This is a genomic window from Algibacter sp. 2305UL17-15 (assembly GCF_040720935.1).
Taxonomy (GTDB): domain Bacteria; phylum Bacteroidota; class Bacteroidia; order Flavobacteriales; family Flavobacteriaceae; genus Jejuia.
Genome location: NZ_JBFDAE010000001.1, coordinates 288358 through 346028 on the forward strand (window position 1 = coordinate 288358; position 57671 = coordinate 346028).

Below are 57671 nucleotides of genomic sequence, written 5' to 3' on the forward strand. Positions count from 1 at the left end.
AGCTTAAATTTTAATGATAAAAAGAAGTTAGCATCATTTTTTAAACGGCAGAAGCAGCAGGACGAAATGATGAAAAATTTCAATAAAAAATTGAAGGAGAATCTTGAAAACTTTCAGAAGGAAAATCAAAAAGAAGATCCGTTTAAAGAAGATTTAAAGAAACGTTTAGCGGAAAATGAAGAACAGCTTAAAAAGGACGAAAAGTTGTTGGACGAGATTAAAAAACTTCAGGAAAAGATAAATAATGAAGAATTAATTAAAAAGCTTGAAGAAGTTGCAAAACAGAACAAGAATAAAAAACGAAGTTTAGAACAGTTATTGGAATTGACCAAACGTTTTTACGTTGAAAAGAAACTGGAAAAGCTTGCGGACGATTTAAATAAGTTGGCAGAAGAGCAAGAAGAATTATCAAACGAAGCTGAGGAAGAAAATACCAAGGAAAAGCAAGATGCTTTAAATGAAGACTTCAAGAAATTTCAAGAAGCACTAGAAGAACTCAAAAAAGATAGTGATGCTTTAAAAAAACCAATCGATATTCCCCAAGACAAGTTGGATGAAAAGGAAGTTAATGAAGAACAGCAAAAAGCTTCAGAAGAATTAGAGAAAAAGGAAAAATCAGAGGAGCATTCAGAAGAAAAAAAACAAAGCCAAAAAAACGCAAAAAAAAGTCAGAAAAAGGCAGCTCAAAAGATGAAGCAGATGAGCAGTAACATGCAAAGTGCCATGCAATCCATGAGCGGCGACCAAATGCAGGAAGACACGGAAATGTTGCGCCAAATTTTGGATAATTTAGTATTGTTTTCATTTGATGAAGAAGCGTTGATGGAGCAATTCAAATCTATAGATATCAACCATAATAAATATGCTAGCTATCTCAGAAAGCAAAATAATCTCAAGGAACATTTTGAGCATATAGACGATAGTTTATTTGCCTTGTCTTTACGTCAGCCAAAAATGTCAGAACAGATTAATAAGGAAATATCAGAAGTTTATTTTAACATTGAAAAAGCGCTGGATTTATTAGCAGAAAATCAATTATACAAAGGTGTCTCCAATCAGCAATTCGCTATTACATCCACTAATAATTTAGCTGATATGTTAAGCGACATTTTAGACAATATGCAGGAAAGTATGAGCATGTCTGCTGGAAAGGGAGGAGAGGGCGAAATGCAATTACCAGATATTATTATGAGTCAGGAAGAGCTCAATAAAATGATGGAAAAGGGCATGGAAAAAGGAGAAAAGGGAAAGCCTAAAGAAGGTGAAGGTGAAAAAGAAGGTGACAAAGGTAAGAAGGGAGAAAAAGGCAATAAAGGAAAAGATGGTAAGGATGGAAAAGATGGAAAAGACGCAGAAGGTAAAGATGGCGAACAAAATGGAGGCGAAGGAGAAGGCAATAATCAATATGATGACGGTTTACTTTACGAGATTTACCAAAGACAGCAACAATTACGTGAAGCTTTAGACAAACGATTAGAAAAAGAAGGTTTAGGCGGTATTGGAGATAAGTTATCCAGACAAATGGAGGAGATAGAATTGGACTTATTGAACAAAGGTTTTACGAACCAAACGCTCCAAAAGATGATGGACTTAAAGCATCAATTATTGAAATTGGAGAATGCAACATTTCAACAAGGCGAAGAAAATAAGAGAGAATCTGAAACCAATAAAAACAGGTTTGATAATAACACCAACACGCAAATTCCGACAGCAAAACAATATTTTCAAACTACAGAAATATTAAACAGACAAGCTTTACCTTTGCAGCAAGTTTATAAAAAGAAAGTGCAGCACTATTTCAAAAAAGCTAATGATTAATTTCAATTACGAAACAGATTTTAAATTAGAATCCGAAGTCAATATTTCTACATGGATTTTAAATACCATTGCTTCTGAAGGGTATAAAATAGAAGAAATAAATTACGTGTTTTGTGACGACGACTATCTTCATAAATTGAATGTGGAATTTTTGAAACACGATACTTTGACCGACATAATCAGCTTTGATTATTCTATCGGAAAAATTATACAGGGAGATATTTTCATTTCCATTGAAAGAGTAGCAGATAATGCGAAAGATTTTAATGTTTCGTTTGAAGAAGAATTACATCGTGTGCTCATTCATGGTGTTTTACATTATTGTGGTTATAAGGATAAAACTGATGATGATGCTAAGGTGATGCGTAAAAGGGAAAACCACTACTTGTCTCAATTAAATTAAATAAAAGATTTCATCGTATATTTGCAAATTAATTTCCATGAAGATGGAAACCTATTATTGATGTGTTCCACGTGGAACATATCTTTAGAAAAAGAAGAATTATGTTTAACGAAGTTTATGATGTCATAGTTGTCGGCGCAGGTCACGCAGGAAGTGAAGCTGCTGCTGCTGCTGCAAACATGGGGAGCAAAACCTTGCTTATTACCATGAACTTACAGAACATTGCACAAATGTCCTGTAATCCCGCTATGGGCGGAATTGCTAAGGGGCAAATCGTGCGAGAGATTGATGCGCTTGGTGGTTATAGCGGGATTGTTTCAGATACCTCCGCTATTCAATTTAAAATGTTAAATAAGTCCAAAGGTCCTGCCATGTGGAGTCCAAGAGTCCAAAGCGACAGAATGCGTTTTGCTGAAGATTGGAGAATGCTTTTGGAAGGTACTCCTAATCTTGATTTTTATCAAGAAATGGTTTCTGGTTTAATCGTAAAAAATCATAAAGTCGTTGGTGTAAAAACATCTTTGGGAATTGAGATAAAAGCGAAATCCGTAGTGCTAACAAATGGTACTTTTTTAAATGGCTTAATTCATATTGGTGATAAGAATTTTGGAGGCGGAAGAGCAGGGGAAAGAGCAGCAACTGGAATTACAGAACAACTTGTAAATTTAGGTTTTGAATCCGGTAGAATGAAAACGGGAACGCCGCCAAGAGTAGATGGACGATCTTTAGATTATTCTAAAATGATTGAACAGCCTGGAGATGAAAATCCTGAAAAATTCTCTTATTTGGATAGTACAAAACCATTAGAAAATCAGCGGTCTTGCCATATGACTTACACAAGTCTTGAAGTACATGATTTGTTGCGTGAAGGGTTTGACAGATCGCCAATGTTTAATGGTAGAATTAAAAGTTTAGGGCCAAGATATTGTCCTTCTATTGAAGACAAGATTAATCGTTTTGCAGATAAAGACAGGCATCAATTATTTATAGAACCAGAAGGTTGGAATACATGTGAAGTGTATGTAAATGGTTTTTCTACATCGCTACCGGAAGATGTTCAATTTAAAGCATTACGTTCTGTAGTTGGTTTTGAAAACGTAAAGTTTTTTAGACCAGGATATGCTATTGAATATGATTATTTTCCTCCAACACAATTAAAGCATACTTTGGAAACTAAGCTTGTTGAGGGTTTATATTTTGCAGGTCAGATTAACGGAACAACAGGGTACGAAGAAGCAGCTTCGCAAGGCTTAATGGCGGGTATAAATGCCAGTTTAAAAGTTCGAGAAAAAGAGCCGTTTACTTTAAAAAGAGATGAGGCTTACATTGGTGTTTTGGTTGATGATTTAATTACAAAAGGCACAGAAGAGCCATATCGCATGTTTACATCTCGTGCTGAATACAGAACATTGTTGCGTCAGGATAATGCAGATAAAAGATTAACACCAAAGGGATATGAGCTGGGATTGGCTTCAGAAAAGCGATTAAAACGCATGGAGGAGAAGCATGAAGCAGCAGAAAAATTCGTTAGCTTTTTTGAAACCCAAAGTGTAAAACCTGAAGTTATAAATCCGATTTTAGAGTCCAAAAAATCTGCTCCAGTAAAACAATCTGGTAAGCTTTTTAAAGTATTTGCAAGACCTAATATTGAAATGGATGATGTTAGAAAAGTAGAGAGTGTTGAAGCTTATATTCAAGAAAACAATTTGGATAGAGAGGTGATAGAGCAGGCGGAAATACAAGTTAAATATTCAGGTTATATCGCCAAGGAAAAAAATAATGCAGATAAGCTAACGCGATTGGAGTACGTTAAAATTCCAGAGAATTTTGACTATTCGCAAATCAAATCCATGAGTTTTGAGGCGCGTGAAAAGTTGAAAAAAATTCAACCAACAACGGTGTCCCAGGCATCAAGAATTAGCGGCGTATCACCAAATGATATTTCTGTTTTGTTGGTTTATATGGGACGCTAAATTCCTCCGAAGGCAGGAATCTTTCGCCTTAAAAGGCGTGTAGTTTTTAATTTTTGAAACGCTATTTTGTTTTAACGTTCCACGTGGAACATTTGATTTTTTTCGTCATTCCTGCAAAGACAGGAATCTATTTCCGGAAATTTGGCTTTGCAATTTTTACGTTCTATGAGGAACACCTTAAATAAGTTTTCATAAGACCTGATAGGTTTTCAAAACCTGTCAGGTCTGAAAAAACATTCGTGTATTTCCCGAAAAATCGGGACAAGCTATGGCAATAAAAAATTCAAATCACACACATTTAAAAGTAAAAGACCACTCCGTTTCTGGAGAGGAATTCGAATTGATTCTAAATTCAGAATATGGTTTTTTACAAACCACACCTCGACCATCTTCTGATAAATTACCCAGTTATTATCAAAGTGAGGATTATATTTCGCATACAGATTCTAAAAGAAACTTATTCGAAAAAGTATATCATTTAGTCAGAACTATTTCACTTAAAAAGAAATTAAACTTAATTGATTCTTTTCCTTCAGGCGACAAAAAACTTTTAGATATAGGATGCGGTACAGGCGATTTTTTACAAACCGCACAACAAAACGGATGGATTGTTTCGGGAATAGAACCAAACGGACAAGCTAGACAAATTGCCAATAAAAAAACAAACAATTCTGTTTTTGAAACAGAGCAACTTTTAAAGTTTTCAGAAGATAGTTTTGATGTGATTACGCTTTGGCATGTGTTAGAGCATTTGCCAAATTTAGAAGAGCATGTTTCCATTTTTAAAAAATTGCTAAAACCTAACGGAAGATTAATTATTGCTGTACCAAATTATAAAAGTTACGATGCAAACCATTATAAACAGTTTTGGGCTGCATATGATGTACCAAGACATCTTTGGCATTTTAATCAAGATTCAATTTCAAAATTAGTTTCGAAAGAATCTTTTAAAGTTGAAAAAGTTAAACCTATGTGGTTCGATTCATTTTATGTAAGCATGCTTTCTGAAAAATATAAATCAGGAAACATGAATCCTATTAAAGGGTTTTGGATTGGATTGGTTTCAAATTTAAAGGCTTTGGCATCAAAAGAAGCTTCTTCTTTGATTTATGTGATTGAAAATAGCTAGAATTCATTTTGACAATACAATCTCATTCTTAAATTTAAGCAATGCGCAAATACTAGTCGGGTTTTTAAAAATTGCTTAAATCGCTTTATTTGAGCCGAAAAACTATAAGTTATTCTTATTCAAAATTTAAAAAGCCATAATTATTCTTTATATGTTAAAAACCAACCAATTCCACTTTCAATTTTAATTGACTTTATTACATTTGTGCGGATTTGAAAAAAAGTCAAAATTCAATTATAAACTTAAAATCAAAATTATGAAACATATAATTTATGCTGCTCTTTTAGTGTTAGTTGTAACATCTTGCCAAAAACCAAACAAAATAGGTTTTGTAGATAATGGAACTGTCATTAACGATTTTCAAGAAAAAAAGGATCTTGAAGATAAATTTAAGATTCAAGAGCAAGCTTTTACTAAAAAATTTGATAGTATAGATGGTGCTTTTAAAATTGAAGTTCAAAAATTTCAATTGGCAGCGAATAAAATGTCACAAAAAAAGGCAGAAGCGCGTTACCAAGAGTTGGGTCAGTTAAAACAAATTAACGATCAACAAAAACAACAAGAAGCGCAACAATTACAATTGGCTTTTCAAACCGAGATAGATTCTTTAATTGTTAAAGTTAAAAACTTTGTAAAGGACTATGGCAAAACTAATGGTTATACTTATATATTAGGTACAAGTGATGCAGCCGCATCTGTACTTTATGGGACTGATGAAAATGATTTGACCCAAACTATTTTAGAAGCGCTTAATGCAAAGTACAAAAAATAGTAAAATTTAAAATATTTTAAATAATTGAAAGTCAAGTAAATAGCTTGACTTTTTTTATGCCTTAAAGTTAAATTTTAAAAAATAATTTCAACTTCATGCAACCCCTCACATTTTAATCTGTCAATAATAGTATCAATCAATCATCAATTTATGCTGCCCCGAAATTTCGGGAGTTTCAGCATCAAAAAACGAACAGATCAAAATGAAGCACATTCTACTAAGCATATGCCTATTATTTGTCACAGTATTAACTGCCCAAAACTATAGTATAAGAGGAACAGTTAAAGACTCCAAAAACGGCGAAACCCTTATGGGTGCTGCCGTATTTTTAAAAAGCACTACCAATGGTGCAGTTACAAACCCCTATGGTTTTTATTCCTTAACCGCGAAAGAAGGTACATACACCTTGGTCGTTTCCTATATGGGATATCAAGAGATTTCAAGAGAAATTACTCTGAAAGAAGATTATGTATTGGATTTTGAACTTATGGAATCCTCGGAACAACTCGATGAAATCATTATTACCGCAGAGGAATCAGAACGCATTAGCATTAAAAAACCTCAAATGAGTGTTTCTAAATTGAATGCATCTACCATCAAACAGATTCCTGCGGTTTTAGGAGAAGTAGATGTTATTAAATCCATCCAAATGCTTCCTGGGGTTACCAACGGTGGTGAGGGAACTGCTGGTTTTAATGTTAGAGGTGGTGCTGCAGACCAGAATTTGGTGCTGTTGGATGAAGCCATCATTTACAACACGTCTCATTTTTTCGGTTTCTTTTCGGTGTTTAATAATGATGCTATTAAGAACGTCAAATTATACAAAGGGGATATTCCTGCAAAGTTTGGCGGACGCGTATCTTCCGTGTTAGATGTGCATCAAAAAGACGGCAATAGTAAAGCATTTGCACTAAGTGGCGGTGTGGGATTAATTTCTAGTCGGTTAACCGCAGAAGCACCACTTTTTAAGGATAAAGGATCATTTTTAATTGCGGGCCGTTCGTCTTATGCACATTTATTAATGAAAGGCATTGAAGAAATCAAAGACGATAAAATTTCGTTTTATGATTTAAACTTAAAAACGAATTACGAAATCAATAAAAATAATCGTGTGTATTTGTCTGGTTATTTTGGAAGAGATGTGTTCGACTTATCGAATGTTATTAAAAACAACTATGGCAATGCATCAGCAAATTTAAGATGGAACCATGTGTTCAATGATAAGCTGTTTTCAAATCTGTCTTTAATTTATAGCAAGTACGATTATCAAATTATATTGGATTTTGTGAAGCTAGATTGGATAGCTGATATCAAAAATTACAACGTAAAATACGATTTTGGATACTATGTAAACGATAAACTGAAAATTGATTTTGGAGCAAGCGGCATTATGTACAACCTAAATCCGGGGGAAGTAAAACCAACTTCGGATACTTCTCCCATCAATCCTTTAAAATTAGAGCAAAAACGAGCTTTTGAAAGTGGCTTATATGTAAGTGCGGAAATGGAACTAACTGATAAATTAACGCTGAATTATGGTTTAAGATATAGCAGGTTTAATAGACTGGGCGGACAGAATATCATGAATTATGTAAATAATATGCCAGTAGTTTACAATGACGAATTAGACATTTATGAAGAAGGCGAAGAAACGGGAGACACCTTTTTCAAGAAGAGTGAAAGCATAGAAACATTTGATAATTTTGAACCAAGATTAGGGGTTTCATATCAGTTAAACGGATCTTCATCTGTAAAAGCAAGCTTCACAAAATCTTCCCAGTATTTACATTTATTATCGAACACATCGGCAGTAACGCCATTGGATGTGTGGACGCCTAGCGGAAAATATATCAAGCCTCAATTATCCAAACAATATGCATTAGGCTATTATAAAAACTTTAAAGACAGCAAGTATTCATTGGAATTGGAAACCTATTTTAAAACCGTTGACAATAGAATTGATTACGTAGATGGATCTGATTTAATAGGCACAAATACCATTGAAACCGAAATTTTAAGCGGAGAGGCCAGAGCCTACGGATTGGAAGTTTTATTAAGAAAAAACAAAGGACGATTTACAGGTTGGTTTGCCTACACACTCTCTAAATCTGAACAACGTACTCCTGGAGGTGTAGCTGGTGGACTGGGCATTAACGATGGCAAATGGTACAATACCGCTTATGATAGAACCCACGACATTTCGATTACTGGAGCTTATAAATTAAACGATAGATGGAATTTTAGTGCAAATGCAGTTTTCCAAACAGGAAGACCTGTAACCTATCCCGACGGACAATATAAATATGAAGGCTTATCCATCGCCAGTTTTTCCGATAGAAATGCGAGCAGATTGCCAGCGTATCATAGACTGGATGTTTCAGCAACGTATAGTCCTAAAAAGAACTTAAATAGAAAATGGCAAGGCGAATGGGTGTTTGGAATTTACAATGCTTACAATCGTAAAAATGCAGCTTCGGTGTCCTTCCGTCAGAATGATGAAACGGGTGTTAATGAAGCCACTAGAACAGCCATTTTTGGGATCATTCCTTCAATAACGTATAACTTCAAATTCTAGATATCATGAAATTTTATATAAAATCACTTTTATTACTATTATGTATCGGCATTACATCTTGTGAAGATGTTATAGATGTTGCTATTCCGACGGCAAAACCAAGATTGGTTATAGAAGCCTCTTTAGATTGGCAAAAAGGCACTTCGGGAAATAATCAAACTATAAAATTAAGTACTTCAACACCCTATTTTGAAAACACAACCAATAGTGCTGTTACGGGCGCTTCTGTAAAAGTTACCAATATCGATAGCACTACTGAATATGTTTTTACAGATGAAAATGATGGCACTTATACCATCGATAATTTTGTGCCAGTAATAAATAACAGCTACACTTTGGAAGTTATTTATAACAATGAAACCTACAGCGCAACGGAAACATTGAAATCTGTTTCGCCAATAAAACGCGTAGAACAATCTTTAGAGGCGGGTTTTGATGACGAATTACTAGCTGTATCTATTTTCTGGGATGATCCAGCAGATGAAGAAAATTTCTATCTCATAAAATTGATCGATAAATTTGAAATACTACCAACATTTGAAGATTTTCCAGATGAATTTGTAAACGGAAATGAGTTAGATACCTTTTTTGAAGATGAATATGTTACAGGTGATAAGATAGAATTTACCTTGTATGGCATTTCAGAACGCTATAATAATTATATGAGTTTATTAATAGAACAATATGATAGTGCCGGCGATCCTTTTAGTGCTGTTCCAGGAAAATTAAAAGGTAATTGTATCAATTTAGATGCGCCTAAAGATTATGCTTTTGGATATTTTAGGCTATCGGAGTTTGATATGGTAATCTATACGGTTGAGTAAATTAATAATCTAAAATTATCGGTTTTAATAGCCTCTTGATGATATCGAAAATGTAAATATTTTTCATTTCGGCTATCGAGTGCAGCTCTTAGGGTTGTCAACCCGATTTGAAAACTCAAAAAAAACACCCCTAAAGTCCCCTCAAGGGGAAAAAAAATAACAAAAAATCAATTAACATGTGCTGGACTTGTTTCAGTATCAAAAAGCACAATATCATGAAAACAAATCATCTATTTTACCTAATTCTTACATTAAGCTTAACTCTTGCATCATGTTCGCTAGATGTTGTCATAGCATCAGACGATATTATTTCAGAAGAACGCGTTTTATCAAACTTTGATGAAATTGATGTTTCAAGCGATATGGAGGTCATTATTAAACAAGGTCTTACGCAATCGGTTAAAGTTACAACTAGCAATAATTTGCAAAATAAAGTGACTACAAGAGTCAATAACAGAAAATTAACGGCAAGAATAAATGGATCTATTACCAGATTAAAAGTATTGCGATTAGAAATTACAATGCCTACAATTACACGGTTAGAACTTTCAGCAGATAGTTTCGGGACACTTTCAGGATTTGAAAATTTAGATACATTTCGATTAAAGGTATCAAGCGATGCGTCTATTGACTTGACATCAGGTTCTGCAAAAAGTATGACTATTGAGGCTAGTAGCGATGCGAAAATTGAAGGATTTGACTTTAAAGTTAATACGTGTAATGTAAATTGTTCATCGGATGCCAGTATTTCTATAACCTGTTTAGATGCGTTATCTGGTTCTGTAAGTAGCGATGGGGTTTTATTTTACAAAGGGAATCCAAGGATTAATGTGACAACAAGTAGTGATGGGGCGGTTATTAATTCGAATTAAAATTTAGGGTCAGACCTGAAGGTTTTTAAAACCTTCAGGTCTCTAAAGCGCTAATTTCAAATAAATCGTAACTTTCGTGCAACCTTTTGAAATTTCTATTGTCTATAAATAATAGATACCCTAATCCGATAATTAGATTACATCCAAAAAATAGTGAATAACCAAGTACTATTTACACATAAAGACCTTGTTGAGAGGAGTAAATTAGGCGACCGCAAAACGCAGTACAAGCTCTATTCACTATACGTTAACGCAATGTTTAACGTGAGTGTTAGAATGGTAAAATCAAAAGAGGATGCAGAGGATATTTTACAGGAAAGTTTTATAGATGCCTTTAAAAATCTGGATAGTTTTAGATACGAAAGCACTTTTGGATCTTGGTTAAAACGCATAGTCATCAATAAAAGCATCAACCATTTAAAGTTGAAACGCATACCCCTAATTGCTTTAGAGGAACACGAAAATTGGATACCTCAACAAGAAGAAGACATTAAAGAAGAAGATTTAGACATAAGTAGCATAAAAACCGCGATAAAACAGCTTCCAGAAGGCTACCAAACCATTATCAATTTATATTTAATTGAAGGATATGACCATGTTGAGATAGGAGAAATTTTAGGAATTAGCACTTCCACATCCAAATCTCAATACCACAGAGCAAAAAAGAAATTAGTAGGATTAATGAGTTGAAAACCATGGACGAATTAAAAAAATATACAGCAAAACACAGTAGGAAGTTTGATGATTTCGATTTGGATGAAGTGGACAAACTAAGACTTTGGAGCGCTATTGTTTCCGAATTGCCAGAAGTACCTAAAAAAGTCATTCCGCTTTGGAGAAAAACATCTTTTAGAGTAGCCGCAAGTATTGTGCTTTTATTGGGGTGCACACTATTCTTTTATATGAAAGGAAACCAATACATACAACATCAAATGGTTAATGAAGAGTTGTATGAAATCGATAACCATTACAAGCTTCTAGTGAATAACCAAATAGAATTAATAAAGAACAATGCACATTTATCTAAAGAAGACCAAGACGATTTTTTATCGCTGGTAGATGATTTGGATAAAGAATATGCAAAACTAAAAGAAGAACTGAAATTAGGTATTAACAACCAAAAAATTATTGAAGCCATAATTACAAATTATAGAAAAAAAATACAACTCATGGAAGATTTGCTAGAGCGATCTTATCCTACACAAAACAATTTTGAAGATGAAGCGATTATTTTATAAAATTATACTCTATGGCGCATTTATGTTGTTTTCATGTATGGTTATGGGACAGAATAAACTAAGCAAAGAAATCAAGAAAACATACCCTTTTACCAATCAAGGAGCGTTTTATTTAGACAATAAATACGGCGATGTTTTTATCAACGGATGGGATAAAGATTCTATTCAAATCCACGTTATAATAGATGTAAAAGGTAAAAGTTTAGATAAAGCTAAAGATCTTTTAAAGCGTATAAATCCGAATATTGTGAATACGAATAAGCAAGTTATCGTAAAATCGGAAATTACAGATAAGGAGACTTCTTTTTTCAATAAATACATTAATAAAATAGACCCTTTTAAAAGTGAAAAATCGAATACTGATATTAGATACACCATTAATTTACCAAAATCGGCAGAGATAGAAATATTCAACAAATATGGAGACATCATTATTTCGGGTTGGAACGGAAAATTATTAGCCGATGTTGAACATGGCGATTTACGGATTATTGATAACATAGCGCACTCAAAATTGTCTATTAAATACGGAAAGCTAAAAGCAAATACGTTGCACAGTTCTGATATTTATGCGAAAGATGCGACGGTATCCTTTGATAATTCTGAGGTGTTGAGGTTAGAATCTGATGGTTCTATAATAGCAATCGAAGCTGTAAATGAATTGGATATAGATTCAAATAAAGATGATATAGAAATCACAGATGCAAACAACATATTTGGTAAAGTAAAATATTCTAAACTGGTTCTAAATACCATCACTAGCAAAGTGAATTTAAACTTGAATTTAGCTGAACTGCGTATTTTAAATCTGGATACAGAATCGCCGGTAGTAAACGTACACCAAAGGTCTTCTGAAGTTTATATCAACATTTCAAACACCAATTTTAATTTTGGTGCAGAACTAGAGCAAGGGGTTTTAAGAATACCAAAAAGTGTCCAGAATATAACCAGTAAGGTACTGGACGAAAAAAATAAAATAAGACAAATAAGAGCTAATTATGGCAAGAAAAACAAAGGTATTTTCGATTTTACGGGCTATAAAGGCATCATTATTTTAAAAGAACTATAAAACCACAGACCAATGCAAAAAATAATCATAACAGCAATCGTTTTAGCAATGTGTAGCTCTGTTTTTTCACAAAAGAAAGAAACTGACGAATACATTCAATTTGATGATAGAAAAAACACGGTTCATGGTGTTTATATAGGTTTAACCCAACATTTAGGAGAACTTTCCGATGAATGGGCAAGTTTTACGACTCTTAAATTGGCGTATGTAGCCAACAGAAAGCTGGAAATTGGCGTAGCGGGAACGTTTTTTTTCAGCGAACAACCCAATACAACGGGTGTTTTTAGAGGCGATGAAACCTTACTCATTGGGGGCTATGCAGGCTTGCATCTAGAACCTATACTATTTGGCACCAAATTTATAAGTGTCTCGTTTCCAATATTAATTGGTGGTGGCGCCATAACGCTTTTAGAAGAAAAAGAATCTGGAGGCTATGATTTTACTACGGACGAAATTGATGCTGGTAAAATAGAATTCGACTCTTTCTTTATAGTAGAACCTGGTGTGAATTTACAATACAACATTTCAAGGTTTGTGCAATTAGAAACAGGAGTTAAATATCGGTTTTCAGACGCATTTAGAGTGGTGCATTCCGATAAAGATTATATGAATGGGTTTTCAGCAGGATTAGGACTTAAAATTGGCATTTTTAATATGGGTAGAAAGAAGAAGAAAATTAAGGATGATTTTTAGTGATAAATGTTTCCCAGACCTATCAGTCCCGACGCTTCGGGATTAAAACCCGAAAGGTCTAATTTTGGTTTACTCCGCTTTCTTATGAAGTAGTCTAGTCAACTTTATCGATAAATCCGTCAAAATAATTTTAGAATTCCCATTCCGTTCAATATGGTAAATAGCATCTTGTAGTTCATTACTAATATCCATAATATTATTGCCATGCACAAAAGGCGCAAAATTTTCCAATTTAAACTTTTCGGTTTTTGGCTCAAAAAACACCAAATCGGTTGCATTATAATTCAAAAGTAACGCCTGACGGAAAAAATCCAAACAAAAATTCAAAAACTGCTTTTGGGTTTCACGCCCTGTTTTGGCAATATCCTCACTCCAAGAAATTAAATCATGAATGGCAGCTTTGTTCCCTTTGGCTTTAAAAGCACTCCGAATCCAAAAGATAAACCATGTTTCAAATTGTGTGTCTTCAGAATCATGATATACTAAATCACAAGCTTTATTATAATTTCCGTTAGATTGATGTGCTATTTTAGTAGCTATAGAAGTCTCTAAATTGTACTGTTTAATGATAGCGTCTTTAATCACCTCTTCTGCCAAGGGCGGAAAATGTAATATTTGACAACGCGAGCGAATGGTATTGATGATTTGCTCTTCATCTTCAGCAATCAATAAAAAAATCGTTTTATTTGGAGGCTCTTCAATCAACTTTAAAAGTTTATTTGCGCAAGCAGTATTCATCTTTTCTGCCATCCAAATCAGCATCACTTTATAACCACCTTCATAAGATTTTAAGGTTAATGACTTTACAATATTGAGCGCTTCTTCAACCCCAATCTGTCCTTGTTTATTATCAACGCCCAGCAGTTTGTACCAATCAAATAAATTGCCGTAAGGTTGTTCCTTTAAAAGTTGCCGCCATTCTTCCAAATAAAAACTGGAAACCGGTTTGCTTTTCACTTTATCGCTTGTAGTAACAGGAAACGCAAAATGTAAATCGGGATGCGAAAAGTTTTTGAATTTTAAATTGCAAGCTTCATTTCCCGTATTATTTTCTCCTTCAGAATTTGAACATAAAATATATTGGGCATAGGCCAATGCCATAGGTAAAGTTCCAGAACCTTCGTTCCCTATAAATAATTGTGCATGCGGAATTCTACCATTATCAGCACTTTTGGTAAGGTGTGATTTTATGTGTTCTTGTCCTAAAACGTCTGAAAATAACATTTAACAAACCTACATATTTTTTTCTATTTTAGACCTTTGTCAGGTTAGATACTGAAACAAGTTCAGCACAGGAAACCTGAAAGGTCTCTAAACCAATCAATTCTTTTTTGAAAAACTTTTGAATTTCAAACGTTTTCGTGAAAAAACAGATTTTAAATGGGGTTTTAATTAGTTACATTTGTGAATCAAATAGTTAAAAATAAATTTAAATATATAATGAAGACTCTAAACGATTTTAATTTCGAAAATAAAAAAGCCTTAATCCGTGTAGATTTTAATGTGCCTTTAAATGATAATTTTGAAGTTACGGATGCTACGAGAATAGTATCTGCGAAACCAACAATTATCAAGATTTTAGAAGATGGCGGAAGCTGTATTTTAATGTCGCATTTAGGGCGTCCAAAAGGATTTCAAGATGAGTTTTCGTTAAAACATATTGCAAAAAAAGTTGAAGATATTTTAGGCGTAGAAGTAAAAACAATTGCCGATTGTATTGGTAATGATGTTGAAGCTGCTGCGGCAAATTTACAACCAGGAGAAATTCTATTATTAGAAAACTTGCGTTTCTATAAAGAGGAAACTGCCGGAGATAAAGATTTTGCCGAAAAATTATCGAAATTAGGAGATATCTATGTAAACGATGCCTTTGGAACGGCTCACAGAGCGCATGCATCTACAACTATTGTAGCTCAGTTTTTTGAAGGCAAAAAATGCTTCGGCAACTTATTGGCCCAAGAAATTGAAAGCATCAATAAAGTAATGGAAACAGGAGAAAAACCTGTTTTAGCAATCTTAGGAGGTGCAAAAGTATCTTCTAAAATCACAATTATTGAAAATATTTTGGATAAAGTAGATCACCTTATTATTGGTGGTGGTATGGCATTTACTTTTGTAAAAGCACAAGGAGGTAAAATAGGAAATTCTATTTGTGAAGACGATAAAATGCCTTTAGCTTTAGATATCTTAAAACAAGCCAAAGCCAAAAACGTTCAGATTCATATTCCTGTTGACACTATTGCTGCGGATGATTTTAGTAACGATGCAAATACTCAAATTTTAGATATCAACGAAATTCCCGATGGATGGGAAGGTGTTGATGCAGGGCCAAAATCTAGAAAACAATTTCATGATATAGTGATGCAATCTAAAACTATTCTTTGGAACGGACCACTTGGGGTTTTTGAAATGGAAAGCTTTGCTCAAGGTACTATTGAGCTTGGAAATTCTATTGCTGAAGCCACTAAAAACGGCGCATTTTCACTTGTAGGTGGAGGAGATTCTGTTGCTGCGGTAAAACAATTTGGTTTTGAAGATAAAGTAAGTTATGTAAGTACAGGCGGTGGCGCAATGCTTGAAAGCTTGGAAGGAAAAACATTGCCCGGAATTGCTGCTATTTTGGAATAGAATAAATGAGTTTTTTGATGGCTCTCACAGATCTTTAACACCTGTGAGAGCTTGATAATGGTGCAAATATAAATTAGGAACAATTTTTGTATATTTGATATATTATGAATACAACCAACTTTACGAGAGAAGAATTGGCACAGTATATATTACATACTGCTAAAGATTCTGTTGTTAATAAAATAAAAAATATTGTTTCAAAAGAACACGACGGCAAAATTGTTGCCTATACTACCAAAGGAAAACCTTTAAGTGAAAATCAGTTCAGAGCAGAGGTTCAAAAAGGAATGGACGATGTAAAATCTGGTCGTATTATTTCAGAAGAAGATTTAGCTAAAGAGATTGAAAATTGGTAAATGACAAAATCTTCATATAAAGTTTATTGGTCTTATTCTGCTAAAACCAATTTAAAAGACATTTACGGTTTTATAAAACAAAAATCCAAACAAGGTGCTAAAAACGTTTTAGCTGATATTAGAAAGGCATCAAAATCATTACATTTTCCTGAGCAAACTTAAGTAGATGAATATGTTCCATCTTGTAGGAGAATAATTGTTAGGAACTATAAAATATTATATACTTTTGACGAAGTTAAGAATATTTTAACTGTGGTAAGAGTTTTTGATACAAGACAAAATCCAGACTCTATTAAGAAATAAATAGCATTTAAGTTTTCAAATTCCCCGAAAAAATACGATTTTAGCAGTAATATCGTTCACTTATAAATTGAATAGATACTATGGCTTATCGTTTTTTTATAACATTCTTTCTCATAATTAGTGGTGTTTGTTTTGCGCAAACCCAAGATTCTACAACTGTAAAAGTTGAAGTCGTTAAAGACACTTTAGTTGATCTAAAACAAGAGAGCATGGTGTCTATCGAAGCCATTATTGAAGAAGATAGTCTTTCTATAAAAACATTTAAAGATGACGAGTTTTCGGCTGAAATTGATGCAAAATGGCGAGAGGAATTATACAACAATACCCTGTTTGATACCATCTACAAATCGGTAACAGAACTTACTTTTGAAGAAATAGATTATCCTGAATTACCAACCGATACGCTTAAAAAGCGCTTAGAAGAATTAAATGCAAGAACGCCGTTTAATGTAGAGTACAATCCATCTTTAGAAAGCGTCATAAAATCTTATTTAAAACACAGAAGAAAGCATTTACAAAAATTGATGACCATGAGTGCTTTCTATTTTCCGTTGTTTGAGCAGGAGTTGGACAATCAAAATATTCCGTTGGAAATAAAATATTTAGCCATAGTAGAATCTGCTTTAAAACCAAATGCAAAATCTAGAGTTGGCGCAACAGGTCTTTGGCAGTTTATGTTCAGTACTGGGAAAATGTATGGTCTGGATGTAAGTAGTTATGTTGATGAACGCAGCGACCCTATTAAATCTACTACCGCAGCAGCAAAATATTTGGCAAGATTGTATAAGATTTTTGGCGATTGGGATTTAGCTTTAGCAGCCTATAATTCGGGACCGGGAAATGTATCAAAAGCCATTCGCAGGTCTGGAGGTTATAGAAACTATTGGAATATTCGTCATAATTTACCACGGGAAACGGCAGGTTATTTACCAGCATTTTTAGCGAATATGTATATTTTTGAGTATGCCGAAGCACACGGTTTTAAACGCTATAAACCAGAGCAAGTGTATTTTGAGACAGATACGGTTGTGGTAAAACAGATGATAAGTTTAGATCAAGTTTCTGAAATTACAAAAACACCAATTGAAAAATTACAGTTTTTAAACCCTTCCTATAAACTAGACATTATTCCCGTAGTGAAAGGTGAAAACTACACATTGCGTTTGCCAACTGATGTTATTGGAACATTTGTGAATAACGAAAATGAAATTTATGCTTTAGCCAAGGCAGAGAGAGATAAACAAGAAAAACCATTGCCACAGCTGTTTAACGCTGATGATAAAGTGCGTTATCGCGTTAAATCTGGTGATTATCTCGGGAAAATTTCAAGAAAATATGGCGTAAGGGTAAGTGATATAAAAAAATGGAATGGCTTACGAAGTAACAATTTAAAGATTGGTCAGCGATTGACAATTTATCCCAGAAAACCTAACGTTACAGCATCTACCAACGTAACCGCTAAAGTAAAACCTAAGCCTATTTCTGGTGAAGTGTTTATCTACACAGTTAAGAATGGCGACTCACTTTGGAGTATTTCGCAAAAATTTTCTGGAGTTTCTATGCAGAATATTAAAGATTGGAACGGTATTAGTGGTAGTAGATTAAAACCTGGAATGAAACTCAAAATTTCCAAAGGCTAATTTCCAAAAAAATATAAAAAAATATAGAGATGAAAAAAATATTAGGTGTTTTACTAATAACATTGCTGGTAGTATCATGTAAAGATGGAAACTCCAAAAATGATAGAATACTGTTTGATTCACAAGGAAGAGTTAATCATATATCCGTGGTTGTTGATAATGAAGCATGGAACGGTATTTTGGGAGAAGCTATAAGAGATGTGCTGGCAACTCCTATTTATGGCTTGCCTCAAGATGAGCCAACCTTCAACATTAATCAAATTCCACCACAAGTATTTACAGATTTTATAACGAGGACTAGAACTGTTTTAAAGATAGAATTAGGTAAACCAGCAGGAATTCATTTCAAGGATGATGTTTATGCTACACCACAAAAAGTCATTGTAATCTCAGGGAAACATAAAAATGAAATTATAGCTCTTTTAAAAGAAAACGGGCCTAAAATTATTGAAACTTTCAAGAATATCGAATTAAGCTATAAACAAAGCCAAATGCGAAAATCTTTATACAATGCTCAGGTTATTAAGAAAAACTTAGGGTTAACTATTGAGTTTCCCTCAGTCTATAGAATAGGGAAAACGAATGCTAAGGATGAAGACAAATTTTACTGGATAAAACAAGATATTAGAACTGGTTACACGAATATTTTATTATATGAATTACCACATTCGGCGATAAATAGGGATAGTAGTTTAGTAGAACAGATTATAAAAATAAGAGATTCTATTGGGAAAAAATATATTGAAGGCCCATTAGAAGGCAGTTATATGATAACCGAAAACATGTACACACCTTTTCATACCGAAATAATTTTAGACAACAAGCCAACTTTAGAAACCAAAGGCATGTGGAAAGTACATGGAGCCGTTATGGCAGGACCATATATTAATTACGCCATAGAAGATAAAATTAATAAGAGATGGATTATAGCCGAAGGGTTTACTTTTGCACCCTCTGTAGAAAAACGCGATTATATGTTTGAGCTAGAAGCAATTATTAAAACCATAAAAATAGATAAATAATTATTTGTGTCCATATTAAGGATAAAAGATAAAAGACATAGGACAAGTACATTTCCCAAATTGCTAAAAAAAAAAGCTTATTATAACCCGTTGTGCATTTTGGCCCTTTTTAATAAACAAATGTCAGTTGACAAAATTTTCTCAAAATGCACAACGGGTATTATAATATATATCGATTTTTCTAAACACTAAAAATAATACAACTTAGAAACATTTAGGCATAAAAAAACCAACACGTAATATGTTGGTTTTTTGCTTTTTATAAAGATTGTAAACTATTCAGCTTTATCTTTTTTTGGCTCGTCTTCTTCTTTACTGGCATCTTTAAATTCTTTAATACCGCTTCCTAATCCGCGCATTAATTCAGGTATTTTTTTGCCGCCAAATATCAGTAATACAACCACTACAATTAATGTTATTTGTAGAGGGCCAATTACGCCTAGAAATATAGTTGATAAAATCATAATTTATTAATTTGGTACAAAGTTAAATAATTAAAGTTTAATAAAATCGTTTTTAACACTATTAGTAGTGCTTTAGTTAAGATAAACCCGACACGTTGAGATAATTTTATTTAATTTTGTTTTCAATTATGAGTGAACAGAAACCAAAAAGAATTAGAAGGAGACTACTGGATAAGTATCGCTTGGTAATACTTAACGAGAATACCTTTGAAGAACGCCTCTCTTTAAAACTGACCCGGTTAAACGTTTTTGTGGTGGTTACACTTTCTAGCATTATTTTGGTTTGTCTCACCATATTATTGATTGCTTATTCTCCTTTAAAAGAATATATCCCTGGCTATTCCTCTACAGCCTTAAAAAAACAGGCTACAGAGTTGAGTTTTAAAACAGATTCGTTACAGCAAGTATTGGCTATGAACGAGAATTACTTTAACTCCATAAAAAAAGTACTAAGAGGCGATGTAAGTATGGAAAATTTCAATAAAGATTCTATTATTGAAGCCACAAAACTAGAAATAAGTGAAGTAGATTTAAATCCAACCAAGGAAGATTCGTTGCTTCGAGCAAAAGTCGATAAAGAAGATAAGTATAACCTTTTTGAGTCTGCTACTTCGGTTACAAACTTTGTATTGTTTCCTCCTGTAAACGGAACAATTAGCGAACCTTATAATATCAAGGAAAAGCACTATGCAGTTGATATTGTTGTCGCAAAAGACACACCCATAAAAGCTACTGCCGATGGCATTGTTATTTTTGCAGAATGGACAGCAGGCACGGGACACGTGATTATTTTAGAACATAGTTACGGACTAATTTCAGTTTACAAGCATAATGCAACCTTAACAAAATCTCAAGGCGATTTGGTTAAAGCAGGTGAAGTTATTGCCACTTCTGGTAACACGGGAGAATTATCCACAGGCCCTCATTTGCATTTTGAATTATGGAGTGACGGTTACCCAATTAATCCAACTAATTTTATAGATTTCGAATAAATGATATCAATAAAAGCTGCAATAGCAAAACCTTTTGCAAATAGAGTTTATAAAAAAACTCAAAAATGGGCGAATAACCCCATTGTAACGCAAGAGAAGGTATTTCAAAATTTAATCAACAAAGCATCCAAAACACTTTTTGGTAAGGATCATAATTTTAGTGAAATCAAATCACATGAAGATTTTGTTAAACGAGTTCCAGTAAGAGATTATGAAGCGTTAAAACCTTATGTTGAAAAAGTAGTTGCAGGTGAAGAACATATTTTATGGAAAGGCAAACCCATCTATTTTGCAAAAACCTCTGGTACAACATCTGGGGTAAAATATATCCCGATTACAAAACCTTCTATTGAGGCACAAGTAGATGCTTCTCGCAACGCCATTTTACATTACATCCATGAAACTGGAAATACCGAGTTTGTAGATGGTAAAATGATTTTTTTACAAGGAAGCCCTATCCTAACTAAAAAGAACGGTATAAATATTGGTCGGTTATCAGGAATTTCAGCACACTATGTACCTAAGTATCTTCAGAAAAATAGAATGCCATCATGGGAAACCAATTGTATTGAAGATTGGGAAACCAAAGTTAACGCCATTGTAGAAGAGACCTTAAATGAAGATATGACAGTTATCGCAGGCATACCGTCTTGGGTTCAAATGTATTTTGAAAAATTGCAACAAAAAACAGGTAAAAAAGTAGGAGATATTTTTAAAAACTTCAATCTATTTATTTTTGGAGGTGTTAATTATGAACCTTATCGGGCGAAGTTCGAAAACTTAATAGGTAGAAAAGTAGATAGCATAGAATTATATCCAGCAAGTGAAGGTTTTTTTGCTTTTCAAGACAAACAGAACGAAAGAGGCATGTTATTGCAGTTAAATTCTGGTATTTTCTATGAGTTTATAAAAGCAGATGAATTTTTTAATGAAAACCCAAAACGCATCACTATCAAAGACGTTGAAGTAGGGGTTAATTATGTCATGATAATTTCAACAAACGCAGGCCTTTGGGCATATAACCTAGGAGACACAGTCGAGTTTACCTCAACCAAACCTTACAGGGTCATTGTTTCCGGACGTATAAAACACTTTATTTCCGCTTTTGGAGAGCACGTAATAGGTAAAGAAGTAGAGCAAGCAATGCAGGACGCTACAGAAGGCAGTACTATTAGAGTGTCAGAGTTTACAGTAGCACCACAGATAAACCCTAGTGAAGGTTTGCCCTACCATGAATGGTTTGTAGAGTTTGAAAATGAACCTAAGAATTTATCTGATTTTCAAGAAAAAATAGACCAATCTTTACAACAACAAAACAGCTATTATTTCGATTTAATTAAAGGGAAGGTGTTACAACCATTAAAAATCACTAGAGTTGAAAAAGACGGTTTTCAAAATTATATGAAATCCGTTGGAAAATTAGGGGGGCAAAATAAAATCCCCAGGTTATCAAACGATAGAAAAATAGCCGATGCAATTTCTGACTTGGTTGCAAAAAAATAGTATTACATTTGCAGCGTTTTTAAAAACAGCATGAAACACACCAAGCGCCACGAAAGAACTAGAGCACAAGAAAGCTCTAATGCCATTGAAAGGATGTATATTACGATGCGTCACTTGTTCAATCGTGGGTTTTATAAGCCAATGGGTATTTCGGGCGAAACGTTAAGACAAGCACTACTCTTATTACGCCCTGAGATTTATGGTTCTGTTGCCGAGGAAAAAGTAGAGCTAGAAGGTTTGCTTTATGTTATTGATAGATTGCCTAGAGGAATTGAAGAATGTTCTGTTATCAATCTAACCAGTGATGAAGGCTATTCCGAATCGCTTTTTAAACCTATTATTCCAAAAAAACGCCGCCGAAACTGTTATAGAATAGATGAGGAGCAGATGAATATTGAAATTACCCGAGGCCGCTCTGAAATTTATGATATCCTAACCCATCTTACATTTCTTTTTATAGAATCTCATAAAATAAGCAAACGCGTGCTTGTCGATGAACAGGAAACTACCTCAAGAGATTGGAAGAAGCTTGAAAAAACTATAAATGCTTCTAAAAAACTGACCCAAAAAGAGCGTGAAGTTGCCATAACACACGCATCCAATATTTTAGGCAGAACCTTTAACGAAATCACTTCAATATATAATAGTTTTGCAATTCCAACACAACCAGAACGCTTATTACATATTGTATATTGGCTCGGTAAACTGGCAATTGAGGAGCAAACATCGCTTAATAAACGTGCCGTTACTTTTAGTCCAGTATTGCGCGAAGAAATTGGGCACCATATACATGGCGAAATCTGGGCAAATACCATTAAGAAAACACTCCACAAGCAGCATCTTTTAAACAGGCCAATACATGTTATAAGTGCCAATATGCATAGTGTAATGAATACGCTTTTTGCCCCTAGTGCTTTAAAGGAATTAGCATTAAAACAAGATATTTTTGAGGTCTATAAAACCCTTGGTAATAATTTAAATACCGGGTTAAGAAATAAAGTTCGCAAAGAAGCGTTACAAGAAGGGATGATTTATATTCAAGACACTTCTGGAGCTAATATTGATGTGCAAATATTTGATACGGAAAAAATTGATATTTCAAAATTAGATATTAAAGTTAATCAAAGCACACTTAAATCGAAAAAACCTATTATATTGGTCATGGATTATGCTTTTGGAGAGCAAGCCTATGAAACGATTGATGAATTATTGAAACCTTTTGAAAAAAATGACGAAAAGATTCACTTAAATGTTGAATCAATTTCAGTAATGGGAAAAGCAGGGATTTTAGAAGGAGATAAAGGCGATATTATGATTCCATCAGCACATATTTTTGAAGGAACAGCCGATAATTATCCTTTTAAAAATGAGCTAAAAAAAGAAGATTTGGAATGCAAGGGTGTTTCAATATACGAAGGAGCAATGATTACCGTATTGGGAACCTCGCTTCAAAATAAAAACATCTTAAAGTTCTTTTTTACGTCATCCTGGAATGTGATAGGATTAGAAATGGAAGGTGCCCATTATCAAAAAGCAATTCAAGCAGCATCTAAAGTAAGAGGAAATATAAGAGCTGATGTAAAGGTAAGATATGCTTACTACGCTAGTGATAACCCATTAAAGACAGGGAGTACACTTGCGTCTGGAGGTCTCGGAACCTCAGGAGTTAGACCAACATATGTAATAACACGTACCATGTTAGAACAAATATTTAATTAATAGATTTTATTATGAGTAAAGATTTACCTCAACAACCACAACAATCTGAGGAAGTGGATTTAGGGCAGTTGTTTAACCTAATTGGGAAAATGTTTGAAAAACTTTTTTCTTTTATAGGACAAATTATCAGCAAACTATATGATGTTTTATTGCTATTGCTGATCCATTTTTTTAAAAGGATAAAATGGTATATCCTAGTTGTTGTACTTGGAATAATTGTTGGATATTTTCTTGATAAGAAGGCATCAAAAGTATATGGTGCTAGTATGCAGTTAGAAACTAATTATAATTCTGCTAGACAGGTTTATGAAAATATAAGTTTTTTAAACCAACTAGCCGCTGTAGATCAAGATTCTGTAGAGTTAGGAAAACGCTTAAATATTTCTCCAAGCGAGGCCAAATCTATAAAAGGGTTCTCTATAAAACCTAATATAGACGAAAATGATAAAATGAAGTTGTTTTCTGATTTTAGAGCTCAGTTAGACTCTCTTACAAGAAGCACTTTTACTTATAACGACTATATTGATGGATTGTCATCGCACAGCTTCAGCACACATCAAATCGAAGTAACTTCTGATGATAAATTCATTTATTCTAAACTTAATGACGGCTTGCCTAAAGAATTAGCTGATAATTCTTATCTGAATGAAATAAAAGATGTTACATTAGAAAATTTTGTTAGGAGAGAAAAGGTTTTGCAAGCCCAAAAAAGGACTTTAGACTCTTTAAGTGATTTTTATTTAGACATAAGAAAATCTGAAGCTGCAAAAAACACAGCTACAAGCGGTTCTGGCACAAATCTTTTTTTAGGTGAAATGAGGCAGGAGAGCCTAGTTGTAGATGAGACAAAGATTATAGAAAGAAGACTGGAACTAGACAATGAGAGATTAAAACTTTATTTGGAAAGCGTTGAAAATAAATATATTGTAAATCCAATTTCTGAATTTCCAGCAGCAGGCTACGATATAAGGCAATGGACAGAAAAGGCTAAGTTTAGGTTACCTTTGTTGTTTGCCCTTATTACACTAATATTTTTTATTGGCTTAGGACTTGTGAAATATTTGAATAAAGAAGAACAACGTTTATTAGGTGAGAGAAAATGAAACTATTAATAACGGGTGGCGCTGGTTTTATCGGTTCCCATGTCATTAAATTATTTGTCTTAAAATATCCCAACTATAAAATCTATAATTTAGATGCGCTTACCTATGCAGGAAATTTAGAAAACCTAAAGGCTATTGAAACCCAAGCCAACTATAGCTTCATAAAAGGGGATATCAATAACGAAGTATTTATTTCTAAACTTTTTTTGAAACACGACTTCGATGCAGTGATTCATTTAGCAGCAGAATCTCATGTAGATCGCTCTATAAAAGACCCTCTAGCATTTGTAAAGACGAATATAATTGGAACTTTAAACCTTTTAAATGCGTTTAAATCTTGTGGTGAAAATAGATTGAAAAATAAGATTTTCTATCATATCAGTACAGATGAGGTTTATGGCACACTTGGCGAAACAGGATTATTTACAGAAAATACTGCTTACGACCCTAATTCTCCATATGCTGCCTCCAAAGCAAGTTCAGACCATTTTGTGAGGGCATTTGGAGAAACCTACGGCGTTCCATATATCATTAGTAATTGCTCCAATAATTATGGCCCTAATCAGTTTCCAGAAAAATTAATTCCATTATTCATTAATAATATTCTAGAAAAGAAACCATTACCTGTTTACGGAGATGGTAACTACACTAGAGATTGGTTGTTCGTAAAAGATCATGCCAAAGCGATAGATGTTGTTTTGCACAAAGGAAAAACAGGAGAAACTTATAATATTGGTGGTTGGAATGAGTGGAAGAACATAGATTTGGTTAAATTGTTATGTTCAAAAATGGATGATAAGTTACATCTAAAAAAAGGCACTTCAGAAAATCTTATAACTTATGTAAAGGATAGACCTGGGCACGATTTAAGATATGCCATAGATGCATCTAAGATTAAAGAAGCACTGGATTGGAAACCATCCGTTACCTTTGAAGAAGGCTTAGATGAAACCATTCATTGGTATTTGAATAACGAACAATGGTTAAAAAACGTGATTAATAAGGATTATTTGTCGTATTACGAAAAGCAATATAATTAAAGTATGAAAGGTATAGTTTTGGCAGGCGGTTCGGGAACACGTTTACATCCACTAACTAAAGTGGTTAGCAAACAATTGATGCCTATTTATGATAAGCCAATGATATATTACCCGCTTTCTACCTTAATGTCGGCAGGAATCAATGAAATACTCATCATATCTACGCCAAAAGATTTACCGGTTTTTCAAGAATTATTGGGCGATGGGAAAAAATACGGTTGCAGTTTTAAATATGCTGTACAAGAAAACCCGAACGGCCTTGCTGAAGCTTTTATTATAGGAAAAGAATTTGTAGGAAAAGATAGTGTAGCCTTAATTTTAGGAGACAATATTTTTTATGGATCGGGCTTGTCAAAAATTTTAGCATCCTGTAACAACCCTAAAGGAGGCACCATTTTTGCGTATCATGTTCATGACCCACAACGCTACGGCGTGGTAGAGTTCGATGAAAACAACAAGGCGATTTCTATAGAAGAAAAACCTAAAAACCCCAAATCTAATTATGTTGTTCCGGGTATTTATTTTTATGATAATATTGTTTTGGATATTGTTAAAGATTTAAAACCAAGTGCTAGAGGCGAGTTGGAAATTACCGATGTAAACAAAGCCTATTTAAAACAAGGGCTTTTGAATGTAGAAGTTTTGGATAAGGGAATTGCTTGGTTAGACACAGGAACGTTTAATTCTTTAATGCAGGCCTCTCAATTTGTTCAGGTCATTGAAGAGCGCCAAGGTTTAAAAATAGGCAGTATTGAAGAAACAGCGTATAAAATGGGATACATAAACAAATTACAACTTACAGAGCTTGCCAAACCATTGTTAAAAAGTGGTTACGGACAATATTTACAAAAGCTACAATAGTTTATGGAAATTGAAAACACAAGTTTAAACGGGTGCTTTATAATTAACTCCAAAGTATTTAAAGATAATAGAGGAAGTTTTTTTGAAACTTTTAATCGTGATATATTTAAAAAAGTAACTGGAATTACAACCGATTTTGTACAAGACAATCAATCAACATCTAAAAAAGGTGTATTAAGGGGGCTTCATTTTCAAAAAGGAGACTATGCTCAAGCAAAATTGATTCGAGTTGTAAAAGGTAAAGTTCTAGACGTATGTGTAGATCTAAGACCTAATTCACCCTCGTTTGGCAAACATTTTAAAGTTATTTTAGATGCTATTGAAAACAAACAAATATATGTTCCAAGGGGGTTTGCCCATGGGTTTTTGACATTGGAGGAGCAAACAACACTCACCTATAAGTGTGATAATTATTACAATAAAGCCTCGGAAGGCGGCATTATTTTTAATGATGACACTTTGAACATAGACTGGGAATTTCCTTTTGAAAAAATGATTCTGTCCGATAAGGACATGGTACTTCCAACGTTTCAATCAATTTTAAAATGAACATTAAAGTATTAGTTACCGGTGCAAATGGTCAGTTAGGGAAAACTATTGAAGAGTTATTCGAAAATAATAACGATGGTATTGATTTTATGTTTTTATCCAAATCAGAGCTTGATATTACAGACAAGGATGCTCTAAATGATGTATTCCAAAAGAATTCATTTAACTATTGTATGAACTGTGCAGCATATACCAATGTAGAACAAGCTGAAAAAACACCAGATATAGCATATAAAATTAATGCCGAAGGCGTAAAGAACTTAGCTGAAATTTGCAAAGAACAAAATACTATCTTGTTGCACATATCAACAGATTATGTATTTGATGGCACAAAAAGGACACCTTATACTATCTCAGATAAAACAAACCCAATTAATGAATACGGCACATCCAAATTGCTAGGAGAGCAATATATCCAACAACTACTTAAAAAATATTTCATTATAAGAACGTCGTGGTTGTACAGTAAAAAATATGGAAAGAATTTTTATAAAACTATTATAGAAAAATCAAAAACCGAAAGCAAATTGAGTATTACAGACTCGCAGAAAAGTTGCCCCACAAATACGGTTACTCTTGCTCGTTTTATTTATAATCTAATTAAAAAAAACACAAATCATTATGGATTATACCATTTTTCAGATGATAAAGTAATGACCTGGTATGACTTTGCAGAGCAAATTTTAATAGAAAATGAATTGTTTGACAAAATAAACCTTGTAAAAGCAGACAATTATGTTACTTTTGCTAAACGACCAGAATATAGTGTTTTGGCTAACAATTGAAGATGAAAAAGAAAAATTTAATCGTTTTTGGAACAAGACCTGAAGCTATAAAAATGGCGCCTTTAGTTAAGGAGTTTCTAAGGAATTTTGATGAGTTTGAAACCAAAGTATGTATTACCGCCCAACACCGTGAAATGTTAGATCAGGTACTTGATTTTTTTGAAATTAAACCAGATTTTGATTTGGATTTAATGAAACCAAATCAAAATTTATACACCTTAACAGCAGATATTATTACCTGTTTAAAGCCTGTTTTAGAAGAGTTTGAACCAGACTATGTTTACGTTCATGGAGATACCACTACAACTATGGCCACAAGTATTGCTGCATTTTATTCTGGAGCAAAAGTGTGTCATGTAGAGGCTGGTTTAAGGACCTTTAACAAATTATCGCCGTTTCCTGAAGAAATGAATAGAAGTGTTACTGGAAGAGTTACTGATTTTCATTTTTCGCCTACCATTACTTCAAAGGAAAATTTAATTAGAGAAAATGTAAATGCCGAAAGTATATTGGTTACAGGAAATACAGTTATCGATGCGCTGCAATTTAGCACTAAAAAAGTAGATTCCTCAAATTTTGAAGACCAAGAAATAGAGCGACTAAAGACTATTGTTGATGTTTCGAAGCGATTAATTTTAGTTACAGGGCACAGAAGAGAAAATCACGGTCAAGGGTTTGTAAACATTTGTAAAGCTTTAAAACAAATTGCAGAGGAGAATAAAGATTGCCAAATAATATATCCAGTACATTTAAACCCAAACGTACAAAAGCCTGTTTATGAACTTTTGGAGGGTATAAATAATATTAATTTAATAGCACCATCATCCTACCCTGCTTTTGTTTGGCTCATGAACAAATCCTATTTAATTATTACCGATAGTGGTGGTGTACAAGAAGAAGCGCCAAGTTTGGGCAAGCCTGTTTTGGTAATGAGAGATACTACAGAGCGACCTGAAGCAGTAGATGCAGGAACAGTAGTATTAGTTGGAACAGATTCAAAAAAAATTGTAGAAGAAACAAACCAACTGTTACAAAGCAAAGAGAGCTACAAAGCAATGAGTATGTTGCACAACCCTTATGGAGACGGGACGGCTTGTAAAAAAATAGTAGAATTTATTACCAATTTATAGTATGAGTAAGAAACCAGATGTTGTTATGATTGGTTTAGGGTATATTGGTTTGCCAACAGCGGCACTAATAGCCCAAAATAAAACCTGTGTTCATGGGGTAGATATAAACCCAAAAGTTGTTGAAACAATTAATGCAGGTCAAATACACATTGTAGAGCCAGAGTTGGATATTGCAGTAGCAAATGCAGTTAAAGAAGGGTATTTAAAAGCAGATACGGTACCAGTTGAAGCCAATACTTACTTAATTGTAGTACCCACGCCGTTTAAAGCTAAAAACGAACCTGATATTTCATTTGTTGAAGCCGCAACAAAAGCGATATTACCATTATTAAAAGAAGGCGATTTATATATTATAGAATCTACCTCTCCCATTGGGACTACAGAGCAAATGATGCATTTGATTTACTCTAAAAGACCAGAACTAGAAAGTAAATTGAATATAGCATATTGTCCAGAACGTGTACTTCCAGGAAATGTAATGTATGAGTTGGTGCATAACGATAGGGTAATTGGAGGAGTAGATGAGAAATCAACAAATAAAGCAGTTGCATTTTACAGTCAATTTATTAAAGGAGCCCTGCATAAAACCAATGCAAGAACGGCCGAAATGTGCAAGTTGGTAGAAAACTCATCAAGAGATGTCCAAATAGCTTTTGCTAATGAATTATCATTGATTTGTGATAAGGCAGACATTAATGTTTGGGAACTTATCGCATTGGCCAATAAACACCCAAGAGTAAATATTTTACAGCCAGGGTGTGGAGTAGGCGGACACTGTATAGCTGTTGACCCCTATTTTATTGTTGCAGATTATCCTATGGAGTCCAAAATAATTGGTAAGGCAAGGGAAATTAACAATTACAAATCGTTTTGGTGTGCGGAAAAAGTACAAACCGCAAGATTGGAATTTGAGCTAAAACACGGAAGAAAGCCTAGTATAGCCTTAATGGGACTAGCCTTTAAACCCAATATTGACGATTTAAGAGAATCTCCAGCTAAATACATCGCTCAAAAAGTGTTACAAAATGCTAATAATGAAACTTATTTTATTGTTGAACCAAATATAGAAACTCACAAGGTGTTTAAATTAACCTGTTATAGTGAGGCTGTTAAAGAAGCCGACATTATAGCCTTTCTGGTAGCACACGATGAATTTAAAAATTTAGATTTGCCCAAGGAAAAGGTGATTTTGGACTTTTGTGGAATTGTTAAATAATTATTAGTTATGAGTAAGGACTATTTTTCGCATGAAACAGCGGTTGTTGATGAAGGTAGCGTTATTGGTGATAATGTTAAAATATGGCACTTTTCTCATATTATGCCAAATTGTGAGATAGGAGATTTATGTAATATTGGTCAAAATGTTGTAATATCTCCAAAGGTAAAACTTGGAAAGAATGTTAAAGTACAAAATAACGTTTCCATTTATACAGGAGTTGAATGTGAAGATGATGTCTTTTTAGGGCCATCAATGGTTTTTACCAACGTAATAAACCCTAGAAGTGCAGTAAATAGAAGAGGGCAGTATGCTAAAACTATAATAAAAAAAGGAGCTTCAATTGGGGCAAATGCCACTATAATTTGTGGAAATGATATTGGAGAATATGCCTTTGTAGGAGCTGGTGCAGTTGTAACTAAAAAGGTTCTTCCTTATGCTTTAGTGGTTGGAAATCCAGCAATGCATTTAGGATGGGTTAGCGAGTATGGACATAGACTAAATTTTAACCAAGAAGGTCTCGCTATTTGCCCAGAGAGTAATGAAGAATATAAACTAAAAGAGAATAAAGTATTCAAAGTAAAATAAAAATTAATATAATAATGAAAAATCCGAGTGTATATAAAATATTAACTTGTGTCCTATTTGCGATGGTGATATCAAGTTGTAAAGAAAATAAGGAAAAAGAAAAACAATTAGATAAAACAGAAAACACAACAAAAAGCGTTGAGGTTATAAATGATCTTAACTCTTTTTTAAACTTAGAGAGTAAACCAAATTCGATTTTTTTAGATGTGAATTTTGGAGATATAATTAAAATAGAAAGGTTCTCTTATTTTAAGGACACGTTGGGAGTTGCTCATTTCATATTTGAAATAAAAGATAACAACTCAAATATAGATATAAATAAGTATAGGATGAATTTAAGAATTACTCCTTTTAGTAATCAGAATAATTTATTGAGAGAGGATTCTAGAATATCTAATTTAAATTATGACTCATGGTTTTCAGATTTGAAAATTAGAAGCAACAACAATAATATAAAACATATTGTTTTTTCTCTTAAAACTGCTATCAATGAATTTAAAAATGTAGAATTGTTTCTTTACGACAAACAATTGAAGAATTTTTTGGATAATAAGGTTAGCGTAGATTATGAATTTGAAAAATATCTATCATCTTCAAAAAAAATAAACTTGCATAAGGTAGATGGTATATTGGGTAGAGAATTTCCTGTGAGTAATTTCAAAGCCTATTTAAAAGAAGATTCAGATGGAGTTTATGTCGCCTACCAATTAACTGACATGATTCCAAAAGAAAGATTTACAAATAAAAGACTAATGATTAATATGTTTCCTATAGATTCATACGCAGATTTATTGAGGGAAGATTCCAGAAAAAAAAATAGTCCATCTGATTCATGGTATTTTGATATTCAAATTAAAGAATACGAAAACATTCAGTTTATATGGACGTACATTCCAACAGAAATATTGGATTTTAATAAAATAGAAGCATATATTTATGATGAAACTCAAAAGCGTTTTGTTGGCCTACCTGTTATATTAAATGACATTTCGCTTGAGTTTAATGATTAAATAGTAATAAAAATATGAAAAATTTCGCCTTGATAGGAGCATCAGGATATATAGCTCCAAGACACCTTAAAGCCATTAAGGATACTAATAATAATCTTATTGCAGCATTAGACAAATTTGATAGTGTGGGTATCATTGATAGTTATTTCCCAAGTGCTGACTTTTTTGTAGAATCAGAGCGGTTTGATAGACATATTGAAAAGTTAAAATATGAGAAAAACAAAACATTGGATTATGTAAGCATATGTACACCTAATTATTTGCATGATTCTCACATAAGAATGGCACTAAGGAGGGAAGCAGATGCGATTTGTGAAAAACCTTTAGTTTTAAATCCATGGAATATTGATGCTCTTCAGAAAATGGAAGAGGAGTCTGGACAAAGAGTTTGGAATATTCTACAATTAAGAGTTCATCAAAGTATTATCGATTTAAAAAAGAAAGTAAACGAGGCTCCAAGGGATAAAGTTTTTGAAGTTGATTTAACATATTTAACTTCAAGAGGGAATTGGTACTATACTTCATGGAAAGGGGACAAATCTAAATCTGGAGGTATTGCTACAAATATCGGTGTACATTTTTATGATATGCTATCATGGATTTTTGGAGATGTTAAAGAAAATATTGTTCATGTTAATACTCATGATCGTGCATCAGGGTATTTAGAATTTGAAAGAGCTAGGGTACGATGGTTTTTATCCATAAACTATGATGTTTTACCTATAGAAATAAAGGATAAAGGACAAAGGACGTATCGTTCAATTACAATCGAAGGTGAAGAGTTAGAGTTTAGTGGGGGCTTTACAGATTTACACACAAAAGTATATGAAGACATACTTGAAGGAAAAGGATATGGACTAGATGATACTAGGCAATCAATTGAAATAGTTCATAATATAAGGAACGCATCTCCTATTGGTTTAAAAGGAGAGTACCACCCTTTTGCAAAAAAGTCATTAGCGGAACATCCTTTTGGAAAATGATTTAATGAAGCTAAAACTATTTAAATCAGAGTTTTTAAGTAATTTAAGCACCCAAATGTTAGGTACTGGTATAGGGCAGGTTGTGCCTTTATTGATTATGCCATTGCTAACTAGGCTTTACTCAGAGGAAGAGTTTGGCTTATTTTCTTCATTTTTGGCTTATTCAGCTGTATTAATTGTTGCAACTGGAGGACGATATTATGTTGCAATTATTTTACCAAAAAAAGAAAAAGAAGCTCTTAAAGTTTTTTCTTTAAGCATTATATTAACAATATTATACACTCTTTTTCTTTTTATTGTTTGTTTGATTATTTTTTATTGTTTACCAAACTCGCTTAATGCCTATGGTTTAATTTTTTTTATTCCTATATATGTTGGTCTTTTTGGATTGTGGCAGTCTTTTTTTAACCTTTCCGTTAGAGGAAAAAGATTTGAGTTGACAGCGTCCTCTAAAGTTATTCAAGCTACGGGGTACGCTACAATTAGTAGTTTGTTAGGATTTGTTTTAACTCCAATTGGATTGGTTATTGGTAAAATTTCTGGTGTCGTTTTTTCACTTTACCATTTAAAGACAAGACTTAAATTAACAAAAGAGACATATAATTTGAAAAACTTGAAGGAAGTTGCAATAACCTATAGTGATTATCCTAAATATAGTATTCTGCCTACTTTTCTTGACACACTATCAATACAATCATTAGTTTTTTTAATAGGGTATTATTATACCCAAACGGAATTAGGATTTTACGGACTTACTAATATGTGTCTTATGGCTCCATTAGGACTAGTAGGAATTTCTTTTAGAGATGTCTTTTATCAACGAATTACTCATTTAATAAATGCGGAGCAAATAAAAGAAGCTAAAAACTTTTTTTTGAAATCAACCTTAATACTAGCTTCTATTGGGGTGTTTATAGGTGCTGTTTTGTTTTTTATGGGAGAACCTGTTTTTTCACTAGTATTCGGTGAGAAATGGTCAATGTCAGGAAAACTGGCTAGTATTTTATCCATAAGTTTAATTTTTAAATTAACAGTAAGTCCGTTATCGTCGGTTCTCAATGCCACGAACAATGTAAGAACTATATCTTTATGGCAAACCATTTATTTTGTAACAACTTTTAGTACATTGCTATTGACTATTTTATATTTTAGGGCGGATATATATTTACTACTTAAAGTATATGTGCTACACGAGGCAATTTTATACTCTTTTTATTATTTTTTACAATTTAACAGTTTAAAACAGACATAATTAATGTGCGGCATATCTGGAATTATAAATAAATCTAAAAATAAGGTTTCCGAATCTGACTTAAAAAGCATGAACGATTTAATTATACATCGTGGACCTGATGCTGAGGGATACTATTATAATGAAAGAATTGGTTTTGGTCATAGAAGATTGTCTATTTTGGATTTATCTAAATTAGGAGATCAACCTATGGAGTATAGCGATTTGACCATAACTTACAATGGAGAAGTCTATAATTATATTGAAATAAGGGAAGAGTTAAGAGAAAAAGGGTATGTTTTTAAAAGTGAGACTGATACTGAAGTTATTTTAGCCGCTTATCAAGAATGGGGAGAGAATTGTGTACAGTATTTTAATGGAATGTGGGCATTTGCAATTCATGACAGAAAGAAAAATATTGTTTTCTTAAGTCGAGATCGATTTGGAATTAAGCCACTATATTACCATAATAACCAAAAGGCATTTTATTTTGGATCTGAGATAAAACAATTATTGTACTTTAATCCTAATCCGAAGGTTAACAAACAAATTCTATTTGATTATATATATTTAACATACCATCACCATACAAACCATACTTTTTTTCAAGACATTGAATCTTTAGAACCATCACATAATTTAATTTGTAATTTAGAGGATAGCACCATTATAATTAAGAGATATTATCATTTGGAAACAAACCTATTATACAAAAGAATAAAATTTGACCAAGCACTATCAGAGTACAAGACCTTGATTAAGAGGTCTATTGATCTGCGTTTGCGATCGGATGTTAAGGTAGGAACTTGTTTAAGTGGAGGAATGGATAGCTCATTTATAGCAGCTTCTGCAAGCCCAATATATAAAGAAAAATGTAATGAAAGGTTTACTGCCATTACAGCCAAATCAATTGAAAAGAAGACTGACGAATCCGGATTTGCTCAAATGGTAGTTGAAAGGCATGATCTAGATTGGAATATAACCCAACCTAATAAAGAAGATTTTTTTAATTTTGTTGAAGACGTTATAAAAATACAAGAAGAACCTTTTGGAAGCCCATCGATAATAATGCAATATTTTGTAATGAAAAAAGCAAAGGAAGCAAAATGTATCGTTCTTTTAGATGGACAAGGTGGCGATGAAACATTGTTAGGCTACGATAGGTATTATGCAACTTACATTAATGAGCAACAAGGGTTTATAAATAAGGTAAGGGCTTTGTGGTCAGTTAGCAGAAACTCTAAGTTATCACTAAAAGACGTGCTTTTATATAATTTATACTTTAACAATGTCTTAATAAGAAAGTACAGGCAATTAAAAAGACATAATTATATAAAACCAGCTTATAAAAAATATTTTAATAATGTATTCTTAAAAAAATTATCTAATTATAACTCTAGTGTATCTAAGTTGCAACATTCAGAAATCACAAAAATACAATTACAGAAACTTCTTAAGTATGAAGACAGGAACTCCATGTCGCAATCTATAGAGACCAGAGTTCCGTTTATCGATCACAATGTTGTTGAGCTGGCAATATCAATTCCTTTTGAATTTAAAATGGTTGATGGATGGTCAAAGTATATTTTAAGAAAAGCAAGTGAAGATATTTTGCCTGAAAAAATTGTTTGGCGAAAAAACAAGTTTGGTTTTGAAGCACCCCAAGACAAGTGGTTGTCTGATAAAGAATATTTTCTTAAAATAATTAAAGAATCTCAGTTTTTAGCTAGTTTTATTGATTTTGAAAAGATTACAAAAAAAGTAGATAACAACACCTTGTGGAAATTATTTAACATTGCGGTTTGGGCTGATAAGTTTAAGGTTTCCTTCTAAATAATCCAATATATAGGTAATGAAGCATGTAAAAAGCGGTTCATATTTAATCTATCAGAGTATGATTTTTGCACTGTTCCTTATTAGTGGGGCAGTAAAGTTCATATTTAGTGATATTGATTTTCCTTTGGACATCACACTTTTGTTGTCTAGTTTGATTTTTGTTGACATTTTATACAATATGTCAACCAAATCAATATTAATTAAAAAATTATCAGCAAACCAAATATTATTTCTATTATCTTATTTAGCGTTTTATCTACTAATGGCTATGAGTTTGTTTTATACAAAGTCTATTAGTTACGGGAATGGAAAAACCTTTTTCTTCATTTTGAATTTAATATCATTTTGTTATCCTTTTTTTATGAAAAACTTCGAGCATAAAGTTTTTTTCAAAATTATGGTAGTTCCATTAATCTTGGTTTCAATTTGGTTTTTGGCAAAAAGGTATTTGTCATGGTATGCCCCAAGCCCAGAAACAAGAATATTCTACAAGCAATTTACAGGTAATTATTTACTATTGTGCAACGCTATTGCTTTTTGCGTGCTATATTATATTTATCAAAAAAAATACTTGTTTTCTTTGGCTTTATTTGTTTTGATTATTGCCCTAGGTGGTAGAGGACCAATTTTGTTTCTCATTTTGCTTGTAGCTTATTGGAAGATCCATACAATGATCAATATAAAAGTTAATGTCAAAATTGTTAAAAGGATTGGATATGCTTTGTTGTTACTACCGCCATTTTTATATTTTTTTTGGGGATATATAGCGAATGCTTTTAAAGTCGGATTAGGTAGAATTACTTCTTTTCTCAATTACGAGCAAGACGCTTCTGTTTTATCAAGGTTTTATTATTTTGATTTTGCCGTAGAGAAAATATTCAGTTCTATCCAAAGTTTCTTTTTTGGGCATGGTATAGGGAGTTTTGGTATCATGTATAATGGAATTGATAAAAGAGAGTTTCCGCACAATATATTTCTGGAAGCATGGTTTGAACTTGGGCTAGTTGGTTTTTTGTTAACAATAATAATTTTTGTCTTTCCAATTTTAGTTTACCATAAAAAATCTTTGTTTATTAAATTAATGTGTGTTTATTTTTTAATGCATTCACTTAAATCTGGTAGTTTGGATGGCATGAGATTTATGTCTGGGGTTTACGGAATGTTAATATTTTTTGATTATGGTATTTTTAATGAAAAAAAGTAAATATTTAGGTCTTTTTTTATTTCCTTTTGTATTGCCTCTTCCATTACCAATGAAATATTCAGCGATGGCATTAATTATTTTTATAATTAATTTAGTTTTGCTAGTTAAAAAAGAAAACCTCTCTAATTTAAAACTGGTTATCAAGACCCCTTTGGTAATAATATTGTTACTATTCTTTTTAAGTGATTATATTAGCGCTATAGTGAGATTTGATTTTAACCCTAAAGTATTTAGAGAAGTAAAATTAGCATTTATACTTCTTCCTGCCCTAATACTTCTTCAAAAAGAGATTATTGTTAAAGAGTTTGTCAATATTATAAAAGCATTTTTTTATGGAGTCTTATTTTATATTGTATTTGCGTGGGCAAATGTATGGTATTTTTATACGATAACTCACCCTACCTATATTTTTGACCCTACAGATCACTTTATCGTATATGTTTTAGCTAGGGAAACACCAAATAGCATACATCATACTTACATTGGGCTGTACATATTGTTAATTACTATAATAGTTTTCGCCTATACTGTTCTTTATAAGAAAATAAGTTTGTTTTTAGGCCTGTTTTTAACGCTTTTCTTTCTAGTTAATAGTTTTTATATTGGGGGAAAAAGCACCACGATGTTGTTGGTTGTTTTTTTAACTTTTATTCTGTTAAAACCTGTGGCTAAAGGATTTCAAATTAAAGGGCTTAAATACTATATTTTAGGGTTAATCTTAGCTGTTGTAGTAGGTGTTAATGGTATTTATGAATGGTTGACAGTCAGTATAAAGCAAAGCCTTGGTTTAAGGATAAATATTTATAAGAGATGCATAGATGTAACAATGGAAACTTTTCCTTTTGGAATAGGGAAAGAAAAACTAAATTATATACCATTAAACATTCACAGTAATGATGGAGAACACCTTATTACCCATAATATTTATTTTAATGAATTAATTATAAATGGGTTTATAGGATTGTTAATTCTTTTAAGCATGCTTTTTTATGTCTGTTATATTGGTTATAAAAGCCATATAACTTTTTGGCTTTTCGCTCTGTCAATAGTAGCTATAGGTCTGTCAGAAGATTTGTTTGTCAGACAAGCTGGTGTGCTGTTTTTTGTTTTCTTCACATGTATTTTTTATGTTAAATTCTATAAAATACCGAACCCTAATTTATTTTGTTGTAATTCTCTGGAGAAAATAACTTTGATATAATTAATAGAGTATATTTGGGGTCTGGTTTTTTTAATACCACAAAATATTTACCTCTTTAATCGATTTACATTTTATCAAAAGTAGTTGAAAAACATATAATTTTAAAAATCAATAAAAATACTTTGAATTTTTTAGAAATCTTTAGGCCGGAAATCATTTGAACAAGCATATAGACAAAATATTTATTATTTGGATCACTCTTTTTTTTATAGGAGATTTATTATCTAAAGTATCTAACCTTTATTTAGACGGGAATTTCTATAGAATAAATGGGTTTTTAAAACTTGGTTTTGAACTTGTATTATTATACTATTTTGTGACTAATTTTAGAAGAAAAAAGATTCTACTTTACCCAATTTCCTTTTTATTGCTTTTTGTAATTGGTCAGTTTTCTTTTGGTAATTCTTTAGCTAGCTTTTTTACAGGTTGGTCTTCGGGAAATATCTATTTCTTAAATAGGTTCCTATATATTTTTCTTTTCATAGTTGTTGTACAAAGCATTGAATTGAAAAAAGATACATTTCCTAAAATCTTAAACATTTTAGAAAAAATACTTATAATAAATGGTTTCCTTATTTTATTGGGTTTTTTCTTCGATTTGAATATTTTTAAAACCTATCCAAGTACCATAAGGTTTGGGTACAATGGATTATTCGCAAAAAACGGAGAGGTTTCTTATTATTATATGTTTTTAATATCAATTTTGTATTATAATATTATTGAAAAAGGGAATAGGGATTTTGTTAAATTAGCGTTTGTAATAATAACCTCTTTATTGCTTGGAAAAAAAGTAATGCTCCTCTATTTAGCTATTTTGTTTTTATTTCATTTTCTATGGATAAATAAGCATAAAAACAGAAACAGGCTTATAGCATCATTTTTTTTCATTGTAGTTTTTTATTTTAGAAATAATATTTTAAATATTATTTTTAACTATTCTAGTTTTTGGGACAATATCTTTAAAAAAAATGGTTTGCTTGGTATGATAACATCAACTAGGTCTATGCTGTTCGAACGAGCAATTGAGCATATTGGCAATGAATGGAACTTTATTAATTATCTATGTGGAGGGATTCAATACAGTAAGTATAAAGTTGAATTTGAATTTATAGATGTTTTCCTTTTCTTCGGTGTCATTGGAGTTATTCTTTATATTTTGTTTTTAATTAATTATTTTTTTGAAAAGGATAATAGAAACAAAAATTCTTTATTGGTAATAATTTTAATCTGTAGTTTTTTCTCGGGAAGTCTTTTTTTAAGTGTGGGCTGCATGATATTTTTATACATAACTTTTAAAGAATTAGGCATTAAAAAACTAGACAAATGAAAAATGTGCTTGTACTTACTAAGACAAATTGGAATGAAGCACCAAGGATAAGGCATCAAATCACTCATTTGTTAAGAGAAAATGGTTATAACGTATCCTATGTTGAAAAAAACACCTACAAAAATATTTTCGTTTCAGAGAGAATAGAGGAAGGCATCAAATTCTTCTCGCACGCAGAACTTATTCATCATCAGCTGCGATATTTTCCATTAATTCAAAGACTCAATAATTTTGTTGTAAAAATATATTTAAAAAGAATATCTAAAAAAGGTCAAATTGATTTCATAGTTAATTTTAATTATGATTATTCTTTTTTAAAGGAATTGTTTCCAAGAAAAAAAATTATAACACTTATCAATGACGATTTCGAGGAGCAATCGAAGTTTGGTATGCGAAAACAAATTAGAAATCAAGTCAAAAATACATGTATAAACTCTGATTATGTTCTAACTGTTTCTTATCCTCTTTTTGATAAGATAAAAAATTATAAAGAGGATGTGGCCATATTGTTTCCGTGGAGTAAAAACAGATATAAGTTTCCAGAAAAAAGTGTTACTATAAGAAAAACAGTTCTATATTTTGGGTTTATTGGTAGACTTGATTGGTATATGGTAGAAATGTTGGTTAAAAAAACAAATTATAATTTTAGATTTATAGGACCAAGTATTAAAAATACTGACGCAGATAAAATTTCTTCTTTAAAAGGTAAATACGACAATTTTGAATATGTTCCTTATACAACTTGGGAGAACTTAGATTTGAGAGATGTTTTTTGTTCTATATTGCCATATAATTCAGATCTAAAGAGTGTTCAAGCTTGCACAATAAGTAACAGAGCATTTAATTTGCTGTCATTGGGGATACCTTTGGTTTATGCAGATTTAAAAAACATTATTGAAGCTCCTAATACTGTTATTAGAACAAATAAAAACTTTAAAGAATATGACGAATCATTAAAATTCTTTTTTGATAACTTTTATGATGTTCAAAAGGACATAGAGACATTTCTTGAAAATCATTACAAAGAGAACAGATGGGAAATATTAGAGAATATTATAAATAGTAAAGGCGAAAACAAGTAGTTCGAATCTATTTATAAAATAATTGAAAAAGTATAAATGAAACAAATCATACAAGACCTTAAAAACGGAGAAACGATATTAGAAGAAGTACCAGTTCCTATGGTGAAATCGGGGCATGTACTTATTAAAACCACAAAATCCTTAGTGTCATTGGGCACAGAAAGAATGTTGGTGGAATTTGGTAAGGCTAATTTTATTCAAAAAGCACGCCAACAGCCCGATAAGGTTAAAATGGTTTTGGATAAAGTAAAAACAGACGGTTTAAAACCAACTATGGATGCTGTACTTAATAAATTAAATCAACCATTACCACTAGGCTATTGTAATGTGGGAGAAGTTGTTGCCGTTGGAAAAGGTGTTGAAGATTTTAATGTAGGCGATAGAGTAGCTTCCAATGGGAATCATGCAGAATATGTAAATGTTCCTAAAAATTTAACCGCAAAAATTCCAGATAATGTAACTGATGAAGAAGCTGCATTTACGGTAATAGGTTCTATAGGTTTACAAGGCATAAGATTATTGAGCCCTACTTTTGGAGAAACCATAGTTGTAGTTGGTTTGGGGCTTATAGGTTTGGTTACCGCAGAATTATTATTGGCAAATGGTTGCAACGTTATAGGTTTTGATTTTGATCCTGAAAAAATAAAATTAGCAAAAGAGAAAGGCGTCATTGCGATAAACCCTGCAGAAGGCACCGACCAAGTAAAATTTGTAGAATCTTACACTAATGGTGTTGGAGCCGATGGTGTTATAATTACAGCCTCTAATAAAAGCAACGACATTATTTCCCAGTCTGCTAATATGAGTAGAAAAAAAGGGAGAATTGTTCTGGTGGGTGTTATTGGACTGAACATCAGTAGGGCCGATTTTTTCAAAAAAGAGTTATCCTTTCAAGTATCCTGTTCTTATGGTGCTGGTAGGTATGACGAGGAGTACGAAACAAAAGGTCACGATTACCCAATAGGATACGTAAGATGGACAGAGAAAAGAAATTTTGAAGCAGTTTTAGCGGCCCTTTCAAAAGGCACTTTAAACGTTAAACCTTTAATTACCGAGCGCATTCCTTTAGTGGATTACAAAAAGATTTATGGAGATATGAACGCTTCTAAATCTATTGCATCGATTATTGAATATAATGCAACCGAAGCTCCAAAATCAACTGTAGTAATTGCCGAAAAATCTTTTGAAGGGAAAAAAGGTGTTGTTGGCATTATTGGTTCTGGTAATTTTACAAGTTCAACCATACTTCCGAGTCTTAAAAAAATAGCTACGGATATAAAATACATAGCGAGTTCAGGAGGGTTGTCCTCTACAATTATGGCCAAACGTCATAAGATAGCTAATTCTACTTCAAACTATAAGGAAATTCTAGAAGATAAAGATGTTGATTTAGTGTTAATTACAACCCAGCACAACATGCACGCTAAAATGGTTTTAGAGTCTATAAAAGCAGATAAAAGCGTGTTTGTTGAAAAACCTTTAGCACTTAATGCTACTGAGTTGGATGACATAATTTCAGAATATACTGCTCGAAATGTAAATGTGTCCGTTGGATTTAATAGACGTTTTGCACCGCTTGCAAAAAAAATGAAACAACTTTTAGGAAATGATAACGCACCAATTAATATTGTGGCAACAATGAATGCAGGCTTTATTCCAGCAGAGGTTTGGGTGCACGATATGGAAGTTGGTGGCGGAAGAATAATTGGAGAAGCGTGCCATTATATAGATTTATGCAGTTATTTTGCCGGTAGTAAAGTAAAAGCAGTCTGTATGAATGCTATGGGTGCAAATCCTGAAGAAAACACAGATAATGCTAGTATTTTGTTACAATATGAAAACGGTACCAATGCAGTAATAAATTATTTTGCAAACGGAAGTAAGGCATACTCCAAAGAACGCTTAGAGGTGTATTCGCAAGAGCGCACACTAATTATGGATAATTGGAGAAAGTTAAAAGGCTATGGCTTCAAAGGGTTTTCAAAGGCAGGCACCAAACAAGATAAAGGGCATTTTAATCAATTTAATGAGCTTGTAAAACAACAACAAAAAGGGGGAACTGCTATAATTCCGTTTGACGATATTGTAAATACAACCAAGGCTTCCTTTGCAGCAATTGAATCTCTTAAGTCAGGTAAATGGATAGCAATAAAGTAAAATTATTAATCCATACAGTAAAATACCTTAGGTTCAAGCAGGTTTATTATCGATTATATTATTTTATAAGACATAAATTTTTTAAAAAGACATACGATAAACAATTACAAATTAATATTGAACCTCTAGTTTGGGATAATTTTTTCCATTATCAAAATAGTTTTTCAGAACATAATACCTTTACATTTCTTAATATCAGTCATCAATTTGATTCTGATATTGATTGGAATTTCAATGAACATGGTAAGCTTTGGGCCTATAATTTAAATTATTTTGAGTATTTAAACCAAGAAACCTTATCCAAGGAAGACGGTCTTAAATTAATTAAAGATTACGTTAAAAATGATACCCATTTAAAAGACGGAAAAGAACCTTATCCAATTTCTTTAAGAGGCATTAATTGGATTAAGTTCTTGTCAACACACAAAATTTCAGATAAAGAAATCAATCAATACCTTTACAATCATTATCAATTATTATCACACAACCTTGAGTATCATTTATTAGGAAATCATTTACTGGAAAATGGATATGCTTTGTTATTTGGCGCATATTATTTTAAGGATGGGGTCTTATACAAAAAGGCAAAACACATTCTTTTAGAAGAACTTAAAGAGCAGGTTTTAAGTGATGGTGCACATTTTGAGCTTTCCCCGATGTACCATCAAATTTTATTGCATCGTTTATTAGATTGTATAAATTTAATTAAAAAAAACCCTCAGAAAGAGGACGAGTTGTTTCCATTTTTAATAAAAACAGCAGTAAAAATGCTTTCTTGGTTACAAGTGGTAACTTATAAAAACGGCAATATCCCCATGGTAAATGATAGTGCTTATGGCATAGCAGCAGAATCTAAAAAGTTATTCGCTTATGCTGAAAGTTTAAATTTACAATGGAAAAAAGCTTTGTTATCAGATTCTGGATATCGAAAAATTGAAAACAATATCTATGAATTATTTTTGGACGTAGGTCATGTTGGTCCAAAATATCAACCAGGGCATGCACATTCAGACACATTTAGTTTTGAGCTTTACGTAAATGAAAAACCAATTATTGTTGATACTGGGGTTTCTACTTATGAAAAAAATGAACAAAGACAAATAGAACGTTCTACCGCATCTCATAATACAGTAAAAATTGGTGATTACGAGCAAACTGATGTTTGGGGAGGTTTTAGGGTCGCAAAAAGAGCAAAAATAATAAAGCTTAAAGAATCGGAAGGCTTAATTGAAGCTTCACATGATGGTTATAAAAAATTGAATATTTTACATACCAGAAGTTTTTCTGCAAAAAAAGAAGGGATTGAAATAAATGATTCTCTTTCTGCTAGTTCGCAAAATATAAATAAGTCATATTTGCATCTACACCATAGTATCGAAAAACTTGTAAATATTGGAAATACAATTAAATTAATTAATGAAAATATTACAATTAGTTTTTCTGAAGAAGTAAGTAAAATAGATATTATAGATTATCATTTTCCTTTAGGATACAACAAAATAAAGAAAGCAAAAAAGATTGAAGTTAGTTTTGGCAATGCTTTAAAAACAGAGATAGATATAAGTAAAATATGAAGATTTTATTCTTAACCGATAATTTTCCCCCAGAAGTAAACGCACCCGCAACCCGTACCTACGAACATTGTAGAGAATGGGTTAAACAAGGTGTGGATGTTACTGTTGTAACCTGTGCACCTAATTTTCCCGAAGGAAAAGTATTTAAAGGCTATAAAAACAAATTATTTCAAAAAGAAAAAATAGAGGAGATCAACGTTATTAGAGTATGGTCTTACATTAGCGCAAATAAAGGATTTGTTAAAAGAATTTTAGATTACCTAAGTTTTATGTTAAGTGCTTTTATTGCTGGGTTATTTATTAAAACAGATCTAATTATTGCCACCTCACCACAATTCTTTACTGCTATTTCTGGAAGGTGGTTGTCTTTCTGGAAAAGAAAGCCATGGATAATGGAAGTTAGAGATCTTTGGCCAGAGTCTATTAAGGCAGTTGGTGCCATGGAAGATAATCCAGCTATAAAGTTTTTTGAATACTTAGAGCGAAAAATGTATGCATCTGCTGATAAAATAGTGGTTGTAACTGATACTTTTAAAGCTCAGTTAATAGAAAAGCATCAGGTTAATCCCTCTAAAATTAAGGTTGTAAAGAATGGAATGAATTTAGAGCTGTTTCGGCCTAAAGAAAAGCACAAGGCACTTTTAGATAAGCTGTCTCTTAACAACAAATTTGTTATTGGTTATATAGGTACTCATGGTATGGCTCATGCATTAGATTTTGTTTTAAAAAGTGCAAGTAAAATATCAAACCCAAAAATCCATTTCTTATTCATTGGCGCCGGAGCAAAAAAAGAGGAGTTGATAAAACTTAAGGAAGAGTTAAAGCTTACTAATGTTACTATGCTAGGGCTTGTTTCTAAAAAGGAAATAAAAAATTATATATCAATATTAGATGTAAGCTTGGTAAATTTAAAAAAGAGTAACACTTTCAAGTCCGTTATACCTTCTAAGATATTCGAAAGTGTAGCCATGCACAAACCCGTTCTTTTAGGCGTAGAAGGTGAATCTAAGAAATTGGTTTTGGATTATGGTGTTGGTGAAGTATTTGAACCCGAGAATGAACAAGAGTTTATAACCAAAATAGATTCTATGATAAATGCTCCAAAAAGTTACACCATTGGGTTTTCTAGATTAATTAGAGATTTTGATAGAAAAAATCAAGCAACTAAAATGTTAATTTTTTTAAAGAAATAATCTAGGTTCTTTCTAGTAGCTTTATTCTAAAGTCTTTTATCAAAAAAAAATGCTTATTTTTGGTCACTAAAGAGGGTTTTGTGTCGATTTACTATTGTGTATTTTTCTTTTTAGGAGCTTATATCTTAACATATTTTACTATTCCAAAAATAATTGGGCTTGTTGAGTATAAAAACCTTATGGATAATCCCAACAGTAGGAGTTCGCATTTAAAACGAACACCTACTTTAGGAGGCGTATCTTTTTTTTATACACTTATAATTGCCTTATTCTTTCTCAGAAACTGGAGTGATAATGATGAAGCCATGTTTTTTATTCCTGGCTTAACTATTTTGTTTATTATTGGCTTAAAAGATGACTTAGTGGTGCTTTCTCCATACTCTAAATTAGCTGCCCAATTCATATCTGTCTCCTTCATTTTGAGCAATGAAGCATTTAGCATCCATTCTTTACATGGGTTCTTTGGGGTTTTTGATATTCCAGTATTTGCGTCCTACATAATTGGTGGATTTATTATGATTACCATTATCAATGCCTACAATTTAATAGATGGTATTGATGGATTAGCCGCTATAGTTGGCATAGTGATTCTTATAATCTATTCCACATTATTTTATATGACACAAGACTATTTTTATCTTTTGCTAAGTTTGACACTTAACGGATGTTTAATAGCCTTTTTAAAATATAACCTGTCGTCCACCAAAGAAAAAATTTTTATGGGAGATACAGGCTCGCTGTTGGTAGGTTTTATTATCAGTATTTTGACGCTTAAATTTTTAGCATTGCCGCCACATAAACTGGAAAACTTACCGTTTTTAATAGAAAATATTCCTTTAATCGCGATAGGCATTTTAATTGTGCCATTGTTTGATACCGCGAGGGTTTTCACAATTAGACTAGCGAATAGAAGAAGCCCCTTTTCGGCAGACAGAAACCATACACACCATATTTTAATAGATTATTTTAAAATATCCCACAGAAAGGCAAGCCTAATAATAGGTGCTTTTAACCTGGTTTTTGTTTATTTGTTTATAATTTTGGGGAGTACTTCTTATAATTTTTGGTTGGTTACTGTATTAGTGGTTACAGTTATTATACTGGCATATTTTTTTTACAGATATAATTATAGTTTTTCTAATGTGAAACGGAAAATTAAATTTCAACGTAAGATTGATAATGTTAAAAACAAGGGAAAAAGTATCATTCGAAATAAAAATGAAAAAGAGGAATAATAGGTTTAATCTAAAATAGAAATATTATTTTGAAAAAAATTTTAATTACCGGAGCTGCAGGGTTTCTAGGCTCGCATTTATGTGATAGATTCATCAAAGAAGGGTATTATGTTGTAGGTATGGATAATTTTATAACTGGCAACAAGAAAAATATAGAACATTTAAACGGATTAAGTAATTTTGAGTTCGTTGCTCATGATGTTACTAATTTCATTGAACTGAGAGGAAAGCTAGATTATATATTGCATTTTGCCTCTCCAGCAAGTCCAATAGATTATTTAAAAATACCAATTCAAACCTTAAAAGTAGGCTCTATAGGAACACATAATTTATTAGGATTGGCATTAGCAAAAAAAGCACGGATTTTAATTGCTTCAACATCCGAAATCTATGGAGATCCTTTGGTGCATCCTCAAACAGAAGATTATTACGGCAATGTTAATACTATTGGTCCTAGAGGTGTTTACGATGAAGCCAAGCGCTTTCAAGAATCTATAACCATGGCATACCACAGGTTTCATGGATTAGAAACCCGTATTGTTAGAATTTTTAATACATACGGCCCGAGAATGCGATTAAACGACGGTAGAGTAATACCCGCATTTATGGGGCAATCACTTCGAGGAGAAGATTTAACTATTTTTGGAGACGGATTGCAAACGCGCTCCTTCTGTTATGTGGACGATCAAGTAGAAGGCATTTATAGATTGTTGTTAAGCGATTATACCTATCCTGTTAATATTGGTAATCCTCACGAAATTACTATTAAAGACTTTGCAGAAGAAATCATAAATCTTACAGGCACAAAGAATAAAATCGTTTATAAAGATTTACCGGTCAATGACCCATTACAGAGGCAACCAGATATCTCTTTAGCAAAAAAAATATTAGATTGGGAGCCTAAGGTGCAAAGAAAAGAAGGTATGGCTATAACTTTTGATTACTTTAAAAGTTTAAGTAAAGAAGAACTTTATAAAAGTGAACATAAAGATTTCTCTGAATTTAAAAAGCCTAAAAAATGGAATACATAAGAGGAAGGTATTCTTGGGTAATAAAACCTATGTTGATGATTTATGATGTATTTATCATAAATCTTTTTTCCTTTTACATGTTAAGTTTTAATAATGAGGAGCTTCATTTCTTCTCGTACCAATGGCTAAATAACAAGTATTTACTCTATGGGATATATTCTGTTGTGTTTTGGCTTTTATCATCATACTTAGTTAAGTTTTATCATGTTTATCGCTATACATCTCCCTTTAACATTATTTCATTATTGGTCAAACAATTTATTGCTTATACAGTTATAACGTTTGCTTTTATAGGGATTTTTAGAAGTATAGATTTAGAAGCGTTCGTAACATTTAGGTATTTAACCAATTCTTTCTTGGCAATAGCATTAATGAAGTTTTTAAGCTATTATGCTCTAAAGTTCGTCAGATCCTATCTAAAAGGGAATTTGCGAAATGTTTTAATCATTGGGAGTAGCGAAGCAGCTAAGGAGCTTAGTGAAGTATTTCTAAAAAAAAAGGAGTTAGGGTATAATCTAAAAGGTATTTTTAGCGATGCGAAAGAAGATTATAAATTTTCTGGAACAGTTAAAGATTGCTACAAATTTTTGGACAAGCACTCAGATATTGACGAAATTTATTGCGCAATTGACGAATTGAGCGAAAAGGAGGTTACTAAATTTATACAATATTCCGAAAAAAATAAAAGCAATATTAAATTCATTCCAAGTACGGACAAAATTTTAACCACAAGATTAAAAACCGATTATTATAGTTATTTACCAGTACTTTCTCTTCAAGAAGTGGCCTTAAATAATGAAATAAACAAGTTTATAAAAAGGAGTTTTGATGTGGTGTTTTCGCTTTTCGTTATTATTTTTATAATGTCTTGGTTATCTGTTATCCTGTTTATTTTAATAAAATTAGAATCTAAAGGCCCGTTATTTTATAAACATAAGAGACATGGCATAAATTATAAAGAATTTTACTGTTACAAATACAGATCGCTAAGAACAACCAACGAAGTGCAAGGCACCTATGTACAAGAGAACGACCATCGCCTTACTAAAATTGGAAAATTTTTGCGAGAAACCAGCTTAGATGAACTGCCTCAATTTTTTAATGTTTTAAAAGGAGAGATGAGTGTTGTCGGTCCTAGGCCGCATATGCTATCTTATACAGACGACTATTCAAAAATAATAGACAAGTATAATTTTATGTTTAGACATAATGTACAACCTGGCATTACAGGATTTGCGCAAGTAAATGGTTTTCGAGGCGAAATTAAATCAGATAGCGATATTATCAATAGAATAAAATATGACATCTTTTATATTGAAAACTGGTCTTTACTTCTAGATATAAAAATCATTTTTCAAACTATAATCAATATTATTAAAGGAGATAATAACGCCTATTAATGCAAATTAACGCGCATAAAGTTTCGATAATAACTGCTACGTATAATTCCGGGTGTTTTATAGCGGAAACCATCCAAAGCGTTTTAAACCAAAGTCATACTAATTGGGAATTACTGATTATAGATGATGCTTCAACCGATAATACCTTTCAAATAGTTAATGCTTTCTCAAAGGCAAATTCTAAAATTAAGGTGTTTCAAAATACGGTAAACGAAGGAGCCGCTATAACCAGAAATAAAGGTGTTAAGGCGGCAGAAGGAGATTATATAGCCTTTTTGGATGCAGATGACCTATGGAAGCCAAATAAGTTAGAAAAACAACTCGACTTTATGATGAAGCATAATTGCGATGTAAGTTTTTCTAGTTATGATTTAATGGATGAAGAAGGAAAACCACTAAATAAAACAGTAAAGGCATTACCAAAGTTAAGCTACAGAAAGTTTTTAAAATGCAATTACATAGGCAATTTAACAGGAATGTATAACGCTAAACATTTAGGGAAAATATATGCACCCAATTTACGCAAACGCCAAGATTGGCTGCTATGGCTCAATGCTGTAAAAAAAAGTAGTACACCAGCTTTAGGAATGGATGATGCTTTAGCTGTGTATCGGGTTAGAAAAAATTCAATCTCATCAAATAAGTTCAATCTTTTAAAGTATAATTATTTGGTTTTCAAAAAGGGCTTGGGGTTTTCAACGCTTAAATCCGTTTATTATTTAAGTGTTTTTTTATTCGAATATTTTTTCGTGAAATCTAAACAAACGGTTACTTTATCAAAGACGTAAATTGCTTCAACTTTCCTCCTTTAGTTCTTTTTAAATGATCTTTTCTTTCAAAAATTGTATCTAATCCAGGTTCTAAATAAGTTTCAATCGCTTTTTCAATCGCCCTTATTTTTTCTTCAGAGAGTTCTTTTTTACTGGTATAGCTTATCTTAAAAGCATTAATTTTTTGTTGTTCAATAATAAATTCCTTAACGTTTGCATCATTTTCGATAACGGTTTTAGTGACATAATAAAATGTTAAACCTGCTGCTTTTTTTCCGCTAGGCAAAACAACAATATCATTGGTTCGTCCTACGATACTTTTAAGAATAGGGGATTTAATAGTGCTGCTTTCATCTAAAGACCCAATATCTCCAATATCGTACCGAATAAAGGGATGCGCTAAATTATAAAGCGATGTAATAATAATTCGCCCCTCACTCCCCAAAGGAACTGGTTTATCGTTTTCATCGAGAATTTCAACACATAAATCTTCGGTATTTACTTGCCATTCGCCTTGTTTATTGTTGAAAGCAATCAATCCCAATTCAGCAGATCCATATTCATTAACAATTGGAATTCCAAATTGAGTTTCTAAAAGTTGCTTGTCGTTTTCAAAAAGCATTTCTGCCGTAACGATACACACTTTTAAACTTGGACAAATATCCTTGAGTATAATTTCTTTTTCTTTTAAATATTTAGCAAATTGAACAATAGCGCTGGTATAGCCATTTAGATATTCAAACTTAGTTTTTTTGAACTTTTCAATGTTTTTATCAAATTCAGTTGAACTTAAATCAAAAACCGAAAACCGAAACCGATTGCCCAAAAAGTCTTTAAATCGCTCTTTGTAATAACCTATTCCATTTAACGGAATTCCGTAAAAACGTGCTTGTTTAGAAGTAGCTGCATTAATATCAAACCACCTGTATTTGTCTATGAAATTTGCCCATGATAAGGCATGCGCATATTTATCTTTTGCAAAAATCAAAGGTGCCCCAGATGATCCTGATGTTTTGTGTAAATGACAGTTTTTTGGTGTAAACCCTTCAGATAAGCGTTCTTGTAAAGGTATTTGTAAATCTGCTTTCGAAATTACAGGAATCTCATTCCAATTAGAAGTTTCTGTCCCTTTTAAAAATTCTTTATAGAATGGATTGTTTTTCAAATGATAATCAACAATTTCAGTCTTTTTATTTTCCAAATATGCATTATAATCTCCAATATTTTTACTTTGAATAGCAGCCAAATCTCGTTTCGCTTTCCCAGTAGGAAAACCTTTTAGCTTTAAGGAAATATTAAATAAATTCACACTAATTCAGATTATTTGTAAAGTAAATAAAAAATATTCGTGTATTCGTGGCATTAATTTTATTTTTGCGCAAATAATGCATACTATGAATATCTTAATACTAGGTTCTGGCGGAAGAGAACACACATTTGCTTGGAAAATTGCACAAAGCGACAGCTATAAAAACTTATTTGTGGCTCCAGGAAACTCTGGAACTGCTCAGGTGGCTACAAATGTAAATATTAGTGTTACGGACTTTGCCGCCATTAAAGAATTGGTTTTAGATAAGCAAATTGACCTAGTTGTTGTAGGGCCAGAAGATCCTTTGGTACAAGGTATTCACGACTATTTTTTAAATGATGATGCTATAAAGCATGTGTCTGTAATAGGCCCACAAAAAGTAGCAGCGGAACTTGAGGGCAGTAAAGAGTTTGCCAAAGAGTTTTTATACCGTCATAATATTCCAACTGCAGCTTATGAAAGTTTCACTAAAGAAACTGTCGAAAAGGGATATGCTTTTTTAGAAACATTAAATGCACCTTATGTACTTAAAGCAGACGGATTAGCAGCAGGAAAAGGTGTTGTTATTTTAAACGATTTAAACGAAGCCAAAGCTGAATTAAAAAGCATGTTAGTTGATGCTAAATTTGGAGCTGCAAGTACAAAAGTGGTTATTGAAGAGTTTTTAGATGGTATAGAACTAAGTTGCTTTGTATTGACCGATGGCGAAAATTATAAAGTATTACCAACCGCGAAAGACTATAAGCGTATAGGTGAAGGTGATACTGGCTTAAATACAGGAGGTATGGGAGCGGTTTCTCCAGTACCTTTTGCAACAGATGAGTTTTTAAATAAGATTGAAGAATGCATTGTAAAACCAACTGTAGATGGCCTCAAAAAGGATAATTTACCATATGTTGGGTTTATCTTTATAGGATTGATAAAAGTTGGAGACGACCCAAAGGTTATTGAGTACAATGTACGTATGGGCGATCCAGAAACTGAAGTGGTATTTCCAAGGCTTAAAAATGATTTGGTTGAAGTGCTTCAAGCTATGGCAAATGGGACTTTAAATCAAATAGAAATTGAAATAGATGAGCGTGCTGCAACAACAATTATGTTAGTTTCGGGAGGATATCCAGAAGGGTATGAAAAAGGCAAAGAAATTACAGGGATAGAACATATTACAGATTCAATTCCGTTTCATGCAGGCGCACAGTTAAAAGATGGTAAAGTAGTGACTTCAGGAGGTCGCGTTATGGCAATAACGTCATACGGAGAAACGTATCAAGAGGCCATAAAAAAATCTTACCAAAGTATAGAGAAACTACATTTTGATAAGATGAATTATCGTAAAGATATTGGTTTCGACTTGTAAATTTAATTTACAAAAACGAGTGGGACGAAATACTTTTGTCGTCTTCGTTATTGTCATTAAATATTTTTAGTTGCTTCATCCAATACACCATAGCAACAATTCCGATAATGACAAAAATCCAAGAAATTAAATTTGCTAGCCACCAGTTTTCTAGCTCTAAAGCTCTTAAGGCGTCTAGTGGTGCAAAAAGCACATCAACAAATAAATCCTGTATTGCGTAAAAGAAGTCTTTCATCTGTTTAAAATTTTTTGATTTTTTTAGAATGTTCAAAAAATTTGAATACATTCAGTAACTCATATAAATTTTAATCATTCATTTTTATGAATTTTGAATGATGAAAATTCATATTCGTTTCATGATTAGTATATTTACGAAGCAAAAATACAAAAAGAGTTAATGATAACAAGCATTTTTAGTAAATCTAAACCGATAAATTTTATAATTGTCTTTTTTATCATTGGTTTAGCATGTGCTGTAGCTTATTTCAAAATTGAAAACAACGCCATTAATATTGGCAATGCTCTAAACGTGGGCGGTCTTTTTGTAGTGAGTTACTTCTCAATGTTGGTTCTGAATTTCATATCCAGTAAGAACAATTTAACCAGAACCAACAACTTTGAAATACTACTTTATGGCTTGTTTTTACTGCTTATTCCTTATGCAACATTAAATTTATCTGTAATTTTATCGAATATTTTTTTGTTATTCAGCTTAAGAAGAATCATAAGCTTACGATCTCAAAAAAATGTAAAAAAGAAATTGTTTGACGCTGCATTTTGGATTACCGTGGCATCTCTGTTTTACGTCTGGACCATTCTTTTTTTCATTTTAATGCCAATAGCTGTAAGATTATATACAGATAATAAAATTAGAAATTGGATCATCCCTTTTGCTGGTTCTCTCTCGGTTTTACTAATTGCATACAGCGTTTGTGTGATCATTGATTTTGATTTGATGGCATATGTTTGGAATGGTTTTCAACTAAGTTTTGATTTCAGCAGTTATAATACAGTTTCTTTTTTAGTAGGACTTACATTGCTGTTGTCCTTTGGGGTTTGGTCGTTATTCTTTTATATAAAAAGTATTAATGAAAAGAAAAAAGCGCTTCGTCCAGCATTGTATATTATAATGCTGGTTGTTATTATTTCTTTTTTGGTTATAGTGATTGTGCCTCAAAAAACAGGAAGTGAATTTTTATTTATGTTCGCGCCATTGGCAATAATCATCACAAATTATATTGAAATAATAAAGGAAAGATGGTTCAAGGAAGTGTTTCTCGCCACTTTAATTATAGTGCCATTTATTTTATTATTACTGTAGTTTTACTCCAAATGCCAAATCTCCAGCATCTCCCAAACCTGGGATGATATACCCTTTATTATTAAGCGTTTCATCAATAGCGGCTATCCATAAATGAGTGTTTTCTGGAAAAGATTTAGATACAGTATCAATACCATTTTTTGCGCCAATAACACTTATTAAATGGACTTCTTTGGGTGTTCCGAAGGGTTTTAAAGCTTCAAAAGTAGCAACCATAGATTGTCCTGAGGCCAGCATGGGGTCTGCCAGAACAAGTGTTTTTCCCTCTAAGTTGGGGCAGGCTAAATAGTTAACAATTATCTCGAAACTTTCTGGATTTTTCTTGTGATGTCTATAAGCAGAAATAAATGCGTTTTCAGCTTTGTCAAAATAATTTAACAATCCATGATGTAAAGGTACTCCAGCTCTAAGAATGGAGCATAAAACAATGTCGTTGTTAAAAAGATTGGTGGTGCTTTTACCAAGAGGTGTTGCTATGGTTTTAGAATGATAGTTGAGCGATTTACTCATTTCATAACCTAAAATTTCCCCAATACGCTCAATATTTCGCCTAAAACGCATGCTGTCTTTCTGAATGGTACTATCTCTAATTTCTGAAATGAATGTATTTAATATTGAATTTTCTTTGGAAAGGTTGTGAATTTGCATCTACGAAGGGTGTTTTTCAATAGTAAAGTTAACCAAAAAATAAAGTATATTTGTGTTCTAAATTAAATGCAATATGTTTACTACCAAGGCGAATAAGATATTCCAAGACGTTATAGAAAAGTACCACGTTATTAATACTGTAGATCAACCATTTGAAAATGCGTATCCAAAAAGCGATTTATTAGAGCATTTATTATACAGAAAATGTTGGATTGATACTGTACAATGGCATTATGAAGACATTATCCGGGACCCTCAAATAGATCCAGTTGCAGCCTTAACTTTAAAGCGAAAAATTGATGCCTCTAACCAAGACAGAACAGATATGGTGGAGTATATTGATAGCTATTTTCTTGAAAAATACAAGGATGTTTCAATAAAACCTGGAGCAACAATCAATACTGAAAGTCCTGCTTGGGGCATAGACAGATTATCTATTTTGGCATTAAAAGTATATCATATGAACGAAGAAGCAACTCGAAAAGATGCTTCTGATACCCATAGAGCAGCTTGTCAGAAAAAATTGGATATTTTATTGGAACAACGTGTAGATTTATCTACTGCTATTGATACATTATTAAAAGATATTGAAACTGGCGATAAGTATATGAAAGTATATAAGCAGATGAAGATGTATAATGATGATGAACTGAATCCTGTATTGCGTTCCCAGAAGTAAAATTCCTGCGTAGGCAGGAATCTCTAACAGAAAAAAGAGTTTAATCTTTTATTAACCAACGGTTATATGACGGAGAATAAGACCCTTCAGGTTTCAAAAACCTGAAGGGTCTCAAAATATTAAAGGTTGCACACTAAATCTATAAAACACATCCTAGTCATTCGTCTCTCATCAATGGGAGATGTTGCCATGACTGTTCCCGTACTTCGAGCAGTTACAGAGCAATACCCGGAATTAAAAATCACAGTTTTAACACGCGCATTTTTCAAACCTTTTTTTAGAGATTTAAAAAATGTGGAAGTAGTTTCTGCCGATGTTAAAGGCGAACATAAGGGCGTTTTCGGACTTTATAAATTAGCAAGACAGCTTAACAAAGGAAACCGGTTTTACGCCATTGCCGATTTACATAGCGTTTTAAGAAGTAAAATTTTAAAACAATTTATAAGGTGTAGCAGGTTTGTTTCCATAGACAAAGGGCGTGGAGAAAAAAAGGCGTTGACCTCTGGTAAAATTTTCAAACAACTTAAAACCACGCATCAACGGTATGCAGATGTTTTTGAAACTTTAGGCTATAAAATTGATTTAAGCAATCCCGATTTTCCAAAATCACAAGGATTAAGCGATAAAATTTTTAGGATTGTCAATAGAGATTCCCAAAGATGGGTAGGCGTAGCTCCTTTTGCGGCACACGAAGGAAAAATGTACCCTTTGGATTTGATGGAAAAGGTCATTGAAAAAGTATCAAAAAAATACAAAATAATTTTATTTGGTGGCGGAATGCAAGAAGTAACTCTTTTAGATACTATTGAAAGCAACTATGAAAACGTTTATAGTGTTGCCGGGAAATTAACACTAGATGAAGAACTTAATTTAATTTCGAATTTAGATGTCATGCTTTCTATGGATTCTGCTAATGCGCATATTGCTGCCATGTTAGGTATAGAGGTTATTACCATTTGGGGTGTAACACATCCTTTTGCTGGGTTTGCGCCTTTTAATCAGCCTGAAGATTATGCATTGCTTTCAGATAGGGGAAAATATCCTTTGATTCCAACTTCGGTTTACGGCAATAAATTCCCGGAACATTACAAAGAGGTTTCAAGAAGTATAGCTCCAGAAACCGTTGTTAAAAAGGTTAAGTCTGTTGTTGGAGCCAATATAGAGAGTTATTAGAAGCCTCCACTAAAAAATAAAGACATCATTTATCACTTTTTCCTTTTGTCCTGAGGATATTAAACATCATCATAGTCCACTACAATCTCAGGTGTTGTTGGATGCGCTTGACAGGTCAAAATTAAACCTTCAGCAACTTCACTTTCGGTTAAAATATTATTTTGGCGCATAGTGGCGCTACCTTCCTTAACTCTAGCCAAACAACTACTACAAATGCCACCTTGACAAGAATAAGGCGCATCAAGATCTTCGTCGAGTGCAGCTTCTAAAATGGTTTGTTTGGCAGACATTTCAAAAGAAGTTTCTTCATCATCCACAATTACGGTAATTTTTGTTTTTCCAGAGATTTCGGAAGTTTCTTTTCGAATTTCCGCAGGTTTTGCCGCTTTAAATAATTCAAAGTGAATCCGTTCTTCAGCGATGCCATGTCCAGTTAAAACATCTTTAACGGTATGTATCATGGGTTCAGGGCCGCATAAATAAAAGGCGTCCACCTCAACATGTTTATGCTGGTTTTTCATCACATAATTAACCGTGCTTTTCTCAATTCTACCAAATATAGCATTGTCTTCATCTGTTTGACTAAATACAAACTGTACGGAAAAACGATCTTTATAGCGGTGTTGCAACTCTAAAAGCTCATTTAAAAACATGGTGTCTTTGGTGGACTTATTGCCATACACCA

Annotated in this window: 53 protein-coding genes (2 of these 53 only partly in view); 47 read left to right on the forward strand and 6 right to left on the reverse strand. The window is 32.5% G+C overall.

The features are described from left to right. From ABXQ82_RS01155 to ABXQ82_RS01210, 12 genes are all read left to right on the forward strand, one after another. Nucleotides 1–1818, forward strand: the 3' portion of a protein-coding gene (locus ABXQ82_RS01155; RefSeq protein ID WP_367053668.1) for a hypothetical protein. It extends 1596 nt beyond the left edge of the window; only the last 1818 of its 3414 coding nucleotides appear in the window; its start codon lies beyond the left edge, outside the window; its stop codon occupies nt 1816–1818. Next, nucleotides 1811–2221, forward strand: a complete 411-nt coding sequence (gene ybeY, locus ABXQ82_RS01160) for an rRNA maturation RNase YbeY (protein ID WP_367053670.1) — start codon at nt 1811–1813, stop codon at nt 2219–2221. Before ABXQ82_RS01155 ends, ybeY begins: the two co-directional genes overlap by 8 nt. 101 nt (nt 2222–2322) lie before the next feature. Next, nucleotides 2323–4194, forward strand: a complete 1872-nt coding sequence (mnmG, locus tag ABXQ82_RS01165) for a tRNA uridine-5-carboxymethylaminomethyl(34) synthesis enzyme MnmG (protein WP_367053671.1) — start codon at nt 2323–2325, stop codon at nt 4192–4194. Between the two features lie 268 nt (nt 4195–4462). Then, nucleotides 4463–5323 carry a class I SAM-dependent methyltransferase gene (locus ABXQ82_RS01170; protein WP_367053673.1) on the forward strand — a complete coding sequence of 287 codons (861 nt, stop codon included), beginning with the start codon at nt 4463–4465 and terminating at the stop codon, nt 5321–5323. Nucleotides 5324–5579: 256 nt separating this feature from the next. Beyond that, on the forward strand, nt 5580–6095 hold the full coding sequence (locus tag ABXQ82_RS01175; protein ID WP_367053675.1) for an OmpH family outer membrane protein: 516 nt from the start codon (nt 5580–5582) through the stop codon (nt 6093–6095). A gap of 202 nt (nt 6096–6297) precedes the next feature. Next, nucleotides 6298–8670, forward strand: coding sequence for a TonB-dependent receptor (locus ABXQ82_RS01180; protein ID WP_367053677.1), 2373 nt, complete (start codon nt 6298–6300; stop codon nt 8668–8670). Nucleotides 8671–8675: 5 nt separating this feature from the next. After that, nucleotides 8676–9494, forward strand: coding sequence for a DUF4249 domain-containing protein (locus tag ABXQ82_RS01185; RefSeq protein WP_367053679.1), 819 nt, complete (start codon nt 8676–8678; stop codon nt 9492–9494). 215 nt (nt 9495–9709) lie between these two features. Then, nucleotides 9710–10366 carry a DUF2807 domain-containing protein gene (locus tag ABXQ82_RS01190; RefSeq protein ID WP_367053681.1) on the forward strand — a complete coding sequence of 219 codons (657 nt, stop codon included), beginning with the start codon at nt 9710–9712 and terminating at the stop codon, nt 10364–10366. A 153-nt stretch (nt 10367–10519) separates the two neighbouring features. Next, nucleotides 10520–11056: an RNA polymerase sigma factor gene (locus ABXQ82_RS01195; protein ID WP_367053683.1), complete on the forward strand. Its 537-nt coding sequence runs from the start codon at nt 10520–10522 to the stop codon at nt 11054–11056. A gap of 5 nt (nt 11057–11061) precedes the next feature. Beyond that, nucleotides 11062–11604 (forward strand): hypothetical protein, encoded by a 543-nt coding sequence (locus ABXQ82_RS01200; RefSeq protein ID WP_367053685.1) that lies wholly within the window; start codon nt 11062–11064, stop codon nt 11602–11604. After that, entirely contained in the window at nt 11585–12673 is a 1089-nt protein-coding gene (locus ABXQ82_RS01205) for a hypothetical protein (protein WP_367053687.1), read from the forward strand. Before ABXQ82_RS01200 ends, ABXQ82_RS01205 begins: the two co-directional genes overlap by 20 nt. 12 nt (nt 12674–12685) lie before the next feature. Beyond that, nucleotides 12686–13366 carry a hypothetical protein gene (locus ABXQ82_RS01210; protein ID WP_367053689.1) on the forward strand — a complete coding sequence of 227 codons (681 nt, stop codon included), beginning with the start codon at nt 12686–12688 and terminating at the stop codon, nt 13364–13366. 69 nt (nt 13367–13435) lie between these two features. On the opposite strand, the gene ABXQ82_RS01215 is transcribed toward ABXQ82_RS01210, so the two are convergent. Then, nucleotides 13436–14590 carry a DNA polymerase III subunit delta' gene (locus ABXQ82_RS01215; RefSeq protein WP_367053691.1) on the reverse strand — a complete coding sequence of 385 codons (1155 nt, stop codon included), beginning with the start codon at nt 14588–14590 and terminating at the stop codon, nt 13436–13438. Nucleotides 14591–14806: 216 nt separating this feature from the next. Between ABXQ82_RS01215 and ABXQ82_RS01220 the strand changes: the two genes are divergently transcribed. From ABXQ82_RS01220 to ABXQ82_RS01240, 5 genes are all read left to right on the forward strand, one after another. After that, on the forward strand, nt 14807–15994 hold the full coding sequence (locus ABXQ82_RS01220; protein WP_367053693.1) for a phosphoglycerate kinase: 1188 nt from the start codon (nt 14807–14809) through the stop codon (nt 15992–15994). A 104-nt stretch (nt 15995–16098) separates the two neighbouring features. Continuing rightward, the gene (locus tag ABXQ82_RS01225) at nt 16099–16350 is read left to right on the forward strand and encodes a hypothetical protein (RefSeq protein ID WP_367053695.1); all 252 of its coding nucleotides are present in this window, start codon (nt 16099–16101) and stop codon (nt 16348–16350) included. Then, a complete protein-coding gene (locus ABXQ82_RS01230) occupies nt 16351–16512 on the forward strand; it encodes a type II toxin-antitoxin system RelE/ParE family toxin (protein ID WP_367053697.1) in 162 nt (53 codons plus the stop codon). Between the two features lie 221 nt (nt 16513–16733). Further along, nucleotides 16734–18293 (forward strand): LysM peptidoglycan-binding domain-containing protein, encoded by a 1560-nt coding sequence (locus ABXQ82_RS01235; RefSeq protein WP_367053699.1) that lies wholly within the window; start codon nt 16734–16736, stop codon nt 18291–18293. 29 nt (nt 18294–18322) lie between these two features. Beyond that, entirely contained in the window at nt 18323–19315 is a 993-nt protein-coding gene (locus tag ABXQ82_RS01240) for a DUF4837 family protein (RefSeq protein WP_367053701.1), read from the forward strand. Nucleotides 19316–19590: 275 nt separating this feature from the next. On the opposite strand, the gene ABXQ82_RS01245 is transcribed toward ABXQ82_RS01240, so the two are convergent. Next, the gene (locus ABXQ82_RS01245; protein WP_367053703.1) at nt 19591–19779 is read right to left on the reverse strand and encodes a twin-arginine translocase TatA/TatE family subunit; all 189 of its coding nucleotides are present in this window, start codon (nt 19777–19779) and stop codon (nt 19591–19593) included. Nucleotides 19780–19907: 128 nt separating this feature from the next. Here ABXQ82_RS01245 and ABXQ82_RS01250 point away from each other — a divergent pair, with 128 nt between their 5' ends. The 26 genes from ABXQ82_RS01250 to ABXQ82_RS01375 all read left to right on the forward strand — a co-directional run bounded on the left by ABXQ82_RS01250 (nt 19908) and on the right by ABXQ82_RS01375 (nt 50517). Next, nucleotides 19908–20771 carry a M23 family metallopeptidase gene (locus ABXQ82_RS01250; RefSeq protein WP_367053705.1) on the forward strand — a complete coding sequence of 288 codons (864 nt, stop codon included), beginning with the start codon at nt 19908–19910 and terminating at the stop codon, nt 20769–20771. Then, nucleotides 20772–22274 carry a GH3 auxin-responsive promoter family protein gene (locus ABXQ82_RS01255; RefSeq protein WP_367053707.1) on the forward strand — a complete coding sequence of 501 codons (1503 nt, stop codon included), beginning with the start codon at nt 20772–20774 and terminating at the stop codon, nt 22272–22274. Nucleotides 22275–22304: 30 nt separating this feature from the next. Then, nucleotides 22305–23993, forward strand: coding sequence for a hypothetical protein (locus tag ABXQ82_RS01260; protein WP_367053709.1), 1689 nt, complete (start codon nt 22305–22307; stop codon nt 23991–23993). Nucleotides 23994–24004: 11 nt separating this feature from the next. Further along, nucleotides 24005–25096, forward strand: coding sequence for a hypothetical protein (locus ABXQ82_RS01265; protein ID WP_367053711.1), 1092 nt, complete (start codon nt 24005–24007; stop codon nt 25094–25096). After that, nucleotides 25093–26136, forward strand: a complete 1044-nt coding sequence (gene rfbB / locus ABXQ82_RS01270; RefSeq protein ID WP_367053713.1) for a dTDP-glucose 4,6-dehydratase — start codon at nt 25093–25095, stop codon at nt 26134–26136. Before ABXQ82_RS01265 ends, rfbB begins: the two co-directional genes overlap by 4 nt. Nucleotides 26137–26139: 3 nt before the next feature. Continuing rightward, nucleotides 26140–26997 (forward strand): glucose-1-phosphate thymidylyltransferase RfbA, encoded by an 858-nt coding sequence (gene rfbA, locus ABXQ82_RS01275; RefSeq protein ID WP_367053715.1) that lies wholly within the window; start codon nt 26140–26142, stop codon nt 26995–26997. Nucleotides 26998–27000: 3 nt separating this feature from the next. Beyond that, a complete protein-coding gene (gene rfbC, locus ABXQ82_RS01280; RefSeq protein WP_367053717.1) occupies nt 27001–27546 on the forward strand; it encodes a dTDP-4-dehydrorhamnose 3,5-epimerase in 546 nt (181 codons plus the stop codon). Then, nucleotides 27543–28331 carry a dTDP-4-dehydrorhamnose reductase gene (gene rfbD / locus ABXQ82_RS01285; RefSeq protein WP_367053719.1) on the forward strand — a complete coding sequence of 263 codons (789 nt, stop codon included), beginning with the start codon at nt 27543–27545 and terminating at the stop codon, nt 28329–28331. The genes rfbC and rfbD overlap by 4 nt, the downstream gene beginning before the upstream one ends. 2 nt (nt 28332–28333) lie before the next feature. Beyond that, nucleotides 28334–29461: a UDP-N-acetylglucosamine 2-epimerase (non-hydrolyzing) gene (gene wecB / locus ABXQ82_RS01290; RefSeq protein WP_367053720.1), complete on the forward strand. Its 1128-nt coding sequence runs from the start codon at nt 28334–28336 to the stop codon at nt 29459–29461. A gap of 1 nt (nt 29462) precedes the next feature. After that, nucleotides 29463–30677 carry a UDP-N-acetyl-D-mannosamine dehydrogenase gene (gene wecC, locus ABXQ82_RS01295; protein ID WP_367053722.1) on the forward strand — a complete coding sequence of 405 codons (1215 nt, stop codon included), beginning with the start codon at nt 29463–29465 and terminating at the stop codon, nt 30675–30677. Nucleotides 30678–30686: 9 nt separating this feature from the next. After that, nucleotides 30687–31265: an acyltransferase gene (locus ABXQ82_RS01300; protein ID WP_367053724.1), complete on the forward strand. Its 579-nt coding sequence runs from the start codon at nt 30687–30689 to the stop codon at nt 31263–31265. A 14-nt stretch (nt 31266–31279) separates the two neighbouring features. Then, a complete protein-coding gene (locus ABXQ82_RS01305; RefSeq protein ID WP_367053726.1) occupies nt 31280–32275 on the forward strand; it encodes a hypothetical protein in 996 nt (331 codons plus the stop codon). A gap of 14 nt (nt 32276–32289) precedes the next feature. Next, nucleotides 32290–33258, forward strand: coding sequence for a Gfo/Idh/MocA family oxidoreductase (locus ABXQ82_RS01310; protein ID WP_367053728.1), 969 nt, complete (start codon nt 32290–32292; stop codon nt 33256–33258). A 4-nt stretch (nt 33259–33262) separates the two neighbouring features. Beyond that, nucleotides 33263–34510: a lipopolysaccharide biosynthesis protein gene (locus ABXQ82_RS01315; RefSeq protein ID WP_367053730.1), complete on the forward strand. Its 1248-nt coding sequence runs from the start codon at nt 33263–33265 to the stop codon at nt 34508–34510. Between the two features lie 3 nt (nt 34511–34513). Continuing rightward, nucleotides 34514–36322: an asparagine synthase (glutamine-hydrolyzing) gene (gene asnB / locus ABXQ82_RS01320; RefSeq protein WP_367053732.1), complete on the forward strand. Its 1809-nt coding sequence runs from the start codon at nt 34514–34516 to the stop codon at nt 36320–36322. A 19-nt stretch (nt 36323–36341) separates the two neighbouring features. Then, entirely contained in the window at nt 36342–37529 is a 1188-nt protein-coding gene (locus ABXQ82_RS01325; protein ID WP_367053734.1) for an O-antigen ligase family protein, read from the forward strand. Beyond that, nucleotides 37516–38730: a hypothetical protein gene (locus tag ABXQ82_RS01330; RefSeq protein WP_367053736.1), complete on the forward strand. Its 1215-nt coding sequence runs from the start codon at nt 37516–37518 to the stop codon at nt 38728–38730. The genes ABXQ82_RS01325 and ABXQ82_RS01330 overlap by 14 nt, the downstream gene beginning before the upstream one ends. A gap of 157 nt (nt 38731–38887) precedes the next feature. Continuing rightward, on the forward strand, nt 38888–40057 hold the full coding sequence (locus tag ABXQ82_RS01335) for a hypothetical protein (protein WP_367053738.1): 1170 nt from the start codon (nt 38888–38890) through the stop codon (nt 40055–40057). After that, on the forward strand, nt 40054–41139 hold the full coding sequence (locus tag ABXQ82_RS01340; protein WP_367053739.1) for a hypothetical protein: 1086 nt from the start codon (nt 40054–40056) through the stop codon (nt 41137–41139). The genes ABXQ82_RS01335 and ABXQ82_RS01340 overlap by 4 nt, the downstream gene beginning before the upstream one ends. A 36-nt stretch (nt 41140–41175) precedes the next feature. Then, nucleotides 41176–43296 carry a bi-domain-containing oxidoreductase gene (locus tag ABXQ82_RS01345; RefSeq protein ID WP_367053741.1) on the forward strand — a complete coding sequence of 707 codons (2121 nt, stop codon included), beginning with the start codon at nt 41176–41178 and terminating at the stop codon, nt 43294–43296. Further along, complete coding sequence (locus tag ABXQ82_RS01350) at nt 43278–44870, forward strand: alginate lyase family protein (RefSeq protein ID WP_367053743.1); 1593 nt, start codon at nt 43278–43280, stop codon at nt 44868–44870. Before ABXQ82_RS01345 ends, ABXQ82_RS01350 begins: the two co-directional genes overlap by 19 nt. Beyond that, nucleotides 44867–46063, forward strand: a complete 1197-nt coding sequence (locus tag ABXQ82_RS01355) for a glycosyltransferase family 4 protein (protein WP_367053746.1) — start codon at nt 44867–44869, stop codon at nt 46061–46063. Before ABXQ82_RS01350 ends, ABXQ82_RS01355 begins: the two co-directional genes overlap by 4 nt. Nucleotides 46064–46122: 59 nt before the next feature. Further along, the gene (locus ABXQ82_RS01360) at nt 46123–47298 is read left to right on the forward strand and encodes an MraY family glycosyltransferase (RefSeq protein WP_367053749.1); all 1176 of its coding nucleotides are present in this window, start codon (nt 46123–46125) and stop codon (nt 47296–47298) included. A gap of 29 nt (nt 47299–47327) precedes the next feature. Then, nucleotides 47328–48329 carry a UDP-glucuronic acid decarboxylase family protein gene (locus tag ABXQ82_RS01365; RefSeq protein ID WP_367053752.1) on the forward strand — a complete coding sequence of 334 codons (1002 nt, stop codon included), beginning with the start codon at nt 47328–47330 and terminating at the stop codon, nt 48327–48329. Next, on the forward strand, nt 48317–49729 hold the full coding sequence (locus ABXQ82_RS01370) for an exopolysaccharide biosynthesis polyprenyl glycosylphosphotransferase (RefSeq protein ID WP_367053754.1): 1413 nt from the start codon (nt 48317–48319) through the stop codon (nt 49727–49729). Before ABXQ82_RS01365 ends, ABXQ82_RS01370 begins: the two co-directional genes overlap by 13 nt. After that, the gene (locus tag ABXQ82_RS01375; protein ID WP_367053756.1) at nt 49729–50517 is read left to right on the forward strand and encodes a glycosyltransferase family 2 protein; all 789 of its coding nucleotides are present in this window, start codon (nt 49729–49731) and stop codon (nt 50515–50517) included. Before ABXQ82_RS01370 ends, ABXQ82_RS01375 begins: the two co-directional genes overlap by 1 nt. Here the strand turns inward: ABXQ82_RS01375 and ABXQ82_RS01380 are convergent. Further along, nucleotides 50498–51808, reverse strand: coding sequence for a phenylacetate--CoA ligase family protein (locus ABXQ82_RS01380; RefSeq protein ID WP_367053759.1), 1311 nt, complete (start codon nt 51806–51808; stop codon nt 50498–50500). The two genes, ABXQ82_RS01375 and ABXQ82_RS01380, sit on opposite strands and share 20 nt — an antisense overlap. Before the next feature lie 85 nt (nt 51809–51893). Between ABXQ82_RS01380 and purD the strand changes: the two genes are divergently transcribed. Continuing rightward, nucleotides 51894–53165 (forward strand): phosphoribosylamine--glycine ligase, encoded by a 1272-nt coding sequence (gene purD, locus ABXQ82_RS01385; protein ID WP_367053762.1) that lies wholly within the window; start codon nt 51894–51896, stop codon nt 53163–53165. A gap of 7 nt (nt 53166–53172) precedes the next feature. On the opposite strand, the gene ABXQ82_RS01390 is transcribed toward purD, so the two are convergent. Then, entirely contained in the window at nt 53173–53400 is a 228-nt protein-coding gene (locus ABXQ82_RS01390) for a uracil phosphoribosyltransferase (RefSeq protein WP_367053765.1), read from the reverse strand. A 162-nt stretch (nt 53401–53562) separates the two neighbouring features. On the opposite strand from ABXQ82_RS01390, the gene ABXQ82_RS01395 reads away from it, so the two are divergent. Further along, the gene (locus ABXQ82_RS01395) at nt 53563–54486 is read left to right on the forward strand and encodes a DUF6427 family protein (RefSeq protein ID WP_367053768.1); all 924 of its coding nucleotides are present in this window, start codon (nt 53563–53565) and stop codon (nt 54484–54486) included. Here ABXQ82_RS01395 and upp read toward each other — a convergent pair. Next, complete coding sequence (gene upp, locus ABXQ82_RS01400; protein ID WP_367053771.1) at nt 54478–55134, reverse strand: uracil phosphoribosyltransferase; 657 nt, start codon at nt 55132–55134, stop codon at nt 54478–54480. The two genes, ABXQ82_RS01395 and upp, sit on opposite strands and share 9 nt — an antisense overlap. A gap of 73 nt (nt 55135–55207) precedes the next feature. Here upp and ABXQ82_RS01405 point away from each other — a divergent pair, with 73 nt between their 5' ends. Continuing rightward, nucleotides 55208–55813, forward strand: coding sequence for a DUF4254 domain-containing protein (locus ABXQ82_RS01405; protein WP_367053774.1), 606 nt, complete (start codon nt 55208–55210; stop codon nt 55811–55813). A 174-nt stretch (nt 55814–55987) separates the two neighbouring features. Further along, complete coding sequence (locus ABXQ82_RS01410) at nt 55988–56986, forward strand: glycosyltransferase family 9 protein (protein WP_367054020.1); 999 nt, start codon at nt 55988–55990, stop codon at nt 56984–56986. Between the two features lie 59 nt (nt 56987–57045). On the opposite strand, the gene ABXQ82_RS01415 is transcribed toward ABXQ82_RS01410, so the two are convergent. Continuing rightward, nucleotides 57046–57671 carry the 3' portion of a ferredoxin--NADP reductase gene (locus ABXQ82_RS01415; RefSeq protein WP_367053777.1) on the reverse strand. It continues 433 nt past the right edge of the window, so 626 of the gene's 1059 nt are visible here — the last part of the coding sequence; its start codon lies off the right edge, out of view; its stop codon occupies nt 57046–57048.

Excerpts from the sequence above, each read along its gene's own strand:
- ybeY (WP_367053670.1), top strand. The coding sequence starts at position 1,811 with ATGATTAATTTCAATTACGAAACAGATTTTAAATTAGAATCCGAAGTC.
- mnmG (WP_367053671.1), top strand. The coding sequence starts at position 2,323 with ATGTTTAACGAAGTTTATGATGTCATAGTTGTCGGCGCAGGTCACGCA.
- ABXQ82_RS01170 (WP_367053673.1), top strand. The coding sequence starts at position 4,463 with ATGGCAATAAAAAATTCAAATCACACACATTTAAAAGTAAAAGACCAC.
- ABXQ82_RS01175 (WP_367053675.1), top strand. The coding sequence starts at position 5,580 with ATGAAACATATAATTTATGCTGCTCTTTTAGTGTTAGTTGTAACATCT.
- ABXQ82_RS01180 (WP_367053677.1), top strand. The coding sequence starts at position 6,298 with ATGAAGCACATTCTACTAAGCATATGCCTATTATTTGTCACAGTATTA.
- ABXQ82_RS01185 (WP_367053679.1), top strand. The coding sequence starts at position 8,676 with ATGAAATTTTATATAAAATCACTTTTATTACTATTATGTATCGGCATT.
- ABXQ82_RS01190 (WP_367053681.1), top strand. The coding sequence starts at position 9,710 with ATGAAAACAAATCATCTATTTTACCTAATTCTTACATTAAGCTTAACT.
- ABXQ82_RS01200 (WP_367053685.1), top strand. The coding sequence starts at position 11,062 with ATGGACGAATTAAAAAAATATACAGCAAAACACAGTAGGAAGTTTGAT.
- ABXQ82_RS01205 (WP_367053687.1), top strand. The coding sequence starts at position 11,585 with ATGAAGCGATTATTTTATAAAATTATACTCTATGGCGCATTTATGTTG.
- ABXQ82_RS01210 (WP_367053689.1), top strand. The coding sequence starts at position 12,686 with ATGCAAAAAATAATCATAACAGCAATCGTTTTAGCAATGTGTAGCTCT.
- ABXQ82_RS01215 (WP_367053691.1), bottom strand. The coding sequence starts at position 14,590 with ATGTTATTTTCAGACGTTTTAGGACAAGAACACATAAAATCACACCTT.
- ABXQ82_RS01220 (WP_367053693.1), top strand. The coding sequence starts at position 14,807 with ATGAAGACTCTAAACGATTTTAATTTCGAAAATAAAAAAGCCTTAATC.
- ABXQ82_RS01225 (WP_367053695.1), top strand. The coding sequence starts at position 16,099 with ATGAATACAACCAACTTTACGAGAGAAGAATTGGCACAGTATATATTA.
- ABXQ82_RS01230 (WP_367053697.1), top strand. The coding sequence starts at position 16,351 with ATGACAAAATCTTCATATAAAGTTTATTGGTCTTATTCTGCTAAAACC.
- ABXQ82_RS01235 (WP_367053699.1), top strand. The coding sequence starts at position 16,734 with ATGGCTTATCGTTTTTTTATAACATTCTTTCTCATAATTAGTGGTGTT.
- ABXQ82_RS01240 (WP_367053701.1), top strand. The coding sequence starts at position 18,323 with ATGAAAAAAATATTAGGTGTTTTACTAATAACATTGCTGGTAGTATCA.
- ABXQ82_RS01245 (WP_367053703.1), bottom strand. The coding sequence starts at position 19,779 with ATGATTTTATCAACTATATTTCTAGGCGTAATTGGCCCTCTACAAATA.
- ABXQ82_RS01250 (WP_367053705.1), top strand. The coding sequence starts at position 19,908 with ATGAGTGAACAGAAACCAAAAAGAATTAGAAGGAGACTACTGGATAAG.
- ABXQ82_RS01255 (WP_367053707.1), top strand. The coding sequence starts at position 20,772 with ATGATATCAATAAAAGCTGCAATAGCAAAACCTTTTGCAAATAGAGTT.
- ABXQ82_RS01260 (WP_367053709.1), top strand. The coding sequence starts at position 22,305 with ATGAAACACACCAAGCGCCACGAAAGAACTAGAGCACAAGAAAGCTCT.
- ABXQ82_RS01265 (WP_367053711.1), top strand. The coding sequence starts at position 24,005 with ATGAGTAAAGATTTACCTCAACAACCACAACAATCTGAGGAAGTGGAT.
- rfbB (WP_367053713.1), top strand. The coding sequence starts at position 25,093 with ATGAAACTATTAATAACGGGTGGCGCTGGTTTTATCGGTTCCCATGTC.
- rfbA (WP_367053715.1), top strand. The coding sequence starts at position 26,140 with ATGAAAGGTATAGTTTTGGCAGGCGGTTCGGGAACACGTTTACATCCA.
- rfbC (WP_367053717.1), top strand. The coding sequence starts at position 27,001 with ATGGAAATTGAAAACACAAGTTTAAACGGGTGCTTTATAATTAACTCC.
- rfbD (WP_367053719.1), top strand. The coding sequence starts at position 27,543 with ATGAACATTAAAGTATTAGTTACCGGTGCAAATGGTCAGTTAGGGAAA.
- wecB (WP_367053720.1), top strand. The coding sequence starts at position 28,334 with ATGAAAAAGAAAAATTTAATCGTTTTTGGAACAAGACCTGAAGCTATA.
- wecC (WP_367053722.1), top strand. The coding sequence starts at position 29,463 with ATGAGTAAGAAACCAGATGTTGTTATGATTGGTTTAGGGTATATTGGT.
- ABXQ82_RS01300 (WP_367053724.1), top strand. The coding sequence starts at position 30,687 with ATGAGTAAGGACTATTTTTCGCATGAAACAGCGGTTGTTGATGAAGGT.
- ABXQ82_RS01305 (WP_367053726.1), top strand. The coding sequence starts at position 31,280 with ATGAAAAATCCGAGTGTATATAAAATATTAACTTGTGTCCTATTTGCG.
- ABXQ82_RS01310 (WP_367053728.1), top strand. The coding sequence starts at position 32,290 with ATGAAAAATTTCGCCTTGATAGGAGCATCAGGATATATAGCTCCAAGA.
- ABXQ82_RS01315 (WP_367053730.1), top strand. The coding sequence starts at position 33,263 with ATGAAGCTAAAACTATTTAAATCAGAGTTTTTAAGTAATTTAAGCACC.
- asnB (WP_367053732.1), top strand. The coding sequence starts at position 34,514 with ATGTGCGGCATATCTGGAATTATAAATAAATCTAAAAATAAGGTTTCC.
- ABXQ82_RS01325 (WP_367053734.1), top strand. The coding sequence starts at position 36,342 with ATGAAGCATGTAAAAAGCGGTTCATATTTAATCTATCAGAGTATGATT.
- ABXQ82_RS01330 (WP_367053736.1), top strand. The coding sequence starts at position 37,516 with ATGAAAAAAAGTAAATATTTAGGTCTTTTTTTATTTCCTTTTGTATTG.
- ABXQ82_RS01340 (WP_367053739.1), top strand. The coding sequence starts at position 40,054 with ATGAAAAATGTGCTTGTACTTACTAAGACAAATTGGAATGAAGCACCA.
- ABXQ82_RS01345 (WP_367053741.1), top strand. The coding sequence starts at position 41,176 with ATGAAACAAATCATACAAGACCTTAAAAACGGAGAAACGATATTAGAA.
- ABXQ82_RS01350 (WP_367053743.1), top strand. The coding sequence starts at position 43,278 with ATGGATAGCAATAAAGTAAAATTATTAATCCATACAGTAAAATACCTT.
- ABXQ82_RS01355 (WP_367053746.1), top strand. The coding sequence starts at position 44,867 with ATGAAGATTTTATTCTTAACCGATAATTTTCCCCCAGAAGTAAACGCA.
- ABXQ82_RS01370 (WP_367053754.1), top strand. The coding sequence starts at position 48,317 with ATGGAATACATAAGAGGAAGGTATTCTTGGGTAATAAAACCTATGTTG.
- ABXQ82_RS01375 (WP_367053756.1), top strand. The coding sequence starts at position 49,729 with ATGCAAATTAACGCGCATAAAGTTTCGATAATAACTGCTACGTATAAT.
- purD (WP_367053762.1), top strand. The coding sequence starts at position 51,894 with ATGAATATCTTAATACTAGGTTCTGGCGGAAGAGAACACACATTTGCT.
- ABXQ82_RS01390 (WP_367053765.1), bottom strand. The coding sequence starts at position 53,400 with ATGAAAGACTTCTTTTACGCAATACAGGATTTATTTGTTGATGTGCTT.
- ABXQ82_RS01395 (WP_367053768.1), top strand. The coding sequence starts at position 53,563 with ATGATAACAAGCATTTTTAGTAAATCTAAACCGATAAATTTTATAATT.
- upp (WP_367053771.1), bottom strand. The coding sequence starts at position 55,134 with ATGCAAATTCACAACCTTTCCAAAGAAAATTCAATATTAAATACATTC.
- ABXQ82_RS01405 (WP_367053774.1), top strand. The coding sequence starts at position 55,208 with ATGTTTACTACCAAGGCGAATAAGATATTCCAAGACGTTATAGAAAAG.
- ABXQ82_RS01410 (WP_367054020.1), top strand. The coding sequence starts at position 55,988 with ATGGGAGATGTTGCCATGACTGTTCCCGTACTTCGAGCAGTTACAGAG.